41 protein-coding genes (2 of these 41 only partly in view) are annotated in these 57,671 nt (G+C 66.5%); 28 read left to right on the top strand and 13 right to left on the bottom strand.

The features are described 5' to 3' along the window. From EEB18_RS08815 to EEB18_RS08750, 14 genes are all read left to right on the top strand, one after another. Positions 1-906 carry the 3' portion of a sensor histidine kinase gene (locus tag EEB18_RS08815; protein ID WP_222943155.1) on the top strand. It extends 489 nt beyond the left edge of the window, so 906 of the gene's 1,395 nt are visible here — the last part of the coding sequence; its start codon lies beyond the left edge, outside the window; the stop codon is at positions 904-906. Between the two features lie 8 nt (positions 907-914). Continuing rightward, positions 915-1,961: an ABC transporter substrate-binding protein gene (locus tag EEB18_RS08810; RefSeq protein ID WP_187141971.1), complete on the top strand. Its 1,047-nt coding sequence runs from the start codon at positions 915-917 to the stop codon at positions 1,959-1,961. 166 nt (positions 1,962-2,127) lie between these two features. After that, positions 2,128-3,546 (top strand): CitMHS family transporter, encoded by a 1,419-nt coding sequence (locus EEB18_RS08805; protein ID WP_187141970.1) that lies wholly within the window; start codon positions 2,128-2,130, stop codon positions 3,544-3,546. 86 nt (positions 3,547-3,632) lie between these two features. Then, positions 3,633-5,921 (top strand): TonB-dependent siderophore receptor, encoded by a 2,289-nt coding sequence (locus EEB18_RS08800; protein WP_187669102.1) that lies wholly within the window; start codon positions 3,633-3,635, stop codon positions 5,919-5,921. 23 nt (positions 5,922-5,944) lie between these two features. Beyond that, complete coding sequence (locus tag EEB18_RS08795; RefSeq protein ID WP_162248544.1) at positions 5,945-7,021, top strand: PstS family phosphate ABC transporter substrate-binding protein; 1,077 nt, start codon at positions 5,945-5,947, stop codon at positions 7,019-7,021. Between the two features lie 47 nt (positions 7,022-7,068). Beyond that, positions 7,069-8,805 carry a PstS family phosphate ABC transporter substrate-binding protein gene (locus EEB18_RS08790; protein ID WP_187141968.1) on the top strand — a complete coding sequence of 579 codons (1,737 nt, stop codon included), beginning with the start codon at positions 7,069-7,071 and terminating at the stop codon, positions 8,803-8,805. A 106-nt stretch (positions 8,806-8,911) separates the two neighbouring features. Then, positions 8,912-11,254: a PstS family phosphate ABC transporter substrate-binding protein gene (locus tag EEB18_RS08785; RefSeq protein WP_187141967.1), complete on the top strand. Its 2,343-nt coding sequence runs from the start codon at positions 8,912-8,914 to the stop codon at positions 11,252-11,254. 11 nt (positions 11,255-11,265) lie between these two features. Then, a complete protein-coding gene (locus tag EEB18_RS08780) occupies positions 11,266-12,471 on the top strand; it encodes a PstS family phosphate ABC transporter substrate-binding protein (protein WP_187141966.1) in 1,206 nt (401 codons plus the stop codon). Next, positions 12,471-13,676: a PstS family phosphate ABC transporter substrate-binding protein gene (locus EEB18_RS08775; protein ID WP_187141965.1), complete on the top strand. Its 1,206-nt coding sequence runs from the start codon at positions 12,471-12,473 to the stop codon at positions 13,674-13,676. The genes EEB18_RS08780 and EEB18_RS08775 overlap by 1 nt, the downstream gene beginning before the upstream one ends. Next, positions 13,673-14,779, top strand: coding sequence for a PstS family phosphate ABC transporter substrate-binding protein (locus tag EEB18_RS08770; RefSeq protein WP_187141964.1), 1,107 nt, complete (start codon positions 13,673-13,675; stop codon positions 14,777-14,779). The genes EEB18_RS08775 and EEB18_RS08770 overlap by 4 nt, the downstream gene beginning before the upstream one ends. Further along, complete coding sequence (locus EEB18_RS08765; RefSeq protein ID WP_187141963.1) at positions 14,776-15,747, top strand: PstS family phosphate ABC transporter substrate-binding protein; 972 nt, start codon at positions 14,776-14,778, stop codon at positions 15,745-15,747. Before EEB18_RS08770 ends, EEB18_RS08765 begins: the two co-directional genes overlap by 4 nt. Next, the gene (locus tag EEB18_RS08760) at positions 15,744-16,943 is read left to right on the top strand and encodes a PstS family phosphate ABC transporter substrate-binding protein (RefSeq protein WP_187141962.1); all 1,200 of its coding nucleotides are present in this window, start codon (positions 15,744-15,746) and stop codon (positions 16,941-16,943) included. The genes EEB18_RS08765 and EEB18_RS08760 overlap by 4 nt, the downstream gene beginning before the upstream one ends. After that, positions 16,943-18,022 (top strand): PstS family phosphate ABC transporter substrate-binding protein, encoded by a 1,080-nt coding sequence (locus tag EEB18_RS08755; RefSeq protein ID WP_187141961.1) that lies wholly within the window; start codon positions 16,943-16,945, stop codon positions 18,020-18,022. Before EEB18_RS08760 ends, EEB18_RS08755 begins: the two co-directional genes overlap by 1 nt. Beyond that, a complete protein-coding gene (locus tag EEB18_RS08750; protein WP_187141960.1) occupies positions 18,019-18,999 on the top strand; it encodes a PstS family phosphate ABC transporter substrate-binding protein in 981 nt (326 codons plus the stop codon). Before EEB18_RS08755 ends, EEB18_RS08750 begins: the two co-directional genes overlap by 4 nt. Positions 19,000-19,006: 7 nt before the next feature. Here EEB18_RS08750 and EEB18_RS08745 read toward each other — a convergent pair whose 3' ends face one another. From EEB18_RS08745 to EEB18_RS08730, 4 genes are all read right to left on the bottom strand, one after another. Further along, positions 19,007-20,062 carry a YncE family protein gene (locus EEB18_RS08745; protein WP_187141959.1) on the bottom strand — a complete coding sequence of 352 codons (1,056 nt, stop codon included), beginning with the start codon at positions 20,060-20,062 and terminating at the stop codon, positions 19,007-19,009. Between the two features lie 58 nt (positions 20,063-20,120). Further along, on the bottom strand, positions 20,121-20,864 hold the full coding sequence (locus EEB18_RS08740) for a sulfite exporter TauE/SafE family protein (RefSeq protein ID WP_187141958.1): 744 nt from the start codon (positions 20,862-20,864) through the stop codon (positions 20,121-20,123). Positions 20,865-21,124: 260 nt separating this feature from the next. Further along, the gene (locus tag EEB18_RS08735; RefSeq protein WP_187141957.1) at positions 21,125-21,892 is read right to left on the bottom strand and encodes a hypothetical protein; all 768 of its coding nucleotides are present in this window, start codon (positions 21,890-21,892) and stop codon (positions 21,125-21,127) included. A 383-nt stretch (positions 21,893-22,275) separates the two neighbouring features. After that, on the bottom strand, positions 22,276-23,727 hold the full coding sequence (locus tag EEB18_RS08730) for an alpha-L-fucosidase (RefSeq protein ID WP_187141956.1): 1,452 nt from the start codon (positions 23,725-23,727) through the stop codon (positions 22,276-22,278). A 540-nt stretch (positions 23,728-24,267) separates the two neighbouring features. Between EEB18_RS08730 and EEB18_RS08725 the strand changes: the two genes are divergently transcribed. Both EEB18_RS08725 and EEB18_RS08720 read left to right on the top strand, forming a co-directional pair. Further along, positions 24,268-26,748, top strand: coding sequence for a TonB-dependent receptor (locus EEB18_RS08725; protein ID WP_187669101.1), 2,481 nt, complete (start codon positions 24,268-24,270; stop codon positions 26,746-26,748). Positions 26,749-26,757: 9 nt separating this feature from the next. Continuing rightward, positions 26,758-28,197 carry an MFS transporter gene (locus EEB18_RS08720; RefSeq protein WP_187141954.1) on the top strand — a complete coding sequence of 480 codons (1,440 nt, stop codon included), beginning with the start codon at positions 26,758-26,760 and terminating at the stop codon, positions 28,195-28,197. Between the two features lie 28 nt (positions 28,198-28,225). Here the strand turns inward: EEB18_RS08720 and EEB18_RS08715 are convergent, their stop codons facing one another. Beyond that, the gene (locus EEB18_RS08715; protein ID WP_187141953.1) at positions 28,226-28,867 is read right to left on the bottom strand and encodes a TetR/AcrR family transcriptional regulator; all 642 of its coding nucleotides are present in this window, start codon (positions 28,865-28,867) and stop codon (positions 28,226-28,228) included. A 105-nt stretch (positions 28,868-28,972) separates the two neighbouring features. Between EEB18_RS08715 and EEB18_RS08710 the strand changes: the two genes are divergently transcribed. Beyond that, positions 28,973-29,923 (top strand): Coq4 family protein, encoded by a 951-nt coding sequence (locus EEB18_RS08710; RefSeq protein ID WP_056344610.1) that lies wholly within the window; start codon positions 28,973-28,975, stop codon positions 29,921-29,923. Between the two features lie 31 nt (positions 29,924-29,954). Here EEB18_RS08710 and EEB18_RS08705 read toward each other — a convergent pair whose 3' ends face one another. After that, positions 29,955-31,298 (bottom strand): oxygenase MpaB family protein, encoded by a 1,344-nt coding sequence (locus EEB18_RS08705; protein ID WP_187141984.1) that lies wholly within the window; start codon positions 31,296-31,298, stop codon positions 29,955-29,957. A gap of 85 nt (positions 31,299-31,383) precedes the next feature. On the opposite strand from EEB18_RS08705, the gene EEB18_RS08700 reads away from it, so the two are divergent. Beyond that, positions 31,384-32,061 carry a CerR family C-terminal domain-containing protein gene (locus EEB18_RS08700; RefSeq protein WP_187142142.1) on the top strand — a complete coding sequence of 226 codons (678 nt, stop codon included), beginning with the start codon at positions 31,384-31,386 and terminating at the stop codon, positions 32,059-32,061. A 70-nt stretch (positions 32,062-32,131) separates the two neighbouring features. On the opposite strand, the gene rsgA is transcribed toward EEB18_RS08700, so the two are convergent. Both rsgA and rtcR read right to left on the bottom strand, forming a co-directional pair. After that, a complete protein-coding gene (gene rsgA / locus EEB18_RS08695) occupies positions 32,132-33,142 on the bottom strand; it encodes a ribosome small subunit-dependent GTPase A (protein WP_187142138.1) in 1,011 nt (336 codons plus the stop codon). 342 nt (positions 33,143-33,484) lie between these two features. After that, a complete protein-coding gene (gene rtcR, locus EEB18_RS08690; RefSeq protein ID WP_187142137.1) occupies positions 33,485-35,080 on the bottom strand; it encodes an RNA repair transcriptional activator RtcR in 1,596 nt (531 codons plus the stop codon). Between the two features lie 263 nt (positions 35,081-35,343). Between rtcR and EEB18_RS08685 the strand changes: the two genes are divergently transcribed. The 6 genes from EEB18_RS08685 to EEB18_RS08660 all read left to right on the top strand — a co-directional run bounded on the left by EEB18_RS08685 (position 35,344) and on the right by EEB18_RS08660 (position 43,589). Beyond that, positions 35,344-36,891 (top strand): vWA domain-containing protein, encoded by a 1,548-nt coding sequence (locus EEB18_RS08685; protein WP_187142136.1) that lies wholly within the window; start codon positions 35,344-35,346, stop codon positions 36,889-36,891. A gap of 825 nt (positions 36,892-37,716) precedes the next feature. Next, a complete protein-coding gene (locus EEB18_RS08680; RefSeq protein ID WP_056344598.1) occupies positions 37,717-38,943 on the top strand; it encodes an RtcB family protein in 1,227 nt (408 codons plus the stop codon). A 33-nt stretch (positions 38,944-38,976) separates the two neighbouring features. Further along, the gene (locus EEB18_RS08675; protein ID WP_187142135.1) at positions 38,977-39,393 is read left to right on the top strand and encodes a hypothetical protein; all 417 of its coding nucleotides are present in this window, start codon (positions 38,977-38,979) and stop codon (positions 39,391-39,393) included. After that, entirely contained in the window at positions 39,390-40,172 is a 783-nt protein-coding gene (locus EEB18_RS08670) for a nucleotidyltransferase domain-containing protein (protein WP_187142134.1), read from the top strand. The genes EEB18_RS08675 and EEB18_RS08670 overlap by 4 nt, the downstream gene beginning before the upstream one ends. After that, positions 40,169-41,191, top strand: a complete 1,023-nt coding sequence (gene rtcA / locus EEB18_RS08665; RefSeq protein WP_187142133.1) for an RNA 3'-terminal phosphate cyclase — start codon at positions 40,169-40,171, stop codon at positions 41,189-41,191. The genes EEB18_RS08670 and rtcA overlap by 4 nt, the downstream gene beginning before the upstream one ends. A gap of 139 nt (positions 41,192-41,330) precedes the next feature. Beyond that, entirely contained in the window at positions 41,331-43,589 is a 2,259-nt protein-coding gene (locus EEB18_RS08660; RefSeq protein WP_187142132.1) for a sensor histidine kinase, read from the top strand. On the opposite strand, the gene EEB18_RS08655 is transcribed toward EEB18_RS08660, so the two are convergent. After that, a complete protein-coding gene (locus tag EEB18_RS08655) occupies positions 43,575-44,192 on the bottom strand; it encodes a response regulator (protein ID WP_056344588.1) in 618 nt (205 codons plus the stop codon). The two genes, EEB18_RS08660 and EEB18_RS08655, sit on opposite strands and share 15 nt — an antisense overlap. Positions 44,193-44,564: 372 nt before the next feature. On the opposite strand from EEB18_RS08655, the gene EEB18_RS08650 reads away from it, so the two are divergent. Together EEB18_RS08650 and EEB18_RS08645 are read left to right on the top strand one after the other, a co-directional pair. After that, on the top strand, positions 44,565-49,790 hold the full coding sequence (locus EEB18_RS08650) for a beta strand repeat-containing protein (RefSeq protein ID WP_187142131.1): 5,226 nt from the start codon (positions 44,565-44,567) through the stop codon (positions 49,788-49,790). Between the two features lie 100 nt (positions 49,791-49,890). Beyond that, complete coding sequence (locus EEB18_RS08645; RefSeq protein WP_222943154.1) at positions 49,891-51,396, top strand: AMP-binding protein; 1,506 nt, start codon at positions 49,891-49,893, stop codon at positions 51,394-51,396. Positions 51,397-51,429: 33 nt separating this feature from the next. Here the strand turns inward: EEB18_RS08645 and EEB18_RS08640 are convergent, their stop codons facing one another. Continuing rightward, positions 51,430-52,401, bottom strand: a complete 972-nt coding sequence (locus tag EEB18_RS08640; protein WP_187142130.1) for an alpha/beta fold hydrolase — start codon at positions 52,399-52,401, stop codon at positions 51,430-51,432. 128 nt (positions 52,402-52,529) lie between these two features. Further along, positions 52,530-53,387: an oxygenase MpaB family protein gene (locus EEB18_RS08635; RefSeq protein ID WP_262408171.1), complete on the bottom strand. Its 858-nt coding sequence runs from the start codon at positions 53,385-53,387 to the stop codon at positions 52,530-52,532. Between the two features lie 77 nt (positions 53,388-53,464). Here EEB18_RS08635 and EEB18_RS08630 point away from each other — a divergent pair, with 77 nt between their 5' ends. After that, a complete protein-coding gene (locus EEB18_RS08630; RefSeq protein ID WP_187142129.1) occupies positions 53,465-54,676 on the top strand; it encodes an acyl-CoA dehydrogenase family protein in 1,212 nt (403 codons plus the stop codon). Between the two features lie 91 nt (positions 54,677-54,767). Here the strand turns inward: EEB18_RS08630 and EEB18_RS08625 are convergent, their stop codons facing one another. Together EEB18_RS08625 and EEB18_RS08620 are read right to left on the bottom strand one after the other, a co-directional pair. Further along, positions 54,768-55,865 carry an acyl-CoA dehydrogenase family protein gene (locus EEB18_RS08625; RefSeq protein WP_187142128.1) on the bottom strand — a complete coding sequence of 366 codons (1,098 nt, stop codon included), beginning with the start codon at positions 55,863-55,865 and terminating at the stop codon, positions 54,768-54,770. A gap of 31 nt (positions 55,866-55,896) precedes the next feature. Further along, a complete protein-coding gene (locus tag EEB18_RS08620) occupies positions 55,897-56,544 on the bottom strand; it encodes a TetR family transcriptional regulator (protein ID WP_187142127.1) in 648 nt (215 codons plus the stop codon). Positions 56,545-56,662: 118 nt separating this feature from the next. On the opposite strand from EEB18_RS08620, the gene EEB18_RS08615 reads away from it, so the two are divergent. Next, a protein-coding gene (locus EEB18_RS08615) for a TonB-dependent receptor (RefSeq protein WP_316248988.1) crosses the window boundary here: on the top strand, positions 56,663-57,671 show its beginning. 1,463 nt of this gene lie beyond the right edge of the window; the window shows 1,009 of its 2,472 coding nt (coding positions 1-1,009); it begins with the start codon at positions 56,663-56,665; its stop codon lies beyond the right edge, outside the window.

Genomic DNA, 57,671 nt, shown 5'->3' with positions numbered 1-57,671 from the left:
CTGACGCGCGACCTTGTGTTCGGGTCGCTGGCGCCGATCCTGCTGATGACGGTCGTGGCGCTCGGCGTCGTGTGGTTCGGGGTCACGCTGGCCCTGCGTCCGCTCGGCCGGCTCAGCGGCGAACTCGCGAGCCGCCAGCCCGAAGACCTCGATCCGGTCGTCACGCCCGTTCCCGCCGAAATCGCGCCGGTCGTGGATTCGATCAACGGTTTCATGAGCCGGCTGCACGACAATATCGATACGCTGCGCAGCTTCATCGGCGACGCCGCGCACCAGCTCCGCACCCCGCTCGCGGTGATCCAGGCGCAGGCGCAGCTGGCGGAGGATGGCGACCAGGGGGACATGCGCGGCAGCCTCGTCGCGATCCGCCGCAACGCCGCGAAACTGACGCGGCTGGTGAACCAGATGCTCAGCGACGCGACGGTCCAGCACCGCTCGGACGTCCGGGTCTTCACCGAATTCGATCTGCTCGCGACCGTCCGCCAGAGCGTCCGCGAGGCGGTGCCGATGGCCGAAGACAGCGACGTCCGCTTCACCAGCCCGCTGGCGCAGGCGCCGATGGTCGGCGACCGGGTGATGATCGGCGAAGTGGTCAAGAACTTGATCCAGAATGCGTTGACCCACGGCCGGTCCGAACATGGCGAAGTGTCGCTGATGCTGGTCGAGACCCCCGACGGCTATCTGCTCAGCGTCGCCGATCGCGGGAAGGGAATCCGGCCGGACGACCGCGAACAGGTGTTCGAACGCTTTGCCCGCCGCAACAACGACGAACCGGGGGCGGGGCTCGGCCTCGCGATCGTTCGCCGCGCGGTCGAAAGCCATCGGGGTGTGATCACGCTCGGCGACCGCGAGGGCGGCGGGTTGCTGGTCGAGATCGCGCTGCCGCGCCGGGCGCGACGGTCATGATGCGCGGCATGATTTTCGCGCTATTCTGCCTGCTTTCGCTGGCGGGCTGTGCCGAGAAGGCCGCCGACCGGGGCGCCGCCGCCGAAACGCGAACCCTGACGATCTACAGCACTTCGGACCTTGAGGTCTTTCAGCCGGTCATCGACGATTTCCGGACCACCCACCCCGACATCATGATCGAATATGTCGATCTGGAAGCTGCCGAACTCGACCGGCGCTTTCGCGAGGAAAGCGCCGGCGCGGGATCGCCCGCCGACCTGTTGCTCAGCGCCGCGATGGATTTGCAGGTGCGGCTGGTGAACGACGGCTTTGCCGCGCCGCACCGGTCGCCGAACGCGGCGATGGTGCCCGGCTGGGCGCGGTGGCGCGACGAGGCGCTGGGCTTCACCTTCGAACCCGTCGTCATGGTGTTCAACCGCAAGGCGATGGCGGGGCGGCGCATTCCGATGTCGCGACCCGAACTGCTCGCCGCGCTGCGCGAGGATCCCGAATTCTGGCGCGGCCGGATCGGCACCTATGACGCCGCCACCAGCAGCGTCGGCTATCTCGTCGTATCGCAGGATGCCCGGCAAAGCAGCGATTTCGGGGCGATCGCGGAGGCGTTTCGCGACAACCGGGTGGTGACCGCGGGCACGACGTCGGAGGTGTTGCGCCGGATCGAAAGCGGCGAGCTCGCGGTCGGCTATAACGTCCTCGGCTCCTATGCCCGCGCCGAGGCCGATCGGTCGAGCAACCTCGAGCTTGTCTATCCCAGCGACTATACGCTGGCGGTCGCACGCACGGCCGTCGTCCCGAAAAGCGCACCCGAGGCGGCGGCGGCGCATCTGTTCCTCGAATATCTGCTGTCGATTCGCGGGCAGCGTATCCTGACCAATCGAAGCCGGCTCAGCGCGGTGAGGCCCGAGATCGACGGGCCGTACAGCCGCTTGGGCATCGCCGAAAAAAGCGTCGGGCCGCTCCGCCCGATCGCACTGGGGCCGGGCCTTCTCGTCTATCTCGACGCGCAGAAACGCCAGCGTTTGCTGGACCTGTGGAGCGGCCACAGCGCACGCTGAGCGGCGGAATCCACGCTGTCGCTGCCATGACAGGCCGGTGACAGCAACCTCTGTCAGAACATCCATCATAGAGCCGGACTGATCGGCCGCGCGGCATGATGCCGCGACAATCGAATACCGCCACGAGCGGTACGGGGATGGAGAGAGAGATGTCGGGGGTAACCCAGTGCTGACCCTGCTTGGCTTTGGAATGGTGATCACGTTCATGGCGTTGATCATGACCAAGCGGCTGTCGCCGATGGTCGCGCTGATCCTGATTCCCGTCCTCTTCGCGCTTGTCGGCGGCTTCGGCGGTCCGAAGCTCGGCGAGATGATGATCGACGGTGTGAAGACGCTCGCACCGACCGGCGTCATGCTGATGTTCGCGATCCTCTATTTCGGCATCATGATCGATGCCGGACTCTTCGACCCGGTGGTGCGCCGCATCCTCGCGGTCGTCGATGGCGATCCGCTGAAGGTCGTGATCGGGACCGCCGTTCTTGCCGCCTTCGTGTCGCTCGATGGCGACGGTTCGACGACCTATATGATCGTCTGCGCGTCGATGCTGCCGCTCTATCGCCGGCTCGGGATGAACGCGCTGAACCTGACCTGCGTCGCCATCCTCGCGGGCGGGGTGATGAACCTGACACCTTGGGGCGGTCCGCTGGCCCGTGCGGCCAGCGCGCTTCAGATCGACCCCTCGGCGATCTTCGTGCCGATGATCCCCACCATGGTGGTCGGCGTGATCGGCGTGATCGCCCTCGCCTGGCATCTGGGGCTGGCCGAGCGCCGCCGCCTGGGCGTCCTTGCGTTGCAACCCGCCTATGCCTTCGGCTCGCTGAGTTCGGCGGCGACAAGCGGCGCTGCGCTGCGGGAAGCGATGCGCTCCGACGCCTCGCCCGATGGCCTCGTCAATGACGGGCTGATGGAAGAATCGGCGCTGCTGCCGGCCGAAAATGGCGAGGCCGAGGCGCTGCGCCGGCCCAAGCTGCTGTGGGTCAACGCGCTGCTGACGATCGCCCTAATGGCCGGGCTGATCATGGCGGTGCTGCCGCTGCCGATCCTCTTCATGATCGGTTTCGCGCTGGCGCTGGTGATCAATTATCCGAAAGTCGACGAGCAGCGTCGCCGGGTCGCCGAACATGCCAAGAATGTCATCGCGGTCGTTTCGCTGATCTTTGCCGCCGGCGTGTTCACCGGCATTCTCGGCGGCACCGGCATGGTCGATGCGATGTCGAAAAGCTTCCTTGCGATCATTCCCGATGCATGGGGTCCCTATCTGGCCCCGATCACCGCGATCGCGAGCATGCCTTTCACCTTCTTCATCTCGAACGACGCCTTTTATTACGGCGTGCTGCCCGTCGTGTCGGAGGCTGCCGGCCACTATGGCATCGGCCAGCTCGAGATGGCGCGCGCGTCGTTGATGGGGCAGCCCGTCCACCTTCTGAGCCCGCTGGTGCCGTCGACCTATCTGCTGGTCGGTCTCGCCGGCGTCGAGTTCGGCGACCACCAGAAATTTACGCTGAAATGGGCCGTCGCGATCTGTCTGCTGATGACGGCCACCGCAATGGCCACCGGGATATTTCCGCTGGTCTCGATGACCTGAGACCAAAGACCGTTTTGGATTTTCCACCCACGCGGGGCAACCGCGGGGTGAATGAAGGGGAAGAGAAGATGAAGACCGCACGATTTATGATCGCCACCGCCCTGTTCGCGCTGGTGCCTGCAACGCCCGGCTTTGCGCAAACGAACGACGACCAGGCGGCAACCGGGGCGCAGGAGGACGAGGCGGCCGAAGACGAAGCCATCATCGTCACCGGCACCTTCCTCGACGACGGGTCGAAGAGCGCGATGAAGATGGACGTCCCCGTCCTCGACACGCCCTTTTCGGTGTCGAGCTATTCGAACGAGTTCGTGAAGTCGCTCGAGACGCAGAGTGTCGCCGACCTCTACAACTACATGACCGGCCTCAAGAAGTCGGGCGGCACCGCCTATGACATCACGCTGCGCGGGTTCAAGTCGAGCGGCGACGACCGCAACTCGATCATGGTCGATGGCCTGCCGGGCCTGACCGGACGCTATGGCTCGCCGCCGACGATCGGCGTCGAGCGGATCGAACTGGTGAAGGGCCCGATGTCGGTGCTTTACGGCCAGATCCAGCCGGGCGGCTTCGTCAATATCATCACCAAAAAGCCGCAGGCGCAGGCCGCGACGACGATCGAACTGCGCGGCAACACCTGGCTCAGCAAGAATCGCCATGCCTTCGACCATTTCGGCCTGACCGGTTCGATCGACTCGACCGGCGCGCTCGCCGGCGACGGCGCGCTGATGTACCGCCTCGTCGCCCAATATGGCGACAATGACGGTTTCCGCGATTTCGCCAATCAGAAGCAGACCTTCGTCGCACCCAGCCTGACCTGGGAAATCGGTCCCGACACCACATTGACGGTTCAGGGCGAATATCGCCGCACACGCGAAAAGTTCGACAATGGTCTGGCCGCGCCCTTCGACGGGCTCACCTCGGTGACCAGCACGATCTACGATATCGACGCGGTCGCGCCGATCACCACCACCTATCAGTCGCCCGACGATTTCCGTGTCGAGGAAGGCAAGGCGCTGAGCGCCTATTTCAAGCATGACTTCGGAAACTGGGCGCTCAACGTCAGCGGCCGTCACGTCGACTACAGCAGCCACCAGCAGGAATTTTCGAGTGTCAACGTCGCGCGCATCGCGGGCGAGTTCCGCGTCACCCGCCGCGCCCGCGAACTCAAGACCGATCGCAAATACGACTATGTCGACATCAACCTGAACGGCGAGTTCGAGACCTTCGGGCTCGAACACAAGCTGCTGGTCGGGGTTAACGCCGGCAAGGATCAGGTGAGCGAAAATCGCCTGAAATTCTTCAACTCGAACAATCGCAACGCCGCTGGCGTATGCCCCGTCGGCGGGACCTGTCTCGACATCAGTCTCTACAATCCCGACTTCGGCGCCTTTCCGAATTTCGAGTCCTTGCCGGCGCTCAATCCGGCATTGACCGGTCAGGCAAGTTTGCTGACGCACCGCATCATCGATTCCAGCAACTGGGGCATCTACCTGTCGGACCTGATTACCGTGACCGACTGGCTCAAAGTCAGCGCTTCGGTTCGCAAGTTCCGCGAAAAGGCCGTGGTGCAGCCCGACGCACGCAATACGCCGACCGTGGTCAATACCCGCATTACCAAACGGGATTTTCTGCCGAGCTTTGGCATCCTGCTCCAGCCGAAGGACAATATCACCATCTATGGCAGCTATGCCGAATCCTTCGTGCCGGCCGATCCCGGTATCTTCGACGCCGACGGAAATAACTTCTTCAAGCCGCTCGAAGGCAAACAATATGAGGTCGGCATCAAGGCCGAGGATCTGCTCGATGGCCGCCTGAATGCAACCGCAGCGCTCTATCGCATCGATCAGACGGGCCAGATTACGCAGTTCCAATGCCCGCTCGGCAGCTGTTCGGCACAGCTCGGCGAAGCGCGGTCGGATGGCTTTGAAATCGAAGGGAATTATGAGCCGATCGATAATTGGCAGTTCATTTTCGGTTACACCCATATCAACGCCCGCGTGTTGAGCGCTTCGGTCAAGGATCAGAAATTTCAGGAAGGTCTGCCGCTCGCCAACGTCGCAAAGGATGCGGCCAATTTGTGGACCCGCTACGACTGGGAAAATGGTTTCGGTATCGGTCTCGGCGTAACCTATACCGGTCCGCGTGCGGGCATCTTGCCCACGAACAAGGACGACCTCAAACCGCTCGACCTGCCCGGCTATTTGCTCGTCGACGCCGGGATTTACTACAAGGCCGAACGCTTCTCGGTGAACCTCAAGCTCGGCAATCTCTTCGACAAGAAATATTACGAAAGCTCGGGCGCCGGTTCGTCGGGCCGCGTCCAGATCCAGGCCGGCCAGCCGCGCTACGCGACGCTGACCACGCGCTTCACCTTCTGATCATGCAAAGGGTCGCCAACATCATGCGTCGACATGCCTTGCGGTCGCTCGTTGCCCTGTCGCTGGTCGCGACCGGGGCCGCGGCGGCGAACGCCGAACCCTATCAGAAGGGCGAGCCCGTCAGCGGCACCATCCGCAACTATGGCTTCGGCCTCGGCGGGGTGCTGGTCCAGTGGCAGGAGGCGTTCAGGAAGCTGCATCCGGAGATCGTGTTCGAAAACACCCTGCCGACCAGCGACGCCGCCTTTCCGGCGCTGGTGACCAACGTCACCGACCTCGGCCCGAACGGCGGCGAACCGGCGATCGTCGAGGCCCTGAGCTTCTTTGAAACCCATGGCTATCACGCCTCTTATGTCGTGGTCGCGTCGGGCTCCTATGACCGCGAGGGCCGCTCGAACGGGCCGGTGGTGTTCGTGCACAAGGACAATCCGCTGAAGCAGCTGACCGTCGAGCAGCTCGACGGTATCTTCGGGTCGGAGCGGTCGGGCGGCCTGCGCGGCTTCGAATGGACCGAGAAGGACGCGCGCGGCCCCGAAAAGGACATCCGCACCTGGCGCCAACTCGGCGTCAGGACCGGCCCCTGCGCGAACAAGCCGATCAAGACCTATGGCCATGGCCCGTCGGGGACCACCCGCTTCTTCCAGCTCCATGTGCTCGGCGGCAGCGACAAGTGGAACCCCAATTACAGCGGCCATGTCGAAACCGGCAGCAAGCAGATCCCGGCCGACGAGCGCCACCACGGCCGCCTCGGCGCCAAGCATATGCTGGGCGAGCGGTTGGCGAACGACCCGTGCGCGATCGGCTGGTCGGTGATGTCGCAGGCGAAGGAGATCGAGGGGCTCAAGCCCGTCGCGCTCGCCGCGCGCGGCACGACCAACTATGTCCTGCCGAGCGAGGCGAGCTTTCGCGACCGCAGCTATCCGCTGGTCCGCAACATCTACATCTATTTCGACCGCAAGCCGGGCACCGCGATGGAACCGCGCTTCCGCGAGTTCCTGCGCTTCGCGCTGAGTGACGAGGGGCAGAAGATGGTCGCCGACGCCGGCTATCTGCCGCTGCCCGCCAAGATGCTCGCCGAACAGCGCGCCAAACTCGATTGAACTGCAACAATGCCCCGCGATGCACGCGGGGCCAAAGGGGAAGAGCGATGAAGGTCAGAATTTTCAGCCTGCGCCAGCTTTGGGGGGCCTTGATGCTCCTGCTGGCCGCGACATTCGCCGGACCGGCACTGGCGCAGACCGCCAATGTGCTGATCAAGGTGCCCGTCGGCACCGAAACGCCCGAGGGGCTGGCGACCACGCTGGCCGCATGGCGCCAGTCGGGCCAGGTATCCGATGCCATCTGGCTCGAGGCTGACGAGGAAAAGGGCGCGGCCTTCAGCCGGTTCGTCGCGCTCGAATTCCCGACCGAGGGCAGCTATCAGGCGTGGGTCCGCGAGGGCCAGCCGAAGCTCGCCGCCGCGCTCGACGTCAAGCGCGTCGACATACTGACCCACGGCGAAAAGACCCCGCGCGATTCGAACAATTCGGTCTTCAAGATCAACATGTACGAACCGACCGCGCCCGAGGCGAAGCAGCGCGAATTCGCGACCGGCTATATCAAGCCGCTGATGGACGGCCAGATCGCCGGCAAGCTGCTGATGCGCTACACCATGTATCTGGAACGCGGCGCGGGCGGCAAGACCTGGCTCTTGATGGAATATCGCGATCCGGTCGCCTTCGCCAAGTCTGAGGATTTCAAGGGCGTGCTGCGTCCGCAGCTCCTCCGGGACAATGCGACCTACGCCGCGTTCGACAAGGTCAAGGATTCGCTGCGCACGACGGGTCCGGAAACCTTGTCGAGCTATCGCGAACTGCCGCCGCCGTCGCTGCCGAACCTGCCTTCGTACAAGCCCGAATTCCGGGTCGTCGGCGGCCTGCGCATCGTGGGCAGCGAGCTCAAGAATGCCGTGCCGCAGCTCGCCGCCGGCTTCGCGCAATTCCACCCCGAGGCGAAGATGGCGACGAGCCATATCCCGTCGAGCGAGGGCGGCATCGCCGGTCTCTACATGGGCGTCTCGGACGTCGCGCCGATGGGCGACGATGCCAAGATCACCGACATGATGCCCTTCTACAACGCCTTCGGTTATATGCCGACCGAGATTTCGGTCGCGACCGGCGGTTATGAAAAGCGCGGGTCGCTGTTCGCCTGGGCGATCGTCGTCAACAAGAACAACCCGCTCAACGAAATCTCGATGGACCAGCTCGAACGGCTGTTCGGCTCCGAACGCACCGGCGGCTGGGAACTGTACAAGGGCGACTATAAATATACGTCGAAATATGCGCTCGACCGTTCGAAGCTGATCCGCACCTGGGGCCAGCTCGGCGTCAAGGGCGCAATGGCGAACAAGGAGGTCGAAACCTTCGGCTATGTCGCGCCGGGCTTCGCGATCGCGATCCAGCGCCACCTCCTTTACTGGTCGCAGAAGATGAACCCCAACTTCCGCGAATATGTCGAAGCGAAGCAGGCGGTTCCGGGTACCGAAAAGGATATCGCGAGCACCGCGGCGCTCGAAGACCTGTCGAAGAACCCGAACGCCATCGGCATCGCCTCGCTGATGCACGTCAAAAACTATCCCGATGTGAAGGTGCTGAAGGTCATCCCGCGCGGCGGCGGTGCCGCGGTCGCTCTCACGCCGGACTCGGTGGCGGGCCGCACCTATCCGCTGATCCGTGACGGCTATTTCTACGTCAACAAGGCGCCGGGTCAGAAACTCGATCCCAAGGTACGCGAATTCATGCGCTTCGTGCTCAGCCGCGAAGGTCAGGAAATCATCGCCCGGGTCGGCTATTATTATCCGCTGACCCCCGAATATCTGGCCGAGCAGCTGAAGAAGCTCGACTGATATGCTGATCGCCTAGCCCGCGATGCCGTGACATCGCGGGCCGGGCCGGCCGGCACTGCGCGATGCGCGTCCCGCAGTGCCGGCACTAATCGAAGAAGCGGAGCCGATGAAAAAGCCTTTGACCGGATTGTCGCTGATCCTTCTCGCCGCGGGGACCGCCGCCTTCGCGCAGGAGGACAAGCGTCCGACCGGCGAAACCTACGACCAGATTTTCCAGCGCCTCGGCGACGGAATGCGCGAGAATATCATCATCCGCGGCGAGCATGACGCGCGTACCGATGCGCGCAAGCACAAGCGTTTCTACACCGACCTTCAACCGCTGGCCGACCTGCCGCCCTATCGGCCCGCGAAGCAGCTGACGGGCACGATCCGCGTGTCGGGCCTCTATCTCCACGACGGGCTGATCAAGGACCAGTGGATCGAGTCCTTCCAGCGCTTCCATCCGGGCGTGAAGGTCGTGATCCTGCCCAAGGGCACGATCGCGTCGGGCGCGGTCGATATCGAGACCGGGCCGCGCATTTCCGACCGCCTGCGTGCCGCCTCGCAATATGAGCAGGCGACCGGCGAGCGATTGTTCGAGATCGACTGGGCGACCGGCAGTTACGACGTGCCCGGCTGGAGCCCCGGCTTCGTGATCTTCGTCCACAAGGACAACCCGATCGCGCATCTTTCGGTCGAACAGCTCGACGGCATTTTTGCGGGGTCGCGCACCGGCGGGTGGAAGGGCACGACCTGGGACCCGGGCGTCGCGCGCGGGCCCGAAAAGAACATCCGCACCTGGGGCGACCTCGGCCTCACCGGCGAATGGGCCGACAAGCCGATCATGATCTACGGCCGCCCGCTGAAGTACAACATCCAGCTTGGTTTCGAGCGCAAGATTTTCCAGGGCGGCGACGTCTGGAACGAAAATACGCTCGAATATAGCCATGAGGCGAACCCCGACGGCACGCGTTATTCCTCGTCGGTGGAAATGGTCAGGGACATGTCCGCCGACCGCTACGGCATCTCCTTTTCCGACATGGGATCGAACCGTCCCGGCATCCGTGCGGTGCCGATCGGTGCCAGCGCGGCGGGGCCGTTCGTGCCGATCTCGCTGACCAGTCTGCGCGACCGCTCCTATCCGCTGTTCATCGAACAATGGGCGCAGGTGCGCGTGGCGCCGGGCCAGCCGCTCGATCCGCTGGTCAAGGAATTCCTGACCTTCATGCTCAGCCGCGACGGGCAGGATGGCGTGCAGCGCGACGGCAAATGGATCACATTGCCCGCGGGCCGCGCCGCCGAGATGCGGTCGAAGCTCGACACCACCGGCGAGCGCGTCGACCCGCATGCACTGGGGCTGCAACTCGACCAGCTGGCGCCGAAGAAATGGGATGGCGAAAGCCCCGACGAGACGGGCCGGACCGTCGCGACGCGCGCTTATTACAAGACCGCGTTCGACCTGTCCGGGCTCCCCGTCTATGCCCCGGCCGCGCCGGTTGCCGGTACGGTGCGGATGCCGGCGAGCGGGCAGCTCATGGGCGGCACCGCGGGCAAGGCGCTGATCGCGGCCTTCAACCGGCACCAGCCCGATATCCGCTTCGAGATCCGCGACGGCGACCTCAACGACGACGCCGTCGACCTGTCGATCGGGCGCCGCTGGAGCAGCTATTTCGCGGGCGAGGTCTATGATTTCCAGTTGAAGCGCGACCGCAGCCCGCGCGAAATCCAGGTCGCGACCGGATCGTTCGACGTCGCCGGCTGGAGCCCCGCGATCGCGGTCTTCACCGGCCGGGATGTGAAGCTTAAAGGGCTGACCATCCGCCAGCTCGACGGCATCTTCGGCGGCCCGCGCCGCGGCGGCTGGGTCTCGACGACCTGGCGGCGGCAGGCGGGGCGCGGGGCGGACCGGAATATCCGCTGGTGGCGCGATCTGGGTGTCACCGGCTTCTGCGCCGACAAGCCGATCGACGTTTACGTCCCGCCGCTCAAATATCATCTGATGTCGGTGTTCGAGCGCAAGGTGCTCGTCGGCGGCAATATGTGGAACGACAATGCGCGCGAAATCCCGCTTGCGCTGAAGAATGGCAAGCGGACGCATCCGGGCGAAGATCGCGTGGCGGCGGCGGTGCGCGACCGCTGCGGCATCGCCTTTGCCGATCCGGGCGTGAAGGTGAAGGGCGCGATGATGGTGCCGGTCGCGCGCGACGAGGCCAGTCCCTTCGTGCTGCCGACGCTGAAAAGCGTGCAGGATCGCAGCTATCCGCTGCACCTCGAAACCTATGCCTATGCCGATGCGCAGCCCGATCAGCCGATGGCGCCCGCGGTGCGCGAGTTCCTGCGCTTCGTGCTCAGCCGCGAAGGCCAGGCGATCATCCAGCGCGACGGCAAATGGCTGCCGCTGACCGCCGAAGTCGCGCGCGCCGAGGCCGCGAAAATCGACCTCGCTCTTCCCCGGGTAACCGCGAAATGAAGGACCACGCCATGAAGCTGCTCCCCCTGACCCTGATGGCGCTGATGCTCGCCGCACCCGCTGCAGCGCAGATGCAGCCGGCACCGTCGCCCGCACCGGCGGAAGAGCCGACCAATGCCAAGCGCAGCATCTGGACCCTCGATGTCACCGGCTTCCGCAAACAGAAGGCGACGCTCGGCGGCTATACCAAGAAATGGGATCTGTCGGACCTGCCGGTGTATAAGCCGAAGCGGCAGGTCAGCGGCAAGCTGCGCATCTGGGGCAGCAATTATCTGAAGGACGGCCCGCTCGGCGAATATTGGTCGAGCGAGTTCAGGAAGTTCCACCCCGGCATCGAATTCGAGTTCAACCTGCCGACGGCGGGGATCGCGGTGCCGGGCGTCGCGGGCAAGGTCGCCGACCTCGGCGTCGGGCGCCCCGCGACGCTGATGGATCATCTGACCTTCGAGCAGGTCTATAAATATCCGGTCACCGAGATCACGGCCGCGACGGGGTCGTATGACGTCTATGGCTGGTCGCCGGGTTTCATCATCCTTGTCCACAAGGACAACCCGATCAAGCAGATCAGCATGAAGCAGCTCGACGGCGTGTTCGGGACGGCGCGCAACGGCGGCTATGACGGCAGCGTCTATCGCAACGATTATCCGTTCAAACGCGGCGCCGACGAGAATATCCGCACCTGGGGCCAGCTTGGCGCGACCGGCGAATGGGCGAACAAGCCGATCCATCCGTGCGGCCAAAGCCCGCGCGCGAATATCCAGGTCGTGTTCCAGAATCTCGTCCTGCGCGGCAGCGACCAGTGGGTCGAGGGTTATCAGGCCTTCGCCAATTATGCGACGCCGGAGGGTACGATCGCATCGTGGAGCAAGCAGGTGCTCGACTTCGCCGAGGGCGACCCGCTCGCCATCTGCATCGCCTCGCCGCTGGCGCTCGGCCCGAACCTCAAGGAACTGGCGGTACAGGGATTCGACGGCGGCCCCTTCGTCGCGCGCACGCTGGAGAGCACCCGCGACCGCAGCTATCCGCTGATCAACGAGATCTTCTTCTACGCCAACAAGGCACCCGGCCAGCCGATGGATCCCAAGGTGGAAGAGTTTCTCCGTTTCGTGCTGAGCCAGCAGGGGCAGGAACAGATCCAGCGCGAGGGCCGCTACACCCCGCTGACCGCCGCGGTGGTCAAAGCGCAACTCGCCAAGCTCGAGCCGGGCGCGCAATGATGCGGCTGGCAATCCTCACCATCGCCCTGCTCGCGGCGACCCCGGCCGCGGCGCAGGCACCCGTCGGCTCGATGAACTCGCTCGACTTGCAAAAGGCCCGCGCCGACGCGCTGAAGACCAAGGGCTTCCGCCGCGCCTATACGATCGAATTCGATCTGTCGCAGCTCCCGGAATACAAGCCGTCGGCGCCGATGAAGGGCGTCATCCGGCAATGGGGATCGAACTATCTCGCCGACAGCCCGCTGCAGGGCTATTTCGAGGAAGCGTTCAGGAAATATCACCCCGGGGTGACGTTCGAGAATAATCTCGCGAGCACCTTCATCGGCATGGCCGGGCTCTATACCGGACAGGCCGATCTCGCGCCGATGGGCCGGCGCCCGAGCTGGGAGGAATTGCAGGCCTATCAGCGGATGATGGGCGGCCTGCCCGCCGAAGTGATGATGGCGACGGGGTCGTTCGACGTATCGGGCTGGTCCTTCGCGCTCGTGCCCTTCGTCCACAAGGACAATCCGCTCAAGTCGCTGACCATCGAACAGCTCGACGGCATCTTCGGTGCCGAGCGCCAGGGCGGGTGGAAGCTCAATAGCTGGGACGCCAGCGTCGCGCGCGGCCGGGACAAGAATATCCGCACTTGGGGGCAGCTTGGGCTCACCGGCGAATGGGCCGACAAGCCGATCCGCGTCCTTGGCTATACGACCAACTTCCACTTCCCGCGCGACTTCGCCGACAAGGTGTTCGGCGGCGGGTACAAGTGGAACGAGCAGATGGAGGAATATAGCAACAAGGTGCGCGAGAGCGACGGCGACTATGGCAAATTGTGGAACGCCGGCGACCAGATGATGGAGGACCTCGGCAACGACAAATATGCCATCACCTATACGGCGATGCTCTATGCCGACAAACCCAACGTCAAGACGGTGCCGCTCGCGCAGACCGCGGCGGGGCCGTTCGTCATGCCGACGATCCAGAGTGTGCAGGCGCGTACCTATCCGCTGACGCGCGAGGTCTATTTCTATGCCAACCGCAAGGCGGGCGAGAAAATGGACCCGCTGATCGCCGAATATCTGCGCTTCGTGGTCAGCCGCGAGGGACAGGCACTGATCATGAAGGATGGCAAATATCTGCCGCTGACGGCCGAGGCGGCGCGCGCGCAGCTGGTCGAGATCGAAAAGACCGGATCGGCATCGGCGGGCGAGGGCGGATGAGCCTTGCGCGCCGCACCCTGATCGGCGGCGCGTTCGCGCTCTGGGCGATGCCCGCGGCGGCGCAGCGGCTGACCCCCGCGGTGCAGAAGATCGACCCGCGCCCGCAGGCACCGGGCAGCGTCGCGGCGCGCGCGGCGGCGGCGATGCCCCGCTACGCGCCGGCGGAAAAGGTCACCGGCGACATCCGCCTGTGGGGCCATGGCAATCGCAAGCTGCCGTGGATGCATTATCTGGTCGATCAGTGGGCGGAGGATTTCCAGCGTTTCCACCCCGAGGCGCGGCTGGAGACGCATCTTTACGGCACGTCGTCGGGCATCCCCGCGCTCTATAACGGGCTCGGCGACATCGCGCTGCTCGGCGAGGAAATTCTCCCCGACGCGGCCAGGGCGTTCGAGCGGGTGAAGGGCTATGCGCCGACCGGCGTCGAGCTGATGACCGGCAGCGTCGATATCCGCAATTTCGACTATGCGCAGATGGTCTTTGTCCATCGCGACAATCCGTTGGCGCGGATTTCGCTGGTCGAGCTCGACGCGATCCTCGGGACCGAGCACCGGCGCGGGACACGCAATATCCGGCGTTGGGGCGAACTCGGTCTGACGGGCGCCTGGGGGACCCGCGCGATCACCCCCTATAGCTGGGCGATCGACGACAGCTTCGGCTTCTACCTTCGCAACGCGGTGCTCATGGGCAGCCATCGTTGGAATCCCGCCTTGCAGGGTTTCGCGCATATCAACAACGCCGACGGGACGATCTATGACCATGGCCAGCAGGTGCTCGACGCGCTGGCGAAGGACCCGGCGGGGATCGCGGTGTCGAACATCCGTTATGCGGTGCCCGAGGTGAAGCCGCTCGCGCTCGCGCATACGGCCGCCGGGCCGTTCGTTGCGGTCAGCGAGGCCAGCCTGATCGACCAGAGCTATCCGCTCGCCCGCACCCTGCCGGCGGTGATCGACTTGCCGCCCGACCGCCGCATCGATCCCAAAGTGCGCGAATTCCTGCGCTATGTGCTGAGCCGCGAGGGGCAGGAGGCGGTCAATCGCGACGGGCGCTATCTGCCACTGTCGCCAGCTGCGGCCGAGAAAGAGCGGAGGAAACTGGCATGAGGATGCTGCTCGCCGCCGCCTTGCTGTTCGCGCCTGTTGCCGTGCAGGCGCAGGAACAGGTGATCCGCATCTGGGGCACGCCCGCGATGCTCGGCGTCGCCGAGCGCTGGGCCGACGCCTATGAGAAACAGCACCCCGGCACCCGTTTCGAATTTTCGATGAAGGGATCGGACAGCGCGATCCACGGGCTGGTTGGCGGGGTCGCCGACATCGCCTTGATCGGTCGCGCCAACGACATCGTCGATGACAACGGCTTTTCGCGGCCGAAGGAATATCATGCGACGCGGATCGAGATCGCGACCGGCGCGGTCGCCGCGCCGGGCAAGTCCGACGCGATCACGCTGCTCATCCATGACGACAACCCGTTGACGGCGCTGACGCTCGACCAGCTGGCGCGGATCATCGATTGCGGCGATGAGGCGCGGCCGATCGCGACCTGGGGCGACCTCGGGCTGAAAGGCGAATGGGCGCGGCAGCCGATCCGCATCCACAGCTATGATTTCGCGACGCGTACCGGGCTTTGGCTCCAGAACCGCGTGACGGCGAAGGACCGGCGCATGTGCTGGGACCGCATCGCCGAATATGACGATGCGCGCCGGCTCGACGGCACGATCGCGGCGGCCGCCGACCGGGCGGGCGAAGGCGGCCGGGGCGACCGCTATGCGCTCGTCATCGCCAATGCCGCGCAGGCGTGGGGCGGACTCAAGGCCGTGGCGCTGTCGGATGGCGGCGCGGCGGTGCTGCCGACCGCGGCCACGGTCGCCGACCGCTCCTACCCGCTGACGCGCCGCGCCTATGCCTTCGTCGATCGTGCGCCGGGCAAGCCGCTGGCGCCGCATGTCAAAGCCTTCCTGCAATTCGCGTTATCGGCCGAAGGACAGAAGCTGCTCGAAGCCGACAATGGCTATCTACCCCTCGACCGCCCGACCGCGGCGGCACAGATCGCAATATTGGAGAGCGAAAAATGAAGCGCATCGTGACGGCCGCGCTGGCTGCGCTGGTCCTGACATCCGCAGCAACGGCACAGGAGGCCAGCGCGCCGACGACCGACGCCGACGCGCTGTCGAAGGCGCGTGCGATCGGCAATCGCGGGCGCGCGGTGAAAATCTTCTATGAGCCGCAGTTCGACCTGACCGGACTCAAACCCTATGTGCCGCAGGCGCAGGTGACCGGCACGATCCGCCAATGGGGCAACAACTACCTCAAGGACAGCGGGCTGATGGAGGTGTGGCAGGCCGAGTTCCGCAAGTTGCAACCGGGCGTCAGCTTTAACGACAACCTCTACAGCTCGTCGGTCGCCTTCCCCGGGCTGATCTCGGGCGCCGCCGACGTCGCGCCGATGGGGCGGCAGGCGTTGTGGGACGAACTCAAGGGCTTCGAGCGCGAAGGCGCGCAAGGCGGTGAGGAAGGTGTCGGGCAGACCGAGGTGGTCGAGATCATCATGGCGACGGGATCGTACAATGTCCGTGGCTGGTCCTATGCGCTCGGCATCTTCGTCCACAAGGACAATCCGCTGACCGGCCTGACGATGGAGCAGGTCGACGGCATATTGGGCGGTCGCCGTGACGGCGGCTGGAACGGGCTGACCTGGGACACCAGCGTCGCGCGCGGACCCGAGAAGAATATCCGCACCTGGGGCCAGCTCGGCCTCAAGGGCGAATGGGCGAACAAGCCGATCACTGTCTACGGTTACAACGCCAAATATCATTTCAACGACGAGATCGACAAAAAGGTGCTCAAGGGTTCGGGCAAGTGGAACGAGGACATGCGCGCCTATTCCAACGTCGCGGGGCTGAAGGCGGACGGCTCGCTGACCGCGGGCGGCGAGCTCATCACCAACGGGTTGGCGGCGGACAAATATGGCATCGCCTACACCGGCATTCCGTTCATGAACGACAGCATCAAGTCGGTGCCGCTGTCGACCGACGGCGGCAAGACCTTCATCCCGCTGACCCTCCAGACCGTCCAGAACCGCAGCTTCCCGCTGACCCGCGACGTTTATTATTATTTCCGCCGCGAGAAGGGGAAACCCGTCGACCCCAAGGTCAAGGAATGGCTGCGCTATGTGTTGAGCCGCGACGGGCAGGCGGCGATCCAGGCCGACGGCAAATATCTGCCGCTGACCCCCGAGGTCGCGGCGGCGCAATTGGCCAAGCTCGACTGATGCGGCGCCCGCTTGCCCTGTTCCTCGCTTTTGCGACGCTGTTCGCCGGCCCCGCGCAGGCCGAAAGCACGACACACCTGCTCGGTGCGGATCACCCCGCGCTGGCCTTCGTCGACGGGCTTCCGGCCTATCGACCGCAGGAGCGCGTGACGGGCACGCTGCGCATCTGGGGGCATGGCAGTTTCAAGCGCGACTTCATGGGGCAATTGCTGGCGACCTGGATCGCCGAATTCGCGAAGCACCAGCCCGAGGTAAAATTCGAAAACCGCATGTACGGCACCGCCTCGGCGATCGGGTCGCTCTACAGCGGCACCGGCGACATCGCCATATTGGGCGAGGAAATCAGCCCCGCCGCGCTCCGCGCCTTCCGCCGTGCCAAGGGCTATGACCCGACCGGCATCGAGGTCGCGAACGGCAGCGTCGACGTCAATTTCTACGACTATGCCCATATGATCTTCGTCCACCGCGACAATCCGATCAAAGGGCTGACGCTGAAGCAGCTCGACGCGATCTTCGGCGAGGAAGGGCGGCGCGGCGGCGGGCAGGTGCGGCGCTGGGGGCAGCTCGGGCTGGGCGAGGCGTGGCGCGATGCCGCGATCATCCCCTATGGCTGGAAGACCGATGTCGATTTCGGGCTGTTCTTCCGTGAACGCGTGCTCGAGGACAGCCACCGCTGGAACGGCGCGATGCGCGAATATGAGCATCAGCAACGTCCCGACGGCACCCAATATGATCATGGCCAGCGGATCGTCGATGCGCTGGCGACCGACCGCACCGGCATCGCGATCTCGAACATCCGCTACAAGCATCCCGACGTCCGCGCGCTGCCGCTCGCCTGGGACGCCAAGGGGCCGTTCGTCGATGCGACGCCTGAGACGCTGATCGACCGCAGCTATCCGCTGATCCGGATCATCCCCGCCTATGTCGACGTCCCCCCGGGCCAGAAGATGGATCCTGCGCAGCGCGAGTTCCTGCGCTTCCTGCTGAGCCGCGAGGGCCAGCGCATATTGATCGACCATAGCGGTTACCTGCCGCTCAGCGCCAGGACGCTGACGCACGAGCTGGGGAAAGTGAAATGAGGCGCCGCCAACTCCTGTCCGCGCTGGCGCTGCTCCCGGCGACCGCCTGGGCCTCGACGCTGCCGCCGCCGGTGCATGGCCTGCCCGGACGTGTCCGGCTGGCGGGGACGGCAGGCATGATGCCGGTCGTCGCGGCGTGGAAGCGAGCCTTCGAGACCGCCAATCCCGCGATCAGGGTCGACGTCGCGATGGCGGGCAGCGATGTCGCGATGGCCAATCTCTATGCGGCGACCTGTGACATCGCGCTGATCGGGCGCGAGGCGACCAAGCCCGAAATCCAGGCCTTCGAATGGATTTATCGCTTCCGGCCCAGGGGCGTCGCGGTGCTGGGTGGCAGCGTCGCGACGCCGGGGCGCTCGCCCGCACTGGCGGCGATGGTGCATCGGAGCAATCCGCTCGCCTCGATCAGCATCGACGGGCTCGCCGCGGCATTCGGCGACGGGGCGCAGCAGGCACGGACGTGGGGCGACCTGGGCCTCGACGGCGCGTGGCGCGACCGGCCGATCCATCTCTACGCGCCCGAGGCCGAGAGCGGCAGCGGCCGCTTCTTCCGCGCGGCGGTGCTGAACGGCAGCAACCGCATGGCATGGCCGCGCCTGCGCGAATATACGGTGCCGCCGCGCCCGGCGAAGGCCGAAGCCGAGGCGGCCATCGCGATGCGCCGCGCGCTGGCGCGCGATCCCGCCGGCCTTGGCATCGGGATCGCCGGGAAAGAGATCAAGACGCTGCCGCTGATCGGCGCCAACGGGATTGCGCTGTTGCCCGATGCGGCGTCGGTCGGCGCGGGCACCTATCCGCTCGGCCGCACGGTGCAGGCTTATCATGCGGCGCCGGCGAAGACGCCCGTCCACCCCGAAACGCTCGCCTTCCTCCGCTTCATGCTGACGCCCGAGGCGCAGGCGATCGCGGGACGGGCGAGCGACTATCTGCCGCTGTCAGCCGGGGCCGCGCAGGAAGCCCGCGCGGCCCTCGGCTGATGCGCCCTCAGCGTGTGCCGTCGGGCTTGTAGGTCATCACGACAAAGCTGTTCGGATGAAAGGTCGGCGCCGCGACGCCCTTGGCGTCGGGGGCGGCAAAGGTCGCGTCGGCGGTGACGGTGAACACCCGGCCGCTGGCCTCGTCGAGCTGCATCACGCGCGCCTGCGGGCGGGTCTGGATATTGCCGAGCAGCTTGTAACTGTCGGGCCCCGCCTGTTCGATCACGGTCATCGAGCTGTCGCCGCCATTGGTCGTGACGATGCGGTGGCGCACCTCGTCGACCCCCATGCCGTCGATGCCCTTGCCGATCGGCACGCGTGCGACTTCGGCGCCGGTCCTGGCGTCGAGCGCGAGGAACACCGGCTTGTCGCCGCGGCAGCCGATCAGGATGCGGTCGGTGTGCGCCTGATATTCGACCGCGACGACCTGTTCGCAATCGACGTTCCAGCGTGCCTGTTCGGCGAGCGTCGCCGAATCGAGCTGCATCAATATCTTGTCGTAGCGCGCGGGAGCAAAGAGATGGCCTTTGCCGTCGGGCGAGGGGTCGTCCATCTTCTTGAACGGGAAGACCTTGGTCGACAGCAATTTGCCCGTCGCCGCATCGAGCGTGAACCAGGCCGACTCGGCCTGGCGCGAGCCGACGACGGCGTGGATGCGCTTGGTCGCGGCATCATAGACGACGCCGTTGAGCCCGCCGTCCTTAGCGAGCGGGATGCGATCCAGCACCTTCAGCGATTTGAGTTCGAAGCTGAGCAGCGAGCCGTCGGTCATCGCGACATAACCGCGGTTGAACTGCGGCAGCAGCAGCGGGCCGTTGGCGCCGACCGAGTTTTCGACCTGGCCGACGACCTTTTGCGTCTTGATGTCGAACACCGTCAGCCCGTCCTTGCGGCGCGCGATGAACAGGCGCGGGCTGTGCGGTTCGAGCTTGATATAGTCCCAGTCGCTGTCGCTGCTGGGCAGCGTGACCGCTTTTTCGAGCGTGTAGATCGGCTCGGCGGCGAACGCCGGTGCAGCGATCGCCGCGACGCCCGCAAGCGCCATGGATATGCGAAATTTCATAGACCGTCTCCCATTTTGGTTTCGGTCCATTTTACCGGGGCGGCCTGTCACCCCGCTGTCAGGCCAAGGCGATCTGCGCCGCCTGGATCAGGAAGGTCGCGCCGACGATCGTGACGATCCAGCGCCGGCCGGCGCGGAAATGCGCGTCGCTGATCCGGTCGAGAATCACGCCGCCGACCATGATGCCCGCCATCGACGCGAGGATCGCGAGCGCGGAGACGGGCAGGGGGATCGCCTCGCGCGCCGCGACGCCGAGCAGCACGCCGCCATAGACGATGACCTTCGACGCATGGCCGATCGCCTGCATCACCGCCTTGGTCGCGACGACCTGATACCGGTTCAACCGGGTGTTGATGAAGAGGAGGTCGGTGACCGGACCCGACACGCCCGAAACGAGCGACAGCCCGGTCGAGACGAAGCCCCCGCCGACGGCATGGACGCGACGGGTCGCGTCGAGCGGCATCCAGCGTTCGGGCAACCAGACGAGGACCGGCAACAGGCCGAGCCCCAGGAAGACATAGAATTTCGTCGGCGTGAAAATGACGAGCGAGAAGACGCCGATCGCCGCGACCGCGCCGATCCCGAACCACAGCAGCACCGGCCAGACGACATGCCGGCGGTGCAGCACGACGCGCCACAGGTTGGAAGCGAACTGGATCAGGCCGTGGAGCGCCAGCGCGACCGTCACCGGCAGCAGCCAGGCGAGCAGGCCCATGAAGATCAGGCCGCCCGCCATGCCGAAAATGCCCGAGAGAATGGAGGTCAGGAACGCCGCAATCACGATGAGCGCGCCGACCTGCATAGTTCCTCGCTTTCCGCTTTCCGATGGTTGCAATCGCAACCATGGCCGGCTGGTAGGATGCGAAACTGTCAGTAACCCGTCAATCGTGCCGCATATTCGGCGCCGCTCGACTTTGGTGGCCGGGCGGCCGCGCGCTCCTGAGATGTCGCCTGCGATGGCGGGGAGCCGCCAACCGGGGCGGAGTAGCGGGTGTCGCACAGGCCTCGGCGGAGGGTGAGGGGATGCGCGCCGCCTCCCCAGACGGCGCGCATCCGCCCCGGTCAGTCGACCGTTTCGGGAAGGGCGAGGGTGCCCGAGATATCCTTGCGGATCGTCTCCTTGGTGTCGTTGATCTTTTTCCACTCGGGGTTCTTGAGCAGTTCGAGCTTGTTCTTTTCCTTGATCGCCTCGCTCTTTCCGAAGGCGGCTTCGTCGACATATTGCTTCACGAGGATCGTGCGGTTGCCCTTGACGCCGGGAACGGGCTCGCGCTCATAATACATGGCGTAGCCGGTCATCACGCCGCCGGCCTTCTGCCCGTCCATGTTCGGGCTGATATAGGCCTTGGTGTAGCCGGTGTAGGCGTCGGCGGGGACCAGCGCCTCATAATGGCTGACGACATAGGCGGCCTTCGGATCGGCCGTTTTGGCGCGCGCATCGACGAGCAGGTCGGCGCGGCGGAGTAGCAAATCCTTGCCGAGCTTGGCCGCGGCATCCTTTGACCAGGCGTCATAGGCGCTGCCGTCGGGGAAGGTGACGACCGCGAGGCTGGCGAAGCCCTCCGGCCCCTCGACGCTCGGCTTCGAGCGGAGCAGCAACACGGTTGCACCGGCCTTTTTTGCCGCCGACAGTTGCGCGACATAGTCGGCGGGCGCCGTCTTGCCCACCGGCTGGGTGATCAGCGCATAGGCGGGGCCGCTGTCGACTTCGACGCTGGCCGGCTCGGCCTTCGTGTCGGCGGCATCCTTGCCGCCCGAACAGCCCGCCACCAGCATCAGGCTCATCATCGCACCGGTCAGCATTGCCGTGCGCCGCGTGAATGTCCGCATTTCCATCACTCCTCTTCCAACGATAGCGCGCCGTGTCACACGGTCGCGAGCGGCATCACGCTGGCAGCCTTTCCTGTCGGCAAGCTGTCGGAGGAAAGGAAAATGACAGTTAAGTCGTTATATATATTATGAAAATGATGGCGGACCGTCGGGCATGCCAGTCGGTCCGCCATGAAGGTCGGTGCCCGGGGATGGGCAGCGGCGCGAACGTCGCGCCAAAGAAAATGCCGGCCCTGCAAGGACCGGCGACGGGTCTAGGACGGTCTGGCTGACGCCAGCCTGACAGGCTGGCGGATGCCCTCCGCCGCGTGACAGGAAGCGGTCATCCGCAGCGCTTGAGGCGGCAAGGGGACGGAGGCGACCAACGCGTCGATGGCCTGGGACTATGTCGCGACGGCAACGGTCGTCGCGACCGTGTCGACGCAAGGGCCGGCGAAGGTCAGCAGCAGATCGGGTCCGCGCGGCTCGAGCGTGACGGGGCTGCCATCGTCCAGGCGAACAGCCTCGCCCGACAGGGGCAGGTTCCGGATCACCAGCCGGGTCGACGCCACCGGTCCCTTGACGATCAGATTCACGCGCTCCGGCGTAGCGGTGAAGCGCACAGCCAGCCCGCATTCGGTCTCGCCATCCGATCGTGTCCACGGCCGGGTGCCATAGATGGCGTCGCCGTTCGCGCGCAGCCATGCGCCGAATTGCCTCAACCGGCGAAGCTGTTCGTCGGGGATCGCGGCATCGGTCGCGCGCGGGCCGACGTTGAGCAGCAGGTTGCCGTTGCGCGATACGGCATCGATGAAGTCATGGATCAGCGTATCGGCGCCGGCGTAATCGGCCTCGTCGTCGTTGCGGTTGAAGCCGAAGCTGTGGCTCATGCCGCGCGTCGCTTCCCACTTCTTGACCTGGATTTCGGCGAAGGCGGCATATTCGGGGGTCCGGAAATCGCTGTGCGGAATTTCGGGCGGGATGATGCCCTTGGATTCCTCGCCGCTCTGCCGGCCGACCGCGGCCTTGAGCTTGCGGTCGAGATAGCGCCGCACCAGCGGAATCTTGAGCAGGTCGCGCTGGAGGCTGGTCGCCACCCAGCGATCGTTGACCACGCCTTCGGGAACCGCGCGATAATAGTCGGCGAACAGCCGGTACAGCGGCCCGGGCCGCGTCGGCCAGCTGATGTCGTTCCACAGCACCGACGGTTCGTAACGGTCGATCAGTTCGCGCACCTGCGCCATCGCATAGGCGGGATAGTCGCCGCCGGGCGTCGAGGCGATGAAGTCGCCGAGCGTGCGCAGCGGCCGCCGGTTGAAGGTCCAGTCGATCCCGCCCGAATAATAGACCCCGAAGCGCAACCCGGCGGCGCGCACCGCGGCGGCGAGTTCGCCGACGATGTCGCGTTCGGTGGTCCAGCCCGCCTGGTGCCGGTTCGCGACCCCGCTGGGCCACAGGCAAAGCCCGTCGTGATGCTTGGTGACGAGCACGACGTAGCGCGCGCCGGCATCGCGAAACGCCTCGGCCCAGGCGGCGGGATCCCAATGCTTGAGTCCCGCCTCGAACGGCTGCTTAAAATCCTCATAGGGCGCATCGCCATAATGCGTTCGGTGGAATTCGGCCGAAGGCGTTCCGGGCACCTTGATCGCGTTACAATACCATTCGGTATAGGGGACCATCGCGACCGCGCGGTCATAATCCTTGGCGAAGGCTTCGCCGATCGAGCCGAGGCGGGGCGCGAAACCGGGGATGGCGAAGGCGCCCCAGTGGATAAAAATCCCGAACTTCGCGTCGTGATACCAGTCGGGGACGGGGCGCGCGTTGAGTTCGGCCAGCGCATGATCGGTCGAGGCCATCAGGTGCGGCCTCCGCGGGCGTCGCATACGCTCGCGCCTGTGCGACCAGACAGGCCCCGATCCGTTCGGCGAAATCCATCCATCCTGCTTCTCCCACCTGCCTCGCCTTTTCGCGGCGATGGCGTTCGCCGATCCGCGCGCGGGCGGTCCGGCTCAGTTGATTCTATGATAGTAGAAAAATATATTCCATATTTGCGATGTGAGCGAAACCCGAAATCGCTCGGGCGATCGCGTCCCGTCTTGCCAAAGGGATAGGGTGCTATCGGAAGGGCGCGGAAATCCGCGCGCGCAGGCTGAACCCACCACCTCTCTCGCCAGACCATATATGTTCGATATATGATTATAGACTAATATATAAAACACCTCTAACAATGGCCCGGGGGGATGCCGAACCGGCATTCGCCGTACATAGCGGGGGGCCGCATCAGCGGTCCCGTCGCGCCAATAATCGACCAGCAGGATCGCTGGCGGCGGGAGAGGCGTGGTATGCGAAATATATCCTGGATGTTTGCGGGCGTCGCATTCGTGGCGATGCCGGCTGTGGCACAGACGCAGGCGGCGGCGGAGAATCCGCCAACGGCCGTGGAGGATGGCTCCGGTCTGGCCGAGATCGTCGTCACGGCGGAAAAGCGCACCGCCAATCTGCAAGAGGTGCCGCTCGCCATATCGGCCTACACATCCGATGCCCGCCAACTCGCCGGCATCAACACGTTGCAGGATTTCGCCAACTTCACCCCGGGGCTGAGCTATTCGGCGGGCAACGACCGCGTCTTCATCCGCGGTATCGGGCGCCAGACCAACACCAACGGCAGCGATCCGGGGGTTTCGACCTATACCGACGGCATTTACGACGCCTCGACCACCTCGATCGCGGCCTCCGATTTCTTCATCGATCGCATCGAGGTGCTGCGCGGCCCGCAGGGCACGCTCTATGGCCGCAATTCGATCGGCGGCGCGATCAACGCGATCTCCAAGCGGCCGACCGAGGACTTCAGCGCCGACCTGCGCGGCACGGTGGGCAATTATGGCTTCTACACGATCGAAGCGTCGGCGTCGGGATCGCTGACCAAGGGGCTGCGCACGCGGCTGGCGGGCGGATACTCGAAACAGGAACGCGGCTATTTCAAGAACGAAGCCGGCGGGGTCAGCGAGGGCGGCCGCGGCGAGCGCCGTTATGTCGAACTGCAGCTGGAGGCCGATCTCGGACCCGACGTCACCGCCTGGGCGAAGGTCTTCTCGGGCCGTACCGACCTCAATCCGCGCCCGCTCAACCGCATCGGCGGCTATGATTTCGCGCCCTATCCGACCGGGGCGATCACGCCGGGCGCGGCCTTTGGTTACCTGATCCCGGGGGTCGTTGCGCTCGATCCCGATCCCGTGCCACCCGGCGCGACCAACATCCGGCGGTTCAGCGCCGACACGACGCAGACCGAGCGCATGCGCGGCAATTTCGGGGCGACCGGCGACATCAAATGGTCGCTGCCGACCTTCGACGTCCGCCTGCTCGGCGGCTATCAGCAATATCGCATCGACAACACATACGAGCTCGACGGGACCAGCGTGATTTCCTACGCCTTCCCGCTCGCTCCCGGCGGCGGCATCTGTGCCTTCATTCCCGGTTGCGGACCGCTCACCGCGTTCCCGTCGACGCAGCTCAACCTGCACAACGACAAGAGCTTCGGCAGCGGCGAACTTAACCTGACGTCGAACACCGACGGGCCGCTGCAATGGGTGGCCGGGGTCTATTATTATCAGGAGACGCTGGCGCAGGAATCGCATTTCAACGCCCCCAACCAACTCCAGCTGCGCGCGCCCGTGAATGGCCCCGCCAACCCGCTGGGCGATTTCGTCTATGCCGCCTCGACGCTGACCACCAAATCGTCGGCGGTCTTTGGCCAGGTCGACTATCGCTTCACCGACGCGCTGCGCGTGACGGCGGGGCTGCGCTACACCCATGACAAGAAGAGCGGCGACGAATTTTTCCGCCTCCTCTGTTTCGGCTGCGGCGGTTTCTCGCCCGATCTTTACGGCTCGGCGACCCCGGCGCTCGACATCACGGCGTCGCAAATCTCGACGCTGGCCGCGCCGGGCGTCGCGTCGGCGGTGACGATCGACCCCGCGACGGGGATCGCGCGGCGCGGCCTCGCGAACAGCTGGAATGCGGTAACCGGAACCGTTGCGGTCGAATGGCAGCCCAGCGACGACCAGCTCGCCTTCCTCCGCTACAGCCGCGGCTACAAGTCGGGCGGGTTCAACGCCGGGGGCATTTCGGTGCTGCCGCAGACCGGCGCCGAGCATGTCGACGCGTTCGAGGCGGGCTATAAATATTCGATCGGACGGCGGCTGCGCGTCAATCTCGCCGGCTTCTATTACGACTATCAGGGGCTTCAGGTGCCGCTGACGGTGTCGCAGCCCGGCGGCGCGCAGCTTACCCAATTCTTCAACCTCAAAAGCTCGCAAAGCTATGGCGCCGAGATCGAGCTTGCCTGGCAGCCGGCCGATCCGCTGCAGCTGTCGTTCAACTATGGTTATGGAAATTCGCGGATCGACAGCGGGTGCTGCTTCGTCGACGGACAGGATCCGCTGGCGGTGCAACCTGGCGCGCAGCCGTCGGGTCCGGCGGTCAATGGCCAGCAACCGCAAAGCGTCGCCGGCGCCCGATTGTCCGACACGCCGCGCCACAAGCTGGCGCTCAATGCGATGTACAGCATCGACTTCGAGCCGGGCACCTTGTCGCTGTCGGGCAATTATGTGCTGCGCAGTTCGGCCTATAGCAACATCTTCAACCGCCCGTACAACCGGATGCCCGGGTGGGATCAGGTCGATCTGCGCGCGATCTGGACCGGCAGCGGCGACCGGTATCGGGTGATCGCCTTCGTCAAGAATATATTCGACAGCAAGGGCTATGACAGCGCGCAGGGCAATTTGCTCGCCTCATCGCCGACGCTGGCGGTCGCGCAATCCTATTCGTTCACGCCGCCGCGAACCTATGGCCTCCAGCTCGAATTCCGGTTCCGGTAAGCCGCCCGCGTGGGAAAGATCGACGCACGCCCTGCCGATACGCTGCCGCTGAAGACGCGGCTGCTCTATGGGTCGGGCACGATCGCCTTCGGGATCAAGGATCATGGTTTCAACGCGCTGTTGATGCTGTTCTACAACCAGGTCGTCGGGCTTCCGGCGGCCTGGGTCGGATCGGCGATCATGATCGCGATGATCGCCGATGCGCTGTTCGATCCGCTGCTGGGACAATATTCGGACAATGTCCGCACCCGCTGGGGGCGGCGGCACCCCTTCATGTATGCGGCAGCGCTGCCCATCGCGCTCTTCTACCTGCTGCTCTGGATGCCGCCCGAGATGGCGCGGGGGGCGCAGTTCGCGTGGCTCGTCGCCACCGCGATCCTCGTGCGCTTTTCGATCAGCCTGTATGAAATTCCGTCGACCGCGCTGCTCGCCGAATTCACCAGCGACTATGACGAGCGCACCAAGCTGGTCGCGGCGCGCTTTTTCTTCGGCGTGTGCGGCGGCATCGCGATGACGGTCGTGACCTTCGGCTATTTCCTGCAACCGACGGCGGCGCAGCCGGTCGGTCACCTCAACGCCGGCGGTTATGTCACCTATGCCTGGGTGGCGGCGGCGATCATGATGCTGTCGGTGCTGATCTCGTCGCTGGGGACGCAGAAGGAGGTGCTGAAACGCCCGCCGCCGCCGCCAGCCGTCAAGGTTCCGATCGGACGGATGCTGCGCGAAATGCTGGGGGTGCTGGTGCATCCGGCCTATATCTCGATCCTGCTCGCCAGCCTGTTCTTTGCGGTGGCGTCGGGGCTCAGCCTGTCGCTGTCGGTCTATTTCTCGACCTATTTCTGGGAACTCAGCGCCAGCCAGATCGCCACCGTCGCGTCGACCGCGGTTGTCGGCATCCTGCTCGCCTTCGTCGTCGTGCTGCCGCTGTCGGCGCGCTTCGGCAAGAAGCCCGCGGCGATGCTGATGTTCGGGCTAGGGCTGGTGTCGAGCGTATTGCCGCTGGCGCTGCGCCTCGCCGGTCTGTTTCCGTGCAATGGCGACCCGCTGCTGCTGTGGCTGCTGATGGGCCAATTCGCCTTTTATATGATGACGACGATCGCCGGCGGCATATTGGCGGTGTCGATGGTCGCCGACGTGACCGACCAAATCCAGCTCGAGACCGGGCGCCGTTCCGAAGGCCTGCTGTTTTCCGCCGCCACCATGGTCAACAAGGCGATATCGGGCATGGGGATCATGCTCGCGGGGCTGCTGCTGGCCTTCGTCGGTTTCCCCGACAATGCCCAGCCCGGCCAGGTCGACGCCGACGCGCTTTCGGGGCTGGCGACCATCTATATCGTCACGCTGTCGGTCGCGACCACGATCGCGATCATCTGCCTTGCCTATTATCCGATCAGCCGGTCGCGCCACATGGAGAATATCCGGCGGCTGGGCGAAGCCGCCGCCGAATGACCGCGTGGTTCGTCGTCGGACAGTCGCGTCAGATGCCGTCGCGCCGGGTCAGTGGCAGCCCGCCGGCGAGCAAGGCTTCGGCCGCATCGAGCAGCCGTTCATTCTCGGCGACCAGATCGCCGGCGCGGCCGCTTTCGATCCAGGCGTCGAACGCCATCCTGCCGCCCGCGACAAGCATCGCGGCCGCCATTTGCGCGCGGCGATCCTGCCCGGGGTCGATGCCGAGTTCGTCGGCGATATAGTCGGTCATCAGGTCGATCTGGAGCCGCTGATGCCCGTACCACACCGGCAGCAGTTCGGGTTCGCCGGCGAGCGCGCGGCCGAGGTTGATCTGGCCATCGCCGTCGCGTTCGTAGGCGTGCGCGAGCCTTACCACCTGGTTGCGCCAGAAGGTCAACACCGGCACGCCCTGCGCCCGCTGCGTCGCGACGACCGCCTCGAACCGCGTGCCCGCGGTGACCGCGATCGCGGCGGCCAGATCGCGCTTCGAGGCGAAATGGGTGAACAGGGTGGTGATGTGGATATCGGCCGCCTCGGCGATCGCGGCCATCGTCGCGTCGGCATAACCGAGCGTGACGAACAGGCGTCTTGCGGCTTCCTCGATGCGCTGGCGCGTCCGGGCCTTCGCCGCGGTGCGCCGTGGGAAACTGACTTTGGATGGTTCGTCCATGGGCCGCTTATAGTCATTGCCGCGCGAAGCGCCAGCTATATAAGTTGATCATTCTATGTTTATAGGATAAACTCCGGATCAACGGAAAATGGAGGGCTGGCAGCCATGATCGACATGTCGATGCGCAACGATTTTGAACGATGGGTCGAAACGGCCCGGCCCCCGCTGGCGGAGGAGCCGGCGCTGGGCCTCGCGGCGCTGATGACGACGGCGGCGTTCGTCGATCCGGTCGCGCAGGTGCCGATCTTCGATGCCATTGCCGAGGCCACCGCCGCGACCAGCGATCCCGCCGCGCGCGCCGAACGGATATCGGACGCGCTGCCCTGGCTGACCGATGGCAAGCCGCGCGTCGCATTGCCGCGCCCGCTGTGGGACGGTTTCTGGGACATCATCGCCCGGCCGCGATCCCCCGGCGACGGCGAACTCGACCTGACGCTCGCGGTCGTCGCGCTCGGCAATCATTATGATCAGCGGATGATCGATGCCTGCGAGGCGGCGCTGCTCGAATTCGACAGCGTCCACGAACTGATCGCCCAGCCCGAGGTGCGCCTCACCACCGCCGATCTGGAGCGACACGCGACCGACAGCTTGGCGCACGACTTGTTGTCGATGCTGAACGCCAACGGCTATGATATCGAAGTGATCGATGCCGACACCGTGGTCCTGCCGGGCGACTATCCGGCGCAGAACCGCACCAACCGTCGCATCCTGCAACTCCACGACGTCTGGCATCTGGTCGGCGGCTATGGTTTCACCCCGGCGGGTGAGGTCGCGATCTCGGGCTTTCAGATGGCACAGTTCGGCCAGAATTATTCGACGCGCTTCCTCGCCACGGTGGCGACCAAGGCGGCGGTCGACATGCCGGCGCTGATCGACATGCTGCTGACGGTGACCTTCGACGGCTGGCGCCACGGCCGCGCGACGAAAGAACTGATCGCGGTTCCCTGGCACCAGCGCATCGCCGATCCGATCGAGCGCGTTCGCGCCGACCTCGGCATCCGCCCGCTCGACAGCGACGCGGTGCGGACGATGGACGCCTTCATCCCGGCAGTGTGAATAGGGGGGCGCCTCGACCGGGCGCCCCCAATCATTCGGCGGGGACCGGCGTCGCCGACGGGCGATATTGCGCCGCGTCGGTGGTGAAATCGGCATGGCCATAGCTGGCGAGCTGCGTCTTCAGCTTCGCGATCAGTCGCCGGTCGGCCACCCCGCGCAGCCCCGGAATATGCGCCGCGAGCGCGTAAAGCCGGACCCGTGCATAGATGAACAGCCCCGCGACCGCCGCCAGCGCGACATCCCCGGCGGTGAGATCGACGCCGATCGAGGCCGCCTTCGCCTTGTCGCCGCCCATGAAGCTCTTGACGAAGAACAGCTTGGCAAAGGCGCGTTCGAAGGTTTCGTGGATTCGGGCGCCAAGCGAATCGTCGGGGCGCAGGTCCGCCGCCATCGTCGCGCGCAGCAGTTCGCCGCATGTCTTGTCGTCATAGCCGCTGCGCAGCGTACCGCTCCGCGCGTTCATCAGGTCGACGATCCCCTGCGGCGTGTCGGCGAGCAGTTCTTCGGGCAGGCCGAGCAGGAAGCAGCGATAGCGTGCCAGTTCGACCGTTGCCCGCTCGGCCGGGGTGAATTCGTGACGCCCCTCCTCGATCATCTTGTACGACAGCAGGAAGACCGAGATCAGGCCCGCCGGCATCTGGTCGACCTGCGGGATCGGAATGCCATAGACCTCCATGTCCCAGTCCTTCGGGCGCCGCAGGACATTGGCGCGCACCATCGAATGCATCAGCCGCACCATCGCCGCCGCCTTGAAGCCGGGGCCAAAGCGTTCCAGCGCGCCCGGCAACAGCGAGGTGGTGAAAAAGGTGGCCGTATCCTTGACGCGCCGCGCCGCCGTCTGTTGCGACAGCGTGCCGGTGATCGCCATCGGCAAGGCGGCATATTTGTTCATAAAGGTCGCGATGAAGGCGCCGCGAATGATGAACGGGCCGAAATTGGCGGCCGAATTACGGTCGATCCGCGCCCCCTCCTCGACCAGCTTCATGTCGAGCCAGTCGGGAACCCGCTCCATGTCGCGGATGAAGGCGACCAGTTCGGGCGGCGCATCGGGCACATGCTCGATACCCTCGTCGCAGGCGCGGGTGAGCATGTCGACGAGCGCGCGAAAGCCATGTTCGCGCATCAGCGCGGCATAGGCGTCGGCGGTCGCATCGCCTATCATCGTATAGGCGCGGATGAACTCGATCCGGTCGGGATCGGCGAGCAGTGCATCGCGGTCGCGATCATATTTCCCCGAGAGCGCGGTCGGGTCGCCCGGCGTCGCGGTGAAACGTTCGGGAACGGCGCGGAAATCGACCTTCCCATACATCGCGGGCACATGGTCCCGCTGGGATTCGACCCTGGCCCACAGAGTGTCGAGCGCCGCGCGTGTCATCAATGTCCGTCTCCCTCTCGACGAGATGGCGAGGATCATATATATCAAATGATATAAATTCAAGCGAAACGGATGAGACCCGCCCATGACCCGCCCCGCAACCCCGGTCGCACCGCTCCGCACCGCCTCCGACGGCTATCGCAAGGGCGAGGAGACGCGGACGCGCATCCTCGCCGTGGCGCTCGCCGCGTTTGGAAACAGCGGCTTCGCCAGCGTCACGACGCGGCAGATCGCCAAGGAAGCCGGCGTCAACCTGCCGGCGCTGACCTATTATTTCGGGAACAAGCGCGGCCTCTATCTCGCCTGCGCCCACGCGATCGTCGCGCGCTATCGCGAAGGCATGGGCGCGGTGGCGCTGACATCCTATGCCGCGTTGCAGGAAGCGCTGCCCCCCGATGCGGCGCGCACCCTGCTCAAGCGGCTGTTCGCGGCGCTGGCCCGCTTCCTCCTTTCGACGCCGGGCGCGCAGAACCCGTCGCTGTTCGTCCAGCGCGAGATTGCGAGTCCGGGCCCCGCCTTCGAGATTCTCTATGCCGAACTGTGGCGCCCGGGCATCGAGCTCGCCACCGACCTGATCGTGCGGGCGACGGGCGGACGGCTGACCGAAACCGAGGCGCAGGTGCGAGCGGTGCTGATGATATCGAGCTTGACGGGTTTCCTGTCGGGACTGCCCGTCATCGCCCGCACGGCGGGAAAGGCCGACTACACCGCGCTGGTGATCGCGGCGCTCGATGGGCAGATCGGTTCGCTCGAGCAGGGCTAGGCCGGCTGTGCTGCAGATTTCGGGATTGAAGGGTTAGCGGTTCGCGAGAGGAAGCGCCGACCGAAGCCCGCTATCGGCGCGGCTTTGCGGGATGCGCGGCATTGTCGCGCTCCTCGTTCGCCAGCTTGCGCCAGCGCTCGAAACGCTCGGCGCTCAGCGTGCCCTCGGCAATCGCGGCCCGGACGGCACAGCCGGGTTCGACGCCATGGGCGCAGTTCGAGAAGCGGCAATCCTGTGCGGCGAGGATGAAGTCGTCGAACACTTCCGATATCCCGGCGGCCGCGTCGGCCAGTTGCAGTTCGCGCATGCCGGGGGTGTCGAGCAGCCAGCCGCCCTGGTCGAGCCGGTGCATTTCGCGCACCGTGGTCGTGTGGCGCCCGGTACCGTCGGCGGCGCGGATCGCCTGGGTGGCGATGCTGTCGGACCCCCGCAACGTGTTGACGAGCGTCGATTTTCCGACGCCCGAGGACCCGAGCAGCGCGACGGTTTCGCCCTTGCCGCACCAGGATGCAAGCCTGGCGACGCTGGCCGGGTTGCGGCCATCGACGGTTTCGACGCGCAATCCCGGTTCGATCGCGCGCGCCGCCGCCGCGAAGGTCTCCGGGGTGTCGGTCAGGTCGGTCTTGGTGAGCACCACCACCGGGGCGACGCCGACCTCGCGCGCCAGCACGAGATAGCGTTCGAGCCGGGCGACGCTGAAATCCTGGTTGCACGAGGCGGTGATGAACAGCGTGTCGACATTGGCGGCGATCATCTGCTCCTTGCGCGGGTCGCCGGGCGCGCGGCGCTTGAACAGATTCTGTCGGCCAAGGACACGCACCGGAAGCATCGTGGCGCGATCGACGAGCAGCCAGTCGCCGACCGTCGGATGATCGTCCATTGGGCCGGCGCCGGGAATATAGGGCGAGACAAAGCACCGGAACCCCGCGCCCGCGACGGCGATCTTGCCGCGGTGGACGGCCATGACCCGCACCGGAAGGCAAAGCCCGGCCTCCTCGGGCGTGACCTGCTCGGCGAACCAGGGCCTCCAGCCGAGCGCTTCCAGCGTCTTTTCGGGCGGGGTGTCATCGGGCGGTGTCATGCGGCTGAGGCCATATCCTTCCTGTTGGTCGACCGGGTGCGGGTCCCGGGCGCATCGTCGCAAAGCCGCGCCTATCGCGTTCGACGAGTCGCCCCAACAACAAAGGGCTGCTCCGTCCGGAGCAGCCCTTCCATTGTCTTGCCTGTCGCGGACAGCTTAGCCGAGCTGGACCCCCGCGGGGAAGGTCGTGCTCAATTCTGCCGCATGCGGCGTGTGACAATGAGACATTCGACCACCTCCTTTCGCTTGTTGACGATAGGATGAATGTAGGAGTCCCATCGCATTGTGCAAGCTGTTTGAGACCATCTTCCTTTGCCGGCTCATGCGGCGTCCCCGGCCTCATTACGCGGCGGGCGACCGAACCGCCGCCCAGTCCAGATCGAAGCGCGCCAGATATTTGCGCAGCCGGTCGGCGTCGTTGGTGCTGGTCCGCTGTTCCCGCGAGACCGCGAACAAGGTGCGTCCGGCGTCGGACAGCGATCGGGCGCCGCGGCACGCTTCGACGACGAAGGCGAGCTGGACGCGGTCGAACGGATCGATCGCGGCGAGCTCTTCGCGGGTCAGGATCCGGGCGAGACTGTCGCCCGGCGGCGTTTCGGCGCTCCAGGTCGCGCCGAGCCGCGCGATTTCGAACCCCACCGCGTCGCGGTCGATCCGTCCGGTATCGCTGAGCGTCGCCATGCGGGTGACGCTGGCGGCGAGGTCGCGGAAATTGCCCTGCCATTTCGCCGCCGCGCTCTCGGCGAAGGCGAGATAGCGATCGCGCGCCTCCTTGTTGAAGGTGACGCGCGAGCCCTCGCGCTGCGCAAAGCGTTCGAGTTCATAGTCGAGATTGGGGGCGATATCCTCGCGCCGGTCGGCGAGGCCGGGCAGCGCGAAGGTCCAGAGGTTGAGGCGCGCGAACAGGTCGTCGCGAAAGCGGCCCGCTGCGACCTCGCCGACGAGGTCGCGGTTGGTGCCCGCGATCAGCTGGAAGTCGCTTTTCGCCTCGCTGTCGGCGCCGACGGGGAGGAAGCGCCCTTCCTCGATCGCGCGCAGGATCATCGCCTGTTCGTCGAGGCCGAGTTCGCCGATCTCGTCGAGGAAGAGCAGCCCCTCGTCGGCGCTCCTGAGCAGGCCGGGGCGATCCTGCGCGGCGCCGGTGAAGGCGCCCTTGCGGTGGCCGAACAGCGCCGACATCGCGCTGTCGCCCTTGAGCGTCGCGCAATTGACCTCGACGAACGGCCCGCTGACCTGATGGCGCAGCTTCTTGAGTTCGTAGATCTTGCGCGCGAGCTGGCTCTTGCCCGCGCCGGTCGGCCCCATCAGGAGGATCGGCGCGTGGCTGCGCACCGCGACCTGTTCGATCTCCTCGATCATCCGGTTGAAGGCGGGGTTGCGCGTTTCTATGCCGCTTTTCAGGAAACTCGTGCTCTCGGCGCTCGCCTCGGCGAAGCGCGTCGCGATCGAATCATAACGCGACAGGTCGAGGTCGATGGCGTTCCATGTCCCGACCGGCTGCGGCGCGCCGCGCTGCGGCTGGGTCTGGAGCAGGCGGCCGGGCAGGTAGCGTGCCTCGCTGAGCAGGAAGAGGCAGATCTGCGCGACATGCGTGCCGGTGGTGATGTGGACCAGATAGTCGTGCGTGTCGGGATCGAAGGGAAAGTCGCGCGCGAAGTCGAGCAGCTTGCCATAGACCTCCTCGAAATCCCAGGCGTCGTCGAAGTCGAGCAGGTGCGGCACGACTTCGGTTTCGGGCGAGACGTCGCGGATGTCGTCCATGACGAACTCGGCGAGGCGGCGGTGGTAGCTGCCGTGGAGCAGGATGAAGCGGTCGACGCGCAGATCCTCCTGCATGCAGATGCTGACCGTCGGGCGCCACTTGTTCCAGCGCGAGGGGCCGAACTTGGCGGCGTCGAGGGTCGAGCCGAGGAATCCGATGACGGTGACGGGCTTCATGGATGGATTTATACAAATTTATAAGAGGCGATACAAGATCATCGAATTTGCGATTGTGCACTATGTTGGCCTTTGCAGCGCCAATTTTTATTATTGCTTAAAATCATATATTTGAGAGAATATTTCTCGTCTGCCGCGCATTTGGCACGCCTCCTGCAATTCTGTTGGCGTCGGGTTCACGTCCCCGGCAGCAGCGGAGCAAGGGGCGGCCGGAATGGGCCGGCCGCCCCCAGGCTCCGACAAGATTTCGAAGGAGTTGGACGATGGCCAACAAGACCCTCTTTTCGGCGGCATTCTCCCGCTTCCTGCCGCGCACCGACGCGGTGAACGAGGCCGGCGGGGCCGCCTATGCCTATGGCCCCGAGGCCAAGCTCGCGCAGCTTGCCGCAACGGGCACGCTGTCGGACGGTTTCTATTCGGGCGCCGACGCGCAGCTCGCCGACGTCCTGTCGGCGGCGCGCGCGGTGTCGCCCGATTTCGTCGCCAAGGCCGCGGTCTATGCCCGCAAGTCGGGCGCGATGAAGGATATGCCGGCGCTGCTCGCCGCTTACCTGACGGTCGCCGATCCCGACCTTGCGGTCCCGGTGTTCGGCCGCGTCATCGACAATGGCCGCATGTTGCGCAACTTCGTGCAGATCATGCGTTCGGGCCAGGTCGGCCGCCGTTCGCTCGGTTCGCGACCGAAGCGGCTCGTCCGCGAATGGCTGGAAAAGGCCTCGATGCCGCAGTTGATGGCGGCGGCGACGGGTAACGACCCGAGCCTCGCCGACATCGTCCGCATAGTCCATCCGGCGCCGGCTTCGGCCGACCGCCGCGCCTTTTACGGCTGGCTGATCGGCAAGCCCTATGATGTCGCGGCGCTGCCGGCGGAGATCGCGGCGTTCGAAGCCTGGAAGCGCGACCCCAAAGGGGCGTTGCCGCCGGTGCCGTTCGAATGGCTGACCGCCTTTCCGCTGACCGCCGGTCAGTGGGCCGAGCTTGCGGGCCGCATGGGCTGGCAGGCGCTGCGCATGAACCTCAACACGCTGGCGCGCAACGGCGCGTTCGACGTGAAGGGGGCGACCGCCAAGGTTGCGTCGCGGCTGGCCGATGCCGATACGATCGCCCGGGTTCGCCCGGCGCCGTATCAGCTGATGGTCGCGATGGGCCAGGTCGGCGAGGCGGTTCCGCTGCGTGTCCAGGCGGCGCTCGAAGAGGCGCTCGAGCTGTCGCTCGCGACGGTTCCGGTGCTGGCGGGCCATGTCGTGGTCTGTCCGGACGTCTCGGGCTCGATGAGTTCGGCGGCGACCGGATACCGCAAGGGGGCGACCTCGGTCGTCCGCTGCATCGACATCGCGGCGCTGGTCGCGGCGGCGGTGCTGCGTACCAACCGCCGGGCGCGGGTGATGCCGTTCGATGTCGATGTCGTCGGCATGGCGCTTGATCCCAAGGCGCGGGTCGCGGTCAACGCGGCACGGCTGGCGGCGATCGGCGGCGGCGGCACCAATGTGTCGGCCCCGCTTGCCCGGCTGAATGCCGAGCGGGCGAAGGTCGATACGGTGGTGATCGTGTCCGACAACGAAAGCTGGATCGACCCGACCCGGCGCGGCGCCACGGCGACGATGATCGAGTGGAACAAGCTGAAGGCCCGCAACCCGGGCGCGAAGCTGATCTGCATCGACATCCAGCCCTATGGCACCACGCAGGCGAAGGACCGGCAGGACATCATGAATGTCGGTGGCTTCACCGACGCGGTCTTTGACGCGATGGCCCGCTTCGCTTCCGGCGAAACGCGCGACTGGGTCGAGATCGTCAACGAAACGGAGGTATGAAACAGGTCGTGGCGAATGCAGGCAGGACTACATTCCAAGGCGCTTGATCCATCGGGGATGCGTAGGGAGCAATCCTTGCGAGCGGGTTCGACCCCCGTCTGGCGAGAATGTCTTGCCGATCCTCGTCGCCACGACCCATCATGAACATCACGGCGAATGCCGGGAAGGACTACAGACTGTCGCGGGTTCGAATCCCGCCTGTCCGGTAACGGACAGTAGCTCAGCCAGGTAGAGCATCAGCCTTCGGGCGTGTCTTTTCCGATTCTCGTCGCCGTGACCCGCAACCTATTTCGATAGGGAGATCGCAGCGAATGCCGGTGGGACTACATCGGCACCATGAAGGCCCGACGAGTAAAGCGCCCGGACCCGCAAGGCCTCTGGGAGATGCGGGTTCGAATCCCGCCTTGCCATGTAGCTTAAGGGCCGCGTCTCACCATCTCTCGTCGCTGCGAGATCCTTATCGGCCGGCGGATGCCGGACGGGACTACACCTTCCAACGGTGCCCCATGCGGGGCAATGTCTCGTCCAATCCCTCGCCGTCGGCACCCACTTCACGCTGGCGAATGCCGGTGGGACTACATTCCAAGAGGGGCCAGTTGGCGGGGCTTTGCTCACGCGCTGGCTTGAATGTCTCACCAGATCCTCGTCGCCAGCACCTCGAACAAGTCGGCGAATGCCGGCGGGACTACAGGGTCAGAGCGTCCACCCCAGGGTGGAAGGTCGGCGGTTCAAGTCCGCCCCCGGCTTGCCGGAGTAGCTCAGGAAAAATGTCTCGCCACGCCTCGTCGCCGGCACCATGAAGATGATGAAAGAAGGAGGTCAGCCATGACCCAGACGACTTATGAAGTGCTGAACGTCGAGGGCGGACGCCCGGTCAAGATGTGGACCCGCGGCGTGCCCGTCGAGGACATGGCGCGCGCGCAGCTTCGCAAGGCGGCGCAGATGCCGTTCGTGTTCAAGCATGTCGCGGCGATGCCCGACGTCCACGTCGGCATCGGCGCGACCGTCGGATCGGTGATCCCGACCAAGGGCGCGGTCATTCCGGCGGCGGTCGGGGTCGACATCGGCTGCGGCATGATGGCGGCGCGCACCACGCTGATGGCGCACGACCTGCCCGACACGCTCGAGGGCATCCGCAGCGCGATCGAGGCGGCGGTGCCGCACGGCCGGTCGGTCGGGCGCGGCAAGCGCGACACCGGTTCGTGGGGTGATCCGCCGGCGGCGATCGTCGACGCCTGGGCGACGCTCGCCGAGCGTTTCGGCCATATCGTCGCCAAGCATCCGCGGCTGAAGAACACCAACAACCTCACGCATCTGGGGACGCTCGGGACGGGAAACCATTTCATCGAGCTGTGCCTCGATACCGAGGCGCGGGTGTGGGTGATGCTCCATTCGGGGTCGCGCGGCGTCGGCAATGCGATCGGCACCTACTTCATCGAACTGGCGAAGAAGGACATGCGCAAATGGTTCATCAACCTGCCCGACGAAGATCTGGCGTACTTCCCGGAAGGGACCGACCATTTCGACGATTATGTCGAGGCGGTGGGCTGGGCGCAGGACTTTGCGGCGCTGAACCGGCGGATGATGATGGCGAATGTGATCGCGGCGCTGCGGCGCCAGATCGCCAAGCCCTTCGAGGCCGAAGCCGAAGCGGTGAACTGCCATCACAATTATGTGACGCGCGAGAATCACTTCGGCGAGAATGTCCTCGTCACCAGAAAAGGTGCCGTGCGCGCGGCGAAAGGCACGATGGGGATCATCCCGGGTTCGATGGGCGCGAAATCGTTCATCGTGCGCGGGCTGGGCAATCCGGAGTCGTTCGATAGCTGCAGCCATGGCGCGGGCCGCGTCATGAGCCGCACCGCGGCGAAGAAGCTCGTCACGCTCGACGAGCATATCGCCGACACCGCGGGGGTCGAATGCCGCAAGGACGAAGGCGTGATCGACGAAACGCCCAAGGCGTACAAACCGATCGAGGCGGTGATGGCGGCGCAGGCCGACCTCGTCGAGATCGTCCATACGCTGAAGCAGGTGGTGTGCGTGAAGGGGTGACCCCCTTCACGCCGCCGTCCGGGGGGGGAGACCGTGAACAAGATCTTGTGCTGCGGCGCCTGCAAGGCGCGCCTGACGCCCGCGCTGACGCTCGTGTCGAGCAAGGAGCCCGGCGTCGTTGCGCCCGAGCAGGAGCCCGGCAAGCCGCTTATCGCGCGCGGGATCGCGTACAAAAGCTGGGAACCGATCGAACGGTCCTTTGCTCGCCGGCCAGCGCTGCTCGAATTCGTGCCGCAATATTGGCTGAATCCGGACGATTTGACCGAAGCCGTGCGTGAAACGCGCAACGGAGACCGTCTTGGCGGATGCTGCGGGCTTGCAGGCTGCAACGGCCTTAACCAAGCCTGTCGGTGTGGGAGGGAGGTGGGCACGCTGCGCACCGATTGCTGGACACCGCATTTGTTCGTGCCCGATCCGGCGAAGACGAACTGGATAGAAGAAGAACGATGAGCATCGAACCCGCCATCCGGCAAGACATCGAAAACCGCCTGTCCGCCGTCGAGGCGGAGGATGGCGTGCGCCTGTTGCTCGCGATCGAATCGGGGTCGCGCGCCTGGGGCTTTCCGTCGCCCGACAGCGATTATGACGTGCGCTTCCTCTATGTCCGGCCGCGCCGCGACTATCTGGCGCTCAGCCCGGTACGCGACGTGATCGAGCGGGAGATCGTCGACGAGATCGACCTCAACGGCTGGGACATCCGCAAGGCGCTGGGGCTGATGCTGCGCAACAATTCGGTCCTGTCCGAATGGATCGGATCGCCGATCGAGTATCGCGACCCCGACCCCTTCGTCGCGCGCATGGCGGAACTGAAAGATCGGCATTTCGATCCCAACGGCTTCGCGCTGCACTATGCGAAACTCGGGCGTACGGCGATCGCGCGCTGGCTGCAGGACGAGAGCGAGGTCGCGGTGAAGCGCTATTTCTATGCGCTGCGTCCGGCGCTGGCGATCCGCGTGCTGCGGCGCGATCCGTCGCGCCGGCCGCCGATGCAATTGCAGCAATTGATGGCCGAGGCCGACCTTCCCGCTTCGCTGGCGGGCGAGATCGAGCGGCTGGTGGCGATGAAGGCGGATACGCGCGAGGCCGGACCTATCGCGCGCTTGCCCGAGATCGACGCGCTGATCGCCGACGAACTGGGGCGTGCGGACGAGGTGCCGGCGCGCCCGACAAGCGAAGCCTTCGCGGCGGAGGCGAACGACCTGTTTCTGGAATTGGTAGAAGACACATGATCATCATCGACGGATCGGAAGGCGAAGGCGGGGGGCAGGTGCTGCGCTATGCGTGTGCGCTCGCGTTGCTCACGGGCACGCCCTTCACGATCGAGAATATTCGCGGCGGGCGCGAGAAGCCGGGGTTGATGCGCCAGCATGTGACCGCGATCGAGGCCGCGTGCGTGATCGGCGGCGCCGAATGCACCGGGCTGGCCGTGGGATCGAACAGCCTGTCCTTTCGTCCCGGCCGGGTGACGCCGGGCGACTATCATTTCGCGGTGGGCACCGCGGGCAGCACCGGGCTGGTCCTCCAGACGATCCTGGTGCCGCTGATGCTCGCCGATGCACCGTCGCGCCTCGTGATCGAGGGCGGAACGCATGCGATGGCGGCGCCGCCGTTCGAATTTCTCGAGCGCACGTTGCTGCCGGTCATCAACCGCATGGGCCCGACGGTGTCGGCGCGGCTGGTGCGGCACGGCTTTTTCCCGCGCGGCGGCGGGCGGATCGAGGTCGACATCGTGCCGGCGCCGCTGCGCCCGATCGCGTGCCTGGCGCGCGGCGACTTGCGCCGCGTCGGCGCGACCGCGATCCTTGCTGGCATTCCGTTCGACGTCGGCGATCGCGAACTCAAGACCGCGGCCAAGACGCTGGCCGACTGGCCGCAGGACGCCTTCGCCACCCGACAGCTTCCCGCCGAGCAGGGGCCGGGGAATGCCCTGATCCTCGAGGCGGCGTTCGAGCATGTGACCGAAGTGATGTCGGCATTCGGAAAGATTGGGGTTCCGGCCGAGCGGCTTGCCAAGACCGCCGCGCGGCGGATGGGCGGCTATCTCGCCTGCGACGCCTTTGCGGGACCCTATCTGCAGGACCAGCTTCTGCTCCCGTTCGCGCTGGCGGGGGACGGCGTGTTTTCGACGGTGAAAGTGAGTCAGCACACGCTGACCGCGGCGGCGCTCGTCGCGCGCTTTGTCGGACGCGGTTTCCGGTTCCGTTCGTGCGAGGACGGGGCGACGCTGGTCGAGGTGGTCAGCGCCTAGGATATGGTCTTGCCGGCCGGCCGGTTTTCGACACCGCGCGGCGCGACGGGCCTTCACCCGCCGCGCGGTGTCGGCGCCGCGGCCTTCGTTCGCCGTGAAAATTGACTTTACCCGGTCAGCGCGCGACTGGTCTTGCGACATGCCGACGAAACACTGGATCGCGATCATCGCGCTTGTGCTGTTGGCCTTGCTGTCGCCCACCCGGGCGGCGGCTGCGGCGGGGGCCATGCCGACGGTGGAGCTTCGCACCGGCGAAGAGGTGCCCGCGCTCGCGCGCTATGTTCGCTACAAGACCGGGGCCGCGCATCCCGCCACGATCGATGCGGCGAGCGTGCTCGCCGAACCGCTCGCGCGCGTCACCGGATCGACGATCCATTTCGGACCGCCCGGCCGCAAGACGCTGGTGATGGTCAAGGTCCGCAACGTCGGCGACCATCAGGGCAGCTGGATTTTCAGCACCGGACGCGGGTCGCTCACCTATTTCCGCCTGTACGAAATGTCGGGCGGCCGGCTCACGCTCCTCGTCGACGGATCGAATGCCGAGGCGGCGAGCCAAAATCTACGAACCTATCAGGCGTTCAGCACCGAATTCGTGCTCGATCCGGGGCAGGAAAAGCTTCTCGTCATCGATTTCCTGTCGGAAAATTCGACCTATCTTCCGCTCAAGATCAGCAGCTACGGGACCTTCTTCGATGAGCGGCGCGCGAACGTCGCGATGGTTTCGGGCGTGGTGTCCGGTGTCGTCGCGCTGGTCCTGCTGAACTTCCTCTTCTTCTCGATCACCGGGCATCGCGAGTTCATCTGGCTCGCGGTCGCGCAGGGCTTTTTCGCGCTCAACACCGTGCATTCGGAAGGCTATATCACCATCTTCTTCCTCGCCGACCGCCCGCTGGTCGGGGTCGCGATCGAGGATCTCTTCAAATGCGGCTTCGCCGCCGCGATGGCCCAGTTCTGCCGCAGCTTTATCCGGACGCCGCAGCTTTTCCCGCGCCGCGACATCGCGCTGCGCATCCTGATCGGCGCGGCGCTGCTGATCATGGCGCTGCAGCCCGCGCTGGCGTACTACCCACCCGGGTTTCGCCAGTCGCTGCACGTCGGCGGCTGGCTGGTCGCGATTTCGGTCGCGCTGTTCCTCCCCTTCGTCGGCTTTGCCGCGATGCAGCAGCTCGGCCGCCAGCTCTGGCCGCTGTTCGTCGGCTGGGGCAGCCTCGCGGTCTTCATCATCTATGGCGCCGTCGCTTCGATGGGGCTCTTCGCCTGGCTGCCGATCAACTGGCATCTCGCCGGGCCGGTCGGGCTGTTCGAATCGATCATGGTGACGCTCGCGCTCGGCCTCAATCTCAAGAAGATCCAGAACGACAAGCTCGCCGCCGACCGCAACTATGCCAGCTCGCTGGCCGAGCGGGTCGAAATCAGCGAACGCGCGGCGCGGCTGGCCGAGGAAAAGGCCTTCGCGCTTGCGACGGTGAACAGCCAGAACGCCTTGCTGCACGCGTCGGGGCACGACAGCCGGCAGGTGATCCTGGCGCTCAACAGTGCGGTCGAGGTGCTCCGGCGCGGCGACGAGGCCGGGGTTCATCGCGAACTCACCGACATGCTCGAAAGTTCGGCGACCTATCTGGGCGAGATCGTCTCGACGACGATGTCGGGCGCCAACATCATCGGCAGCGACACGGGCTTCCTCGCGCTCGGCGCCTTCGAGGCGCGGGCGCTGGTCGAACCGCTGCAGATGATGTTCAAGGCGCCCTTCGCCGACAAGGGGCTGTCGCTCGAAACGCGCGTCGTCGGCGACATCCAGCTGATCTCGGACAAGCCGCTGTTGATGCGTGCGCTCGCCAACCTCCTGGGCAACGCGTATCAATATACCGAGACGGGCGGCGCGCATGTCGTCGTCGAACGCCGCGATACGGCCGCGGTCATCGCCATCACCGACAGCGGCAGGGGAATGCCCGCCGCGATCGCCGCGGCGCTGAACGGCGATGGCGCCGCCCGGCTGCGCGCCGACGAGAGCATGCACGGCACCGGTTCGGGCTTTCGCGCGGCAAAGCGGCTGATCGGCGGCTTGGGCGGCTCGCTCGAAATCGTCGCCTCGTCGGAGGCCGGGACCGCGCTTCGCATCGTCCTGCCCTGCGCCTTCGCCGCGGTCAGCCCCTGTTCGACCGCGACGTTGCAGGCCGGGCTGCGCGATTGGCTCATCCTCGATTTCGACCAGCGCCAGGCCTTCGACGCCGGGCTGGCTGCCGCCGCGATGCCGCGCAACAGGATCGCCGCGCTGACCTATGACGACACGACGGTGACCCGCGGCCGCCTTGGCGACCTGGTCGGGCTGGCGATCATCAAGCCGCCGTGCCGCGAACTCCTCGCGCACCCGGCGTTCGGGGCGTCAGAGCAGGCCTAGTTCCAGCGCCCGCTCGACGATCTTGCGGTTGTTCGGCACGTCGAGCTTGCGCCGCACTTCGGCGATGTGGAACGACACGGTCGGCTGCGCGATCGACAGGCGGTAGGCGATTTCCTTGTTGCTCTCGCCCTGTCCCAGATAGTGGAGGATCGCCATCTGGCGCGACGACAGCGCGACCGGCGGCTGCTGATACTTGCCGAGCGCTTCGCGCATATGGTCCGATATGAAAATGTCGCCGGCGAGCGCCGCGTCGCACGCCGCGACGATCTGGTCGGGCGGATCGGCCTTGCTCACCACCGCGCGCGCGCCGAGCTTCAGCGCATAATCGATCTCGCCCAGCAGGGTTTCGCCGGTCAGGACGATCACCGTCATGTCGCGCGATCCGACGATCTCGGCCAGCACGTTGACGCCGCGGACGTCGGGCAGGTTGAGGTCGAGGATGACGAGGTCGACGGGCTGCGACTGGACAAAGGCATTGACCAGCGCGCCGCGATCGAGGGCGCCGACCACCGCATAACGTTCGTGCGCCGCAAACAGCAGTTTCAGCCCGCTTCGCGTGATGCCGTGATCGTCGACGATCAGGATTTGATGCTTGGCGGTCATTGCGGCGTCCATTCCAAAGCGCGTCGAACGCGCATGCCCCACGGCGGCGGCCGGCCGCAACCCGAATAATCTTCAGGGCGATGCCGCCGCCCGGCGGCCCTGCCAATCCGTCCGGCTTTGGTCCTTTTATCCACCGCTGCGCCCGGCGTTTGCGAGCCCATCGGGACGCGCCGGCAGGTATCGGAAATTTTTCTGCGGTCGCCGTGTCCGGTTCGGCCGGCGTTTCCCGTCTTACCCCATGACAGCATGCGCGGCGGACCGATGCGGGTTCGCCAGCGGCTGACGCGGGGACATCTGCGCCGCACGAGCGAAGCCCCAGGTCGCGTTTTTCATCGCAGCCGCCTCCGCGCGGCGAGGACTAGGGGATTACCGATGCGCAAGACCACCAAGCTGCTTTTCACCGCCGCCCCCGCGGCGCTCGCTCTGTCGCTGGCGATGCCGGCGCATGCCGACCCGACGCCCGAGTGCAACAGCGGGTCCGCGCTCAATGCGACCGAATGCGGCATCAATGCGGAAGCCGATGGCGAGGATTCGACCGCTGTCGGTGCCAATACCGCGACCCGCCAGCAATCGACCTCGATCGGCAGCGGCGCGCTCTCGGGCTTCAACTCGGTCGCGACGGGCTATAATTCGCTGGCCTTCCTGAATGCCGTGGCGGTCGGCGCCGGCGCGGGAGCGGGCAACCAGGGCACCGCCATCGGCACCAACGCGCGCGCCACCGGCAATCTCAACGCCACCGCGGTGGGGACCGGCGCGCAGGCCGTGTCGGAAAATGCCACCGCGCTGGGCGGAATCGCATCGGCCGAGGGCGAGAATTCGACCGCGATTGGGTTCAACACCAAGACGCGCCAGCAATCGACATCGGTCGGCGCCAATGCGCTGTCGGGCTTCAACTCGGTCGCGACCGGATATGATTCGCTGGCCTTCCTGAACGCCGTGGCGGTCGGCAGCGGCGCGGGGGCGGGCAACCAGGGCACGGCCATCGGCACCAACGCGCGCGCGACGGGCAATCTCAACGCCACGGCGGTGGGGACCGGCGCGCAGGCGATCTCGGAAAATGCCACGTCGCTGGGCGCCATCGCGTCGGCGGAGGGCGAGAATTCGACCGCGATCGGGTTCAACACCAAAACCCGGCAGCAATCGACGTCGGTCGGCGCCAATGCGCTGTCGGGCTTCAACTCGGTGGCGACGGGCTATGATTCGCTCGCCTTTTTGAACGCGGTGGCGGTCGGCAGCGGCGCGGGGGCGGGCAACCAGGGCACCGCCCTCGGCACCAGCGCGCGCGCCACCGGCAATCTCAACGCGACCGCCATCGGGACGGGCGCACAGGCGACCGCCGAGGAATCGAGCGCGCTGGGCGCCTATTCGGTCGCCAGCGCCGACGATGCGACGGCGGTCGGCGTCTTTGCCAATGCGACCGGCGTCAACAGCGTCGCGCTCGGTCGCGGTTCGCTCGCCGATCGGACCGACAGCGTGTCGATCGGCACGGCGGGCGGCGAACGCCAGCTGACCAATCTTGCCGCCGGGACCGCCGCGACCGATGGGGTCAATGTGGCGCAGCTCGACGCTGCCATCGCGGGGGTCGTGGCGGGCAGCAACCCCTATGTCGGTGTGGGTGGCGGCGGATCGGCGGCGCAGGCGATGGGCGACGACAGCTTCGCCGCCGGCGGCGGCGCGCAGGCGCAGGCCGACGGGTCGACCGCTATCGGATCGGGCGCGGTGGCCAAGGATGGCAAGGCAACCTCGATCGGGTTTGAAAATGTCGCCTCGGGCGATGGCGCGGTGGCGATCGGCGATCCGAACACGGCGACTGGCACCGGCGCGGTGGCGATCGGCGCGGACAATACGGCGACTGGCACCGCCGCTATCGCGCTCGGCAATCTGAGCAGCGCGACGGGCAATTCGGCGATCGCGGTGGGTGACCAGGCAGCGGCTTCGTCGGACGGCAATGTCGCGATCGGCGGGCTTTCGCAGGCGACGGCGGCCGAAACGATCGCGATCGGCCCCGACAGCCGCGCGACCGCCGCGCATGCCATCGCGATCGGCGCCTTCAGCCGCGCCGCCGCCATGGATGCGGTTGCGCTCGGCTGGGGTGCGCGCGCGACGGGGATCGGCGCGACCGCGACGGGTACCTTCGCCGAAGCAAGCGGCGAGCGCAGCACCGCCACGGGCCGCGATTCGATCGCAAGCGGGGTGGGGTCGACGACGACGGGCAACCTGAGCCGCGCGACTGGACTGAACAGCACCGCGACCGGCATCGGCGCGCAGGCGATGGCGGAGAGCAGCAGCGCCACGGGTTCGGGCGCGCTGGCCAGCGGAGCATTTTCGACCGCGACGGGCAGCTTTACCGAGGCTTCGGGAGGCCGCAGCACCGCGACCGGCGATTTTGCGCACGCGACGGCACTGCAATCGACCGCGAGCGGTGCGGGCAGCCAGGCAACGATGATGGATGCCACCGCCACCGGCTTCGTCAGCGTCGCGTCGGGGGTCGGCGCGACCGCCACCGGCACCTTCGCCCAGGCGACCGCCGAGCGCGCCACCGCGACGGGCCGCGACAGCATCGCCAGCGGGATCGGGTCGACGACGACGGGCAATCTCAGCCGTGCGACCGGGCTCAACAGCACCGCGACCGGCGTCGGCGCGCAGGCCAATGGCGACAACAGCAGCGCCACCGGCGTCGGTTCGCTGGCCAGCGGCGTCTTTTCGACGGCAACGGGCAGTTTCACCGAGGCAGCAGGCGGACGCAGCACCGCCACCGGCGACTTCGCGCACGCGACCGGCCTGCAATCGACCGCAACCGGAGCCGGCAGCACGGCATCGGCGATGGACGCCACGGCAACCGGCTTCATCTCCCAAGCCAGCGCGGAGGGCGCGACCGCCACGGGCACCTTCGCCCGCGCCCAGGGGTTCCAAAGCACGGCGCTGGGGCGCGACAGCCTGGCGAGCAGCGATTTGTCGACCGCCTTGGGCAGCGATGCCCAGGCCACCGCGCTGAATAGCGTGGCGCTGGGCAGCTTCTCGGTCGCCGACCGCGCCAACACGGTGTCGGTGGGCGCGGCGGGGAACGAGCGCATCGTCGCCAATGTCGGCGCCGCGACCGCGGCGACCGATGCGGTCAACCTGGGCCAGCTCAACGCGGGTCTGGCGGGTGTGGCAGCCGGCGCCAATCCCTATGTCGCCTTCAACAGCAGCGGCGCCGCAGCGCAGGCGCTCAGCGACGGAGCGACGGCGATCGGTGCCGGAGCGATTGCCAAGGACGGCAAGGCGACCTCGGTCGGAACGGGCAATATCGCCTCGGGCGACGGTGCGGTGGCGATCGGCGATCCGAACACCGCGACCGGCACCGGCGCGGTGGCGATCGGTGCCGACAATACAGCGACGGGCACGGGCGCGATTGCGCTCGGCAACCTCAGCGTCGCCAATGGCGAGAGCGCGATCGCGCTGGGCGATCAGGCCGAGGCGTCGTCGACCGGCAACGTTGCGATCGGCGACGAAGCGAAAGCGACGCTGGGCGGCAGCGTCGCGCTCGGCGCCGGGGCCGAATCGACCGGCGGTTTCAGCACCGCGATCGGCCAGCTCAGCACCGCGAGCGGGCAATTCTCGACCGCGATCGGACGGCGCGCCGACGCGAGCGGGACCAACAGCGTCGCGATCGGCGATTTCGCGATCGCCTCGGCCGCCAACAGCTATGCGCTGGGCGGCGACGCCAAGGCGCAGGCGATCGGCAGCGTTGCGCTCGGTTCGGGCTCGATCGCCAATCGCGAGAATAGCGTCTCGGTCGGCACGACCGGGGCGGAGCGCGCGATCACCAATGTCGCGGCGGGCACCGCCGGCACCGACGCGGTCAATCTCGACCAGCTGAATGCGGCGCAGGCGACGGCCGATACCGCGCTCGCCAATGCCGCGACGGCGCAGGGGACGGCGGATACCGCCATTGCCAATGCCGCAGCGGCGCAGACCGCGGCCGCCAGCGCGCAAACGACCGCCAATACAGCGGTGGCCGACGCGGCAGCCGCGCAAGGCACCGCCAATAGTGCGCTCGCCAATGCGGCGACGGCACAGACGACGGCAGATGCTGCGCTGGCCGGCAATGCGGCCAACGCGGTTTCGGCGGCGGCGGCGCAGAGCACCGCCGATACCGCGCTCGCCAACGCCGCCACGGCACAGGGGTCGGCGGATGCTGCACAGGGCACGGCCAACAGCGCTCTCGCCAATGCGGCGACCGCCCAATCGAGCGCGAACGCCGCGCAAGGCACCGCGAACACCGCGCTCGCCAATGCCGCCACCGCGCAAAATGCGGCGATCGCGGCGCAGGGCACCGCCAACACGGCGCTGGTCAACGCCGCGACGGCGCAGGGGACGGCGAACACCGCACGGCTCGAAGCGGCGGCGGCACAGGGTACGGCCGATACCGCGCGGCTTGAAGCCGCGGCGGCGCAGACCCGCGCCGACGCCGCCTTCGCCAACGCCGATGCGGCGCAGGCGACCGCCGATCAGGCGCTCGCAGCGGGGCAGGCGAATGGTGTCGCAGTGGCGACGGCCCAGGCGACCGCGGATACCGCGCGGACCGAGGCGGCGGCGGCGCAGGCGCAGGCCGACACGGCGCGCGCCAATGCCGCGACCGCGCAGGACCGCGCCGACGCCGCCTTCGCCAATGCCGGGGTAGCGCAGGCGACCGCCACCACCGCGCGCACCGAAGCTGCGGCGGCGCAGCTGACGGCGACGACGGCGCGATCGGAAGCGGCGGCAGCGCAGAGCACCGCGAACACCGCGCTCGCCAACGGCGCCTATTTCCGCGCCAACAGCACCGGACCGGGGCCGCAGGCGACGGGGGTCGACGCGATCGCGGTCGGGCCGGGTTCGGTCGCCAGCGGCAACCAGTCGGTCGCGATGGGCGCCAATGCCCGCGCGATCAACGGCCAGGCGGTGGCGATCGGCGCGGGCAATGTCGCATCGGGCAATGGCGCGGTGGCGATCGGCGATCCGAACATCGCGACTGGGACCGGCGCGGTGGCGCTGGGTGCGAACAACAGCGCGATCGGCACCGGGGCGGTGGCGCTGGGCAATGCCAGCAGCGCGACCGGCGACGGGTCGGTGGCGATCGGCAATGGCGCGGTCGCGAGCCGCGCGGGGCAGGTCGCGCTCGGCAATTCGGCGAGCACCTACACCCTCTCGGGCGTCGGGTCGGCGGCGAGCAATGCGGCGCAGAGCGGCACGCTCAGGCTGCTGACCACCGATGCGGCGGGCAATCTCGGCACCTCGGCGCTCGACATCGCGACGCTCGGCGGGCTGCCGAACCGGGTCAACCTGCTCGAACAGCAGACCGCGGCGCTCGACCAGCGCACGCTGGTGCTCGAACGCCATGCGGTGCAGGCGAGCGGCGGCATCGCGACCGCGATGGCGATGGGCGGCACGATGATCGTCCCCGACAGCGACGTCTCGGTCTCGTTCAACCTCGCGACCTATCGCGGCGAACAGGGCTTCTCGGGCGCCGCAGTGGTCCGGCTTGCCCCGCGCGTCTATGTCAGCGGCGGCATCGCCGGGTCGACGGTCAAGGGATCGACCGGCGGGCGGGTCGGGGTGGCGTTCGGCTTTTGAATATAATTAGTATACGAACTATTGTGGACTGAACCCGCTTGTTCCATGGTCGCGCGCCGTATCACCGATACGGCGCGCGATTGTTTGTGGGAGCGGGCCTTTGCAGATCATTACCGACGACCGGGCCATCGACGGCGCGGTGCTGGGCGAGCGCATCGACCGCGCCGCGGGAGCGCTCGCCGCGCGCGGGGTGGGGGCGGGCGATTGCGTCGCGATCCTGCTGCGCAACGACATCGCCTTCATCGAGGCGAGCCTCGCGTGCCGGCGGCTCGGGGCTTATTGCGTTCCGGTGAACTGGCATTTTTCGGCCGAGGAAATCCTGTATGTCGTCGCGGATTGCGGGGCGCGGCTGCTGGTCGCGCATGCCGACCTGCTGGCGCGTATCGCCGATGCGCTGCCCTGCCCGGCGATCGTGGTGCCGGTGCCGCCGGCGATTGCCGCCGCCTATCGGCTGACCCCTCCCGCCGTGCTGGGCGCGGATTGGGACGCGGCGCTCGCGGCGGCCGAGCACTGGACACTGCCGTCGCCGCCCGCCGCCGAATCGCTGATCTATACCTCGGGCACCAGCGGCCATCCCAAGGGGGTGAAGCGCCAGCCGCCGAAGCCCGAACAGGTGGCGGCGAGCGAGGCGATGCGGTCGCTGATCTATGGCATCGGTCCGGGGGCGCGGGTGATGGTGCCCGCGCCGCTCTATCACACCGCGCCGAACCTGTTCGCGCATCGCGCCGCCGCGCTTGCCGACCTGCTCTTGCTGCCGCCGCGCTTCGACCCGCTGCGGCTGCTCGCCGATATCGAGACTTATGGCATTACCCATCTTTATGCGGTCCCCGCGATGTTCAGCCGGTTGCTCGCGCTGACCGACGAGCAGCGCGGCGCGCACGACCTGTCGTCGCTGCAATTCGTGCTGCACGCGGGCGGGCCGTGCGGGCCCGACGTCAAGGCGCGGATGATCGACTGGCTGGGCCCTGTGATCGAGGAATATTATGGATCGACCGAGGCGGGACCGATCACCCATGTGTCGAGCGGCGAATGGTCAGAGCATCCGGGCACCGTCGGCAAGGCGATCCCCGGGGTCGAAATCCGCATCGTCGACGATGCGGGCGAGCCGGTGCCGACGGGTGAGGTCGGCGAGGTGCAGTCGCGCAACGCAGGCTATCCCGATTTCACCTATCTGGGGCGCGAGGCCGACCGCGCCGCGCTTGACCGCGGCGGCTATCTGGCGTCGGGCGATCTTGGTTATCTCGACGCCGACGGGCGGCTGTTCCTGTGCGACCGCAAGCGCGACCTGGTGATTTCGGGAGGCGTCAACATCTATCCCGCCGAGATCGAGGCGGCGCTGCAGACGGTCGAGGGGGTCGCCGACTGCGCGGTGTTCGGCATTCCCGACGAAATCAACGGCGAGGCGTTGCTCGCAGTGGTCGAGCCGGTAGCGGGCGCGGTGCTGACGGCGGAAGGCATCGGCGCCGCGCTGCGCAGCCGGATCGCGTCGTACAAGGTGCCCAGGCATATCGAGCTCACCGACGCGCTGCCGCGCGAGGAGACGGGGAAGATTCGCAAAAGGCTGTTGCGCGACCCCTATTGGGCCGCGGCGGGGCGGAGCATCTGAGCGCTTAGACGAGCTTAGACGAGCTTAGGCAGGTCAGGCGGGGACGGTGCGCCGGAGCCAGGGAATGAGCAAGACCTCGACCTCGGCGGCGCGTTCGGCCTGCGTCCAGTGGCCGCAACCCGCGAGCATATGCGCTTCCACATCGGGCACGACCTCGCGCATCAGCGGGACCGGGTCGGCGGTGCCGAGGACGAGCGCGGGGTCGCTGCTGCCGCCGATGAACAGCGCGGGGCGGCGGATGACGGGGTCGAAGCCGCCCGCCCAGTCGAAGTCGCGGCCATGGTTGCGATAGCGACCCAGCGCTCCCGCGAAGCCGGTGCGCGCGAAGGTCGCGGAGGCATGCGCGAAATATCCGGGGTCGAGCCATGCCGGGAGCGCGTCGGGGAAGCGTAGCCCGTCGAGCAGTTTGGCGCCGTCCGGCTTGTCGTTCGGCCAGTCGCCGGGCGCGGCGTCGCCCGAGATGCTGTGATAGAAGGCGTGGAGGAAACGCGCCGGATCGGCCTCGAGCTCGGCCTCGGCGACGCCGGGCTCCTGAAAATAGGCCTGGTAGAAAAAGCGGCCCTTGTCGGTGAAGCGGCGCTTGAACATCGCGTCGAACGGCGCGGCGGCGCGGCCGAGCCAGGGGATCGACAGCGCGGCGACCGCGCCGAAGCGGTCGGGGCGCGCCATGACGCTGTTCCAGACGATCGAGGCGCCCCAGTCGTGGCCGACGAGCGTCGCCGGCGCCTCGGGCGAGAGGGCATCGGCGACCGCGACGAGATCGGCGACGATCGCCTCCATGCGATACGCATCGATCGCTTCGGGGCGGTCGCTGTCGCCATAGCCGCGGACGTCGATCGCGGCGGTGCGATAACCGGCGGCGGCGACCGCCGGGGCGAGCCGGTGCCACGACTGGCGCAGTTCGGGGAAGCCGTGGACGAACAGGACGAGCGGTCCGGAGCCCGCGACCTCGGCGGCGATGCGGACGCCGTCGGGGGCGGTGAAAAGCTGCGGTCTCTGATTCATCGCGTGGATCATTGCCCTAAAGGCTTCGTCATTGCGAGGAGCGAAGCGACGCGGCAATCCAGAGCGTGCGTAACCCGCTCTGGATTGCTTCGCTTCGCTCGCAATGACGATCCATTATCCGATTGGGTTCACCGCCAGGCGGTATCGCCCGGAAGGCCGAGGCGTAAGGCGGCCTGCCATGCGGGCGAGGACGGGTCCTTGCGCCGGTCGGCGAGCTTGCCCATCGCCTTGACCATGATCCGGTCGCGGGTGCCGAGGTCATGTTCGGGGCCGAGGGCTAGTCGTTCGCGTACCACGGGCGGGAGCAGCGACACCGCGGCGCGCGCCAGCGCCTTGTGCAGGAAGCGCGGCACCGACGGCGCGGCGCGGCCCGAACGGATGATGTCGAGGAATTCGCTGTTGATCGGATGCGGTTCGAAGCGCGGCAGTAATTCTTCCATCATCGCGAGGAATTCGGCTTCGGACCTGGGGGTATAGGTCACGCCGTACAGCTCGGCGACGGGCTGGCCGTCGGCCCAGAAGCGCGCCTGTTCGGCGGCGGTCAGCGGGCGCACGAAACGGTGATAGGCGGTGAGGAAGCCATATTGGGCGGTGGCATAGACCCAGTTCAGCAGTTCGGGGTCGAGCGCGGTGTAAGCTTCGCCCTTGGGGGTTTCGCCCGACACCTTCGCGTGCATGCGGTTGACCCCGCCGATCACGCGGCGCGCGGCGCTGGCGGGGCCATAGACGCCGACCATCGCCGCCATGCCGGTGCGCTGCGAACGGCCGATCGGATCGACCTTGTAGATCGAATGGTCCCACACCCCCGAGCGGATGCGCGCGTCGGCGAATTCGAGCAGCACCGCCGCGACCCCGCCGACCGCCATCGCGACGGGGTTTTTGAAGATACGCCATTGCAGCGAATCGGGGGCGAGCAGCGCGGCCTCGCCCGCCGGTTTGGTGAAATCGATCGCCATGCCGGGCGCCATATTGGTCATGCGGTTCATGCTTATCCCCCGGTCGCGATTGACCCCGTCGGAAAAGTTGTTATCAGATGTGATAACTATATGCAACGGACGAGACGATGGACCTGAACTGGAGCGCCGACGAAGAGGCTTTCGCGGCCGAGATACGCGCGCTGCTGGCGCGCGCGCTGACCCCCGAACTGCGCGCGGGTGCCGAGGGCGCGACGAGCGTCTATCCCGACCATCATGTGTCGATGGACTGGCAGGCGCGGTTGCACGCCGAGGGGCTGGCGGCGCCGCATTGGTTGCCCGAACATGGCGGGCGCGACTGGACCCCGGCGCAATTTTATCTCTACGCCCGCGAACGCGCGCGCGCCGGGGCACCGTCGGTTTCGCCGATGGGCATCCATATGGTGGCGCATGTCATCGCCGCGTTCGGCACGGCGGAGCAGAAGGACTGGTTCCTGCCGCGCATCCTGACCGGCGAGGTGTTTTTCTGTCAGGGCTATTCGGAACCGGGGGCGGGTTCCGATCTCGCCTCGCTGCAGATGAGCGCGGTGGCGGATGGCGATGATTTCGTGCTCAACGGGTCGAAGATCTGGACGACGCATGCGAGCGAGGCGAACTGGATCTTCTGCCTGGTGCGCACGTCGAAGCATGAGCGGCCGCAGCAGGGGATCACCTTCCTGCTCGTGCCGATGGACCAGCCGGGGGTGACGGTGCGCCCGCTGACGATGATTTCGGGCGAGCAGATCCAGGCCGAGGTGTTTTTCGACGATGCGCGCTCGGCGCGGGCGAATGTCATCGGCGAAGTCGATCGCGGTTGGAGCGTCGCCAAATATCTGCTCGAATTCGAACGCGGCGGATCGGCGCACGCGCCGGCGCTGGCGATGCGCGTCGATGCGCTGGCGAAGCAGGCGCAGGGGACGATGGAGGGCGATGCGGTGTTCGCGCACAAGCTCGCCAGGGCGCGCATCCGGGTCGACATATTGGAGATGATCGAGCTCAAACTGCTGTCGGGGGCGGGGCAGGGCGAAAGCGTCGGCGTCATGGCGTCGATGCTCAAGATCCTGTCGACCGAGCTGGCGCAGCATATCACCGAACTCGCCTGCGAGGCGGCGGGACCGGCGGGGCTGGCGTTCCAGCCGCACGCGGGCATGCCGGGCGCCGCGGTGCCGGCGCATGTCGTGCCCGGGGACGGCCATGTGACCGGTGCGGCGTGGCAGGCGGTGGCGCCGCTGCGCTATTTCAACGAGCGCGCCGGGTCGATCTATGCCGGGTCGAACGAAATCCAGCGGAATATATTGGCGAAGGCGGTGCTGGGGCTTTGACCCATTGTCATTGTGAGGGGCGTAGCGACGCGGCAATCCAGAGTCGCGTAAACCGCTCTCGATTGCTTCGCTGCGCTCGCAATGACGAGGCTTATGAGGCTGCGGCCATCCCCGCCGAATAGCGCGCGACATGCAGCTCGCTGGTCCCCAGCCGTTGCTCGATCGCGGTGGCGCGTTTAAAATAATGACCGACGCGCAGTTCCTCGGTCATGCCCATCGCGCCGTGGAGTTGGACCGCTTCCTGCCCGATCTTGCGCAGCGCGTCGCCGATCGTCGCCTTGGCGGCGGCGGTCGCCTGCGCGTCGCCGGGCTTAAGCGCGGCGAGCATCGCGGCGGCGGAAATCGCCTCGCGCAGCATCAGCATGTCGACCATGCGGTGCTGGAGTGCCTGAAAGCTCGACAGCGTCGCGCCGAACTGCTTGCGCTGCTTGGCGTAAAGCAGGGTGTCGTCGAGCAGCACGCGCGCGAGTCCGGCCGCCTCGGCGGCGAGCGCGGCGATGGCGGCGTCGACGGCGGCCTGCAGCGCGGCTTCGCCATCCTGCTCGCGCCCGATTTCGGCGGCGCTGTCGACCCACAGTCCATCGAGATCGAGGTCGGCGGCGGGCATGTCGTCGATCGTCCAATAGGCATGGAGCCGGCCGGCAAGCGATGCGGCCGGCACGAGGTACAGGCGCAAATCATCCTCGGCGTCCCGGGCGGGCACGACGATATGGTCGGCCTCGGCCGCGAAGGCGACCGCGATCTTGCGCCCGGCCAGCGTCCAGCCGTCGTCGGCGGGGGTCGCCCGCGCCGCGATCGCGCCGATGTCGCCGCGCGTCGCGGGTTCCTCGATCGCGGTGACGATCAGCGCCTCGCCGCGCGCAATGGCGGCGGCGCGCGCACTCTCGCCGAGCGCGAGCAGCAATTCGGCGGTGAGAATGTGACAGTCGATATAGGGGGTGACCGCGAGCGCGGCGCCAAGTTCCTCGGCGACGATCATCGCCGCGACGCGCCCGCCGCCGAAGCCGCCGATGCTGTCGGGCAGCGCCGCCGCGCCGATGCCGATCGCCGCGTCGGCGGCGCGCCACAGCGCGAGCTGCGCGGTCGAATCGCGCATCGTGCGGCGCTTTTCGAACGGCAATTGCTGCGCCAGGAAGCGCGTGAGTGCGTCACGGAGCAGGCGTTGGTCGTCGTCGGGTTCGAGATTCATGACCCGGCTATGCGCGTGCGACGCCTAATTATCAAGTCTGATAATTTTTGACGAGTCCGGCGAGCAATGTCTCGACCGTGTGTTCGCGATAGCGTGCATGGAGATCATCGTCGGCGTGCGGCTTGCCCTTGAACACGACCTGCAGCGTCAGGCGATTCGAATAGAGGCCGTCCGCGGCGCCGATCGTGTTGAAGTAAAAGAGCTTGGGATCGACGGGATTGAACTCGCCCGCCGCGATGCCCTCCTCGATCATCCGCGCCTGCGCGCCCGCGATCTTCGACAGAAGTTCGTCGCCGATGTGCCGCACCCGCTCGGGTTCGGCGTCGCGGACCATATATTGGATCAGGCGGTTGAGGTACGGGATGCGGTAATAGGTATCGAGAATGCCCTCGAGATGGATGCGCATCCGCGCCGTCGGGGTGACGGGCAGGCGGAACAAGGCGTCGAGCTGGCGGATCGCGCGGATCACGTCGCGGTCGAGCAGCGCCGCGAGCATGCCTTCCTTGTCGCCGAAATAATAGCGGATCATGCCGTGGTTGACCCCGGCGCGCGCCGCGATCTCGACGATGCCGATATCGATCTTGTCCTGTTCGCGCATCAGCGCGCTCGCCGCGTCCAGCAGGGCGTCGCGGATCGAGCCGCGCGTGCGGCTTTCCGCCTTTTCACTTCGGGTGGCCATCATCGCTCCTTGCCGCCGACAGACCATCATTGTCCGCAAAATGCAATTGCCGGTTGCATAATCTATCACGATTGATAACTATCATCGCTGATAATAAGCTTCATCAGGGAGAGAGAAGATGGCGGGTGCGGTGCGTGCAATGGGTCTGGCCGGAGTGGCATGGGCGGCGATGATGGCAAGCCAGCCGGTGCTGGCACAAAATGCGCCGCCGGCGGCGGAGACCGAGGCCGCCGACGACGGCGCGATCGTCGTGACCGCGCAGCGCCGCGCCGAAAGCATCAACGACGTCGGCCTCGCGATCCAGGCTTTTTCGGGCGATACGCTCGAAAATCTGCGCGTGACCTCGACCGAGGATCTGCAGGCGGTGGTGCCCAGCCTCAACGTCTCGCGCGGCTATCAGGGCATCCCGATCTATACGCTGCGCGGGATCGGCTTCAACACGATCAACCTGTCGGCGACCTCGACCGTCGGCACCTATCAGGACGAGGTCGCGCTCGCCTATCCGTTCATGAACAGCGGGCCGGTCTATGACCTCGAGCGCGTCGAAGTGCTCAAGGGTCCGCAGGGCACGCTCTATGGCCGCAACACCACCGGCGGGCTGGTCAATTTCATCACCGCCAAGCCGAAGTTCGGCGAGTTCTCGGGCGGGGTCGCGGTCGATCTCGGCAGCGAAAAGACGCTCAACAGCGAAGGTCATCTCAACATCCCGCTGGGGCAGGATATCGCGATCCGCGCCGCCTTTCGCACCGAGGACAGCTGGGACGGCTGGCAGCACAGCATCTCGCGCGACGAGAGCCTGGGCGAGGTGCACCGCTATGGCGGCCGGCTGACGCTGACCGCCGAGCCGGTCGAGGGGATGAAGATCGAGCTTGGCGGCAATTTCTGGATCAACAAGTCGGACACGCTCGCGGGGCAGGCGGTGGGGTTCACCCCGAACACCGATCCCGCCAACGGCACGCTGTTCAGCCTGTTCAACGCGCCGGGACTGCCCGCCTATATCGCCGCCAACGGCCCCAAATGGGATTCGAACAGCGCCGACTGGGCACCGCTGTCGCAGCGCGGCCCCAATATCGGGCGCGGCACCGGGATCGACGGGCCGCTGCAGGAGGACAGCGATTTCCTGGGCT

Source organism: Sphingopyxis sp. OPL5 (assembly GCF_003797775.2).
Classification (GTDB): Bacteria; Pseudomonadota; Alphaproteobacteria; order Sphingomonadales; family Sphingomonadaceae; genus Sphingopyxis.
The sequence above is the reverse complement of the archived record's forward strand: the minus strand, read 5'-3'. Positions and strand labels throughout refer to the sequence as shown.

What these genes read in the sequence shown, in the direction of transcription:
- EEB18_RS08810 (WP_187141971.1), top strand. Translation starts at nt 915, where the DNA reads ATGATTTTCGCGCTATTCTGCCTGCTTTCGCTGGCGGGCTGTGCCGAG.
- EEB18_RS08800 (WP_187669102.1), top strand. Translation starts at nt 3,633, where the DNA reads ATGATCGCCACCGCCCTGTTCGCGCTGGTGCCTGCAACGCCCGGCTTT.
- EEB18_RS08795 (WP_162248544.1), top strand. Translation starts at nt 5,945, where the DNA reads ATGCGTCGACATGCCTTGCGGTCGCTCGTTGCCCTGTCGCTGGTCGCG.
- EEB18_RS08790 (WP_187141968.1), top strand. Translation starts at nt 7,069, where the DNA reads ATGAAGGTCAGAATTTTCAGCCTGCGCCAGCTTTGGGGGGCCTTGATG.
- EEB18_RS08785 (WP_187141967.1), top strand. Translation starts at nt 8,912, where the DNA reads ATGAAAAAGCCTTTGACCGGATTGTCGCTGATCCTTCTCGCCGCGGGG.
- EEB18_RS08780 (WP_187141966.1), top strand. Translation starts at nt 11,266, where the DNA reads ATGAAGCTGCTCCCCCTGACCCTGATGGCGCTGATGCTCGCCGCACCC.
- EEB18_RS08775 (WP_187141965.1), top strand. Translation starts at nt 12,471, where the DNA reads ATGCGGCTGGCAATCCTCACCATCGCCCTGCTCGCGGCGACCCCGGCC.
- EEB18_RS08770 (WP_187141964.1), top strand. Translation starts at nt 13,673, where the DNA reads ATGAGCCTTGCGCGCCGCACCCTGATCGGCGGCGCGTTCGCGCTCTGG.
- EEB18_RS08765 (WP_187141963.1), top strand. Translation starts at nt 14,776, where the DNA reads ATGAGGATGCTGCTCGCCGCCGCCTTGCTGTTCGCGCCTGTTGCCGTG.
- EEB18_RS08760 (WP_187141962.1), top strand. Translation starts at nt 15,744, where the DNA reads ATGAAGCGCATCGTGACGGCCGCGCTGGCTGCGCTGGTCCTGACATCC.
- EEB18_RS08755 (WP_187141961.1), top strand. Translation starts at nt 16,943, where the DNA reads ATGCGGCGCCCGCTTGCCCTGTTCCTCGCTTTTGCGACGCTGTTCGCC.
- EEB18_RS08750 (WP_187141960.1), top strand. Translation starts at nt 18,019, where the DNA reads ATGAGGCGCCGCCAACTCCTGTCCGCGCTGGCGCTGCTCCCGGCGACC.
- EEB18_RS08745 (WP_187141959.1), bottom strand. Translation starts at nt 20,062, where the DNA reads ATGAAATTTCGCATATCCATGGCGCTTGCGGGCGTCGCGGCGATCGCT.
- EEB18_RS08740 (WP_187141958.1), bottom strand. Translation starts at nt 20,864, where the DNA reads ATGCAGGTCGGCGCGCTCATCGTGATTGCGGCGTTCCTGACCTCCATT.
- EEB18_RS08735 (WP_187141957.1), bottom strand. Translation starts at nt 21,892, where the DNA reads ATGCGGACATTCACGCGGCGCACGGCAATGCTGACCGGTGCGATGATG.
- EEB18_RS08730 (WP_187141956.1), bottom strand. Translation starts at nt 23,727, where the DNA reads ATGGCCTCGACCGATCATGCGCTGGCCGAACTCAACGCGCGCCCCGTC.
- EEB18_RS08715 (WP_187141953.1), bottom strand. Translation starts at nt 28,867, where the DNA reads ATGGACGAACCATCCAAAGTCAGTTTCCCACGGCGCACCGCGGCGAAG.
- EEB18_RS08710 (WP_056344610.1), top strand. Translation starts at nt 28,973, where the DNA reads ATGATCGACATGTCGATGCGCAACGATTTTGAACGATGGGTCGAAACG.
- EEB18_RS08705 (WP_187141984.1), bottom strand. Translation starts at nt 31,298, where the DNA reads ATGACACGCGCGGCGCTCGACACTCTGTGGGCCAGGGTCGAATCCCAG.
- EEB18_RS08700 (WP_187142142.1), top strand. Translation starts at nt 31,384, where the DNA reads ATGACCCGCCCCGCAACCCCGGTCGCACCGCTCCGCACCGCCTCCGAC.
- rsgA (WP_187142138.1), bottom strand. Translation starts at nt 33,142, where the DNA reads ATGACACCGCCCGATGACACCCCGCCCGAAAAGACGCTGGAAGCGCTC.
- rtcR (WP_187142137.1), bottom strand. Translation starts at nt 35,080, where the DNA reads ATGAAGCCCGTCACCGTCATCGGATTCCTCGGCTCGACCCTCGACGCC.
- EEB18_RS08685 (WP_187142136.1), top strand. Translation starts at nt 35,344, where the DNA reads ATGGCCAACAAGACCCTCTTTTCGGCGGCATTCTCCCGCTTCCTGCCG.
- EEB18_RS08680 (WP_056344598.1), top strand. Translation starts at nt 37,717, where the DNA reads ATGACCCAGACGACTTATGAAGTGCTGAACGTCGAGGGCGGACGCCCG.
- EEB18_RS08670 (WP_187142134.1), top strand. Translation starts at nt 39,390, where the DNA reads ATGAGCATCGAACCCGCCATCCGGCAAGACATCGAAAACCGCCTGTCC.
- rtcA (WP_187142133.1), top strand. Translation starts at nt 40,169, where the DNA reads ATGATCATCATCGACGGATCGGAAGGCGAAGGCGGGGGGCAGGTGCTG.
- EEB18_RS08660 (WP_187142132.1), top strand. Translation starts at nt 41,331, where the DNA reads ATGCCGACGAAACACTGGATCGCGATCATCGCGCTTGTGCTGTTGGCC.
- EEB18_RS08655 (WP_056344588.1), bottom strand. Translation starts at nt 44,192, where the DNA reads ATGACCGCCAAGCATCAAATCCTGATCGTCGACGATCACGGCATCACG.
- EEB18_RS08650 (WP_187142131.1), top strand. Translation starts at nt 44,565, where the DNA reads ATGCGCAAGACCACCAAGCTGCTTTTCACCGCCGCCCCCGCGGCGCTC.
- EEB18_RS08640 (WP_187142130.1), bottom strand. Translation starts at nt 52,401, where the DNA reads ATGAATCAGAGACCGCAGCTTTTCACCGCCCCCGACGGCGTCCGCATC.
- EEB18_RS08635 (WP_262408171.1), bottom strand. Translation starts at nt 53,387, where the DNA reads ATGAACCGCATGACCAATATGGCGCCCGGCATGGCGATCGATTTCACC.
- EEB18_RS08630 (WP_187142129.1), top strand. Translation starts at nt 53,465, where the DNA reads ATGGACCTGAACTGGAGCGCCGACGAAGAGGCTTTCGCGGCCGAGATA.
- EEB18_RS08625 (WP_187142128.1), bottom strand. Translation starts at nt 55,865, where the DNA reads ATGAATCTCGAACCCGACGACGACCAACGCCTGCTCCGTGACGCACTC.
- EEB18_RS08620 (WP_187142127.1), bottom strand. Translation starts at nt 56,544, where the DNA reads ATGGCCACCCGAAGTGAAAAGGCGGAAAGCCGCACGCGCGGCTCGATC.